Origin of the sequence: Methyloversatilis sp. XJ19-13 (genome assembly GCF_024580155.1) — a bacterium.
GTDB lineage: Bacteria > Pseudomonadota > Gammaproteobacteria > Burkholderiales > Rhodocyclaceae > Methyloversatilis.
The window spans coordinates 1-57,671 of sequence record NZ_JANINH010000015.1 but is presented as its reverse complement, the minus strand read 5'-3'; the positions used below and the strand labels follow the sequence as shown (position 1 = coordinate 57,671).

Annotated in this window: 31 protein-coding genes and 1 tRNA gene (1 of these 32 running past the window's edge); 26 read left to right on the top strand and 6 right to left on the bottom strand. The window is 63.5% G+C overall.

From position 1 onward, the window contains the following. The 3 genes from NMQ14_RS16310 to NMQ14_RS16300 all read left to right on the top strand — a co-directional run. Positions 1-7,320, top strand: partial view of a leukotoxin LktA family filamentous adhesin gene (locus tag NMQ14_RS16310; protein ID WP_257097803.1) — the 3' end only. The gene continues 8,499 nt to the left of window position 1, outside the view; 7,320 of the gene's 15,819 nt are visible here — the last part of the coding sequence; its start codon lies beyond the left edge, outside the window; its stop codon occupies positions 7,318-7,320. A gap of 50 nt (positions 7,321-7,370) precedes the next feature. Then, positions 7,371-9,029, top strand: coding sequence for a ShlB/FhaC/HecB family hemolysin secretion/activation protein (locus tag NMQ14_RS16305; protein ID WP_257097801.1), 1,659 nt, complete (start codon positions 7,371-7,373; stop codon positions 9,027-9,029). Positions 9,030-9,318: 289 nt separating this feature from the next. After that, positions 9,319-23,865, top strand: coding sequence for a leukotoxin LktA family filamentous adhesin (locus NMQ14_RS16300; RefSeq protein WP_257097799.1), 14,547 nt, complete (start codon positions 9,319-9,321; stop codon positions 23,863-23,865). Between the two features lie 133 nt (positions 23,866-23,998). On the opposite strand, the gene NMQ14_RS16295 is transcribed toward NMQ14_RS16300, so the two are convergent. Both NMQ14_RS16295 and NMQ14_RS16290 read right to left on the bottom strand, forming a co-directional pair. Next, positions 23,999-24,337 carry a cupin domain-containing protein gene (locus NMQ14_RS16295; RefSeq protein ID WP_257080658.1) on the bottom strand — a complete coding sequence of 113 codons (339 nt, stop codon included), beginning with the start codon at positions 24,335-24,337 and terminating at the stop codon, positions 23,999-24,001. Between the two features lie 312 nt (positions 24,338-24,649). Further along, the gene (locus tag NMQ14_RS16290) at positions 24,650-25,969 is read right to left on the bottom strand and encodes a DUF1329 domain-containing protein (protein ID WP_257097797.1); all 1,320 of its coding nucleotides are present in this window, start codon (positions 25,967-25,969) and stop codon (positions 24,650-24,652) included. An 883-nt stretch (positions 25,970-26,852) separates the two neighbouring features. On the opposite strand from NMQ14_RS16290, the gene NMQ14_RS16285 reads away from it, so the two are divergent. From NMQ14_RS16285 to NMQ14_RS16210, 16 genes are all read left to right on the top strand, one after another. Then, entirely contained in the window at positions 26,853-27,551 is a 699-nt protein-coding gene (locus NMQ14_RS16285) for a CoA transferase subunit A (RefSeq protein WP_257097795.1), read from the top strand. Position 27,552: 1 nt separating this feature from the next. Continuing rightward, positions 27,553-28,200, top strand: a complete 648-nt coding sequence (locus NMQ14_RS16280) for a 3-oxoacid CoA-transferase subunit B (RefSeq protein WP_257097793.1) — start codon at positions 27,553-27,555, stop codon at positions 28,198-28,200. Continuing rightward, positions 28,197-28,634 carry a hypothetical protein gene (locus tag NMQ14_RS16275; protein WP_257097791.1) on the top strand — a complete coding sequence of 146 codons (438 nt, stop codon included), beginning with the start codon at positions 28,197-28,199 and terminating at the stop codon, positions 28,632-28,634. Before NMQ14_RS16280 ends, NMQ14_RS16275 begins: the two co-directional genes overlap by 4 nt. After that, positions 28,631-29,227: a peroxiredoxin gene (locus tag NMQ14_RS16270; RefSeq protein ID WP_257097789.1), complete on the top strand. Its 597-nt coding sequence runs from the start codon at positions 28,631-28,633 to the stop codon at positions 29,225-29,227. Before NMQ14_RS16275 ends, NMQ14_RS16270 begins: the two co-directional genes overlap by 4 nt. 20 nt (positions 29,228-29,247) lie before the next feature. Continuing rightward, entirely contained in the window at positions 29,248-29,877 is a 630-nt protein-coding gene (locus tag NMQ14_RS16265) for a glutathione S-transferase family protein (RefSeq protein WP_257097787.1), read from the top strand. 28 nt (positions 29,878-29,905) lie between these two features. After that, on the top strand, positions 29,906-30,559 hold the full coding sequence (locus NMQ14_RS19865; protein WP_257097784.1) for a glutathione S-transferase: 654 nt from the start codon (positions 29,906-29,908) through the stop codon (positions 30,557-30,559). Between the two features lie 594 nt (positions 30,560-31,153). Beyond that, positions 31,154-33,301, top strand: a complete 2,148-nt coding sequence (locus tag NMQ14_RS16255) for a hydantoinase/oxoprolinase family protein (RefSeq protein WP_257080665.1) — start codon at positions 31,154-31,156, stop codon at positions 33,299-33,301. A 12-nt stretch (positions 33,302-33,313) separates the two neighbouring features. Further along, positions 33,314-35,638 carry a hydantoinase B/oxoprolinase family protein gene (locus tag NMQ14_RS16250; protein WP_257097782.1) on the top strand — a complete coding sequence of 775 codons (2,325 nt, stop codon included), beginning with the start codon at positions 33,314-33,316 and terminating at the stop codon, positions 35,636-35,638. Positions 35,639-35,676: 38 nt separating this feature from the next. Beyond that, on the top strand, positions 35,677-36,183 hold the full coding sequence (locus tag NMQ14_RS16245) for an acetone carboxylase subunit gamma (RefSeq protein ID WP_257097780.1): 507 nt from the start codon (positions 35,677-35,679) through the stop codon (positions 36,181-36,183). Between the two features lie 211 nt (positions 36,184-36,394). Next, the gene (locus NMQ14_RS16240; protein WP_257097777.1) at positions 36,395-37,402 is read left to right on the top strand and encodes a YCF48-related protein; all 1,008 of its coding nucleotides are present in this window, start codon (positions 36,395-36,397) and stop codon (positions 37,400-37,402) included. Between the two features lie 17 nt (positions 37,403-37,419). Continuing rightward, positions 37,420-39,822, top strand: coding sequence for an MMPL family transporter (locus NMQ14_RS16235; RefSeq protein WP_257097775.1), 2,403 nt, complete (start codon positions 37,420-37,422; stop codon positions 39,820-39,822). Between the two features lie 85 nt (positions 39,823-39,907). Beyond that, positions 39,908-41,536, top strand: coding sequence for a DUF1302 family protein (locus NMQ14_RS16230; RefSeq protein WP_257097772.1), 1,629 nt, complete (start codon positions 39,908-39,910; stop codon positions 41,534-41,536). Between the two features lie 16 nt (positions 41,537-41,552). Then, positions 41,553-42,872, top strand: a complete 1,320-nt coding sequence (locus NMQ14_RS16225; protein WP_257097771.1) for a DUF1329 domain-containing protein — start codon at positions 41,553-41,555, stop codon at positions 42,870-42,872. Positions 42,873-43,022: 150 nt separating this feature from the next. Then, entirely contained in the window at positions 43,023-44,990 is a 1,968-nt protein-coding gene (locus tag NMQ14_RS16220; protein WP_257097769.1) for an AMP-binding protein, read from the top strand. A gap of 198 nt (positions 44,991-45,188) precedes the next feature. Continuing rightward, positions 45,189-46,397 carry an acetyl-CoA C-acyltransferase gene (locus tag NMQ14_RS16215; RefSeq protein WP_257097767.1) on the top strand — a complete coding sequence of 403 codons (1,209 nt, stop codon included), beginning with the start codon at positions 45,189-45,191 and terminating at the stop codon, positions 46,395-46,397. A 241-nt stretch (positions 46,398-46,638) separates the two neighbouring features. Further along, complete coding sequence (locus NMQ14_RS16210; protein WP_257097765.1) at positions 46,639-48,693, top strand: sigma-54-dependent Fis family transcriptional regulator; 2,055 nt, start codon at positions 46,639-46,641, stop codon at positions 48,691-48,693. Positions 48,694-48,754: 61 nt separating this feature from the next. Here NMQ14_RS16210 and NMQ14_RS16205 read toward each other — a convergent pair whose 3' ends face one another. Then, positions 48,755-49,465 (bottom strand): anti-sigma factor domain-containing protein, encoded by a 711-nt coding sequence (locus NMQ14_RS16205; RefSeq protein WP_257097763.1) that lies wholly within the window; start codon positions 49,463-49,465, stop codon positions 48,755-48,757. Then, entirely contained in the window at positions 49,462-50,025 is a 564-nt protein-coding gene (locus NMQ14_RS16200; RefSeq protein WP_257097761.1) for a sigma-70 family RNA polymerase sigma factor, read from the bottom strand. The genes NMQ14_RS16205 and NMQ14_RS16200 overlap by 4 nt, the downstream gene beginning before the upstream one ends. Positions 50,026-50,446: 421 nt before the next feature. On the opposite strand from NMQ14_RS16200, the gene NMQ14_RS16195 reads away from it, so the two are divergent. From NMQ14_RS16195 to NMQ14_RS16180, 4 genes are all read left to right on the top strand, one after another. Continuing rightward, complete coding sequence (locus NMQ14_RS16195) at positions 50,447-51,742, top strand: DEAD/DEAH box helicase (protein WP_257097759.1); 1,296 nt, start codon at positions 50,447-50,449, stop codon at positions 51,740-51,742. A gap of 132 nt (positions 51,743-51,874) precedes the next feature. Next, positions 51,875-52,381: a 5-(carboxyamino)imidazole ribonucleotide mutase gene (gene purE / locus NMQ14_RS16190; RefSeq protein WP_257097757.1), complete on the top strand. Its 507-nt coding sequence runs from the start codon at positions 51,875-51,877 to the stop codon at positions 52,379-52,381. A gap of 168 nt (positions 52,382-52,549) precedes the next feature. Then, the gene (locus NMQ14_RS16185; protein ID WP_257097755.1) at positions 52,550-53,695 is read left to right on the top strand and encodes a 5-(carboxyamino)imidazole ribonucleotide synthase; all 1,146 of its coding nucleotides are present in this window, start codon (positions 52,550-52,552) and stop codon (positions 53,693-53,695) included. Between the two features lie 5 nt (positions 53,696-53,700). Continuing rightward, entirely contained in the window at positions 53,701-54,681 is a 981-nt protein-coding gene (locus NMQ14_RS16180; protein ID WP_257097753.1) for an L-threonylcarbamoyladenylate synthase, read from the top strand. Here NMQ14_RS16180 and NMQ14_RS16175 read toward each other — a convergent pair. Then, positions 54,668-55,411: a DUF3108 domain-containing protein gene (locus tag NMQ14_RS16175; protein ID WP_257097751.1), complete on the bottom strand. Its 744-nt coding sequence runs from the start codon at positions 55,409-55,411 to the stop codon at positions 54,668-54,670. The genes NMQ14_RS16180 and NMQ14_RS16175 overlap by 14 nt on opposite strands. A gap of 100 nt (positions 55,412-55,511) precedes the next feature. Here NMQ14_RS16175 and NMQ14_RS16170 point away from each other — a divergent pair. The 3 genes from NMQ14_RS16170 to NMQ14_RS16160 all read left to right on the top strand — a co-directional run bounded on the left by NMQ14_RS16170 (position 55,512) and on the right by NMQ14_RS16160 (position 57,433). Continuing rightward, positions 55,512-55,587, top strand: a tRNA-Ala gene (locus NMQ14_RS16170). 390 nt (positions 55,588-55,977) lie between these two features. Further along, positions 55,978-57,057, top strand: a complete 1,080-nt coding sequence (locus NMQ14_RS16165; protein WP_257097749.1) for an XRE family transcriptional regulator — start codon at positions 55,978-55,980, stop codon at positions 57,055-57,057. After that, complete coding sequence (locus tag NMQ14_RS16160; RefSeq protein ID WP_257097748.1) at positions 57,038-57,433, top strand: PIN domain-containing protein; 396 nt, start codon at positions 57,038-57,040, stop codon at positions 57,431-57,433. The genes NMQ14_RS16165 and NMQ14_RS16160 overlap by 20 nt, the downstream gene beginning before the upstream one ends. 56 nt (positions 57,434-57,489) lie before the next feature. On the opposite strand, the gene NMQ14_RS16155 is transcribed toward NMQ14_RS16160, so the two are convergent. Then, on the bottom strand, positions 57,490-57,671 hold a 182-nt coding region (locus tag NMQ14_RS16155), incomplete at its 5' end, for an ATP-binding protein (RefSeq protein WP_257097747.1).

Genomic DNA, 57,671 nt, shown 5'->3' with positions numbered 1-57,671 from the left:
GATGCCGAGTCCACATCCGGTGCCGGCGGCCTTGGCGTCGTGCTGGCGGCCAGCGTGGTCAATGACGCCGATGCGACGACCACGACGCAGGTCGCGGGCACGCTGCGTGCCGCCACGGTCGATATCGACGCGAAGCACACGACCGACTTCCAGGGTACGGCCGACAGCACGTCAGCCTCCGTCGCCGGCTATTCCGGGGCCTGGGTCACCAACACGGTGGACAACACGACCAAGGCGGAACTGTTGAACGGCACCCGCATCGAGAATGCACAGACCGTCGACATCGACGCCGAAACGCGAGTCATCAAGGGCTCGGCCGGCGCCGACTGGGCGGTGCAGGCGGCCTCGGGCGGCATTCTGTCGGGTGCGTCTGGCGCCAGCGTATCGACGATACGCAACGACACCGATGTGGTGATCGGCAGCAATGCCTTCATCGGCAGCAGCGTTGCCGGTCTCAACGCGGGTGCCATACGCATCGGCGCGAAGAACGATGTCGACGCGTACGACTCGGTGCTGCTGGACACCGGCGGTGCGATCGCCATCGCGCACACCGAATCCTTCATCATTGCGGACAGGAACGACGCGGACATCACGGTCGGCGCGGGGACTCTGCTGCAGAGCGACGGCGACATCGTGCTCGATGCGCGTACCGAAGCCATCATCGATACCGAGGCGCAGAGCAAGACCTACGGCCTGGCGGGTGCGCCGTCCGGCGAGTCGCTGTCGCGCCTGATCACCAGCAACGACATCCACCTGAACGGTGCGCGGCTCGAATCGGAAGAGAACATCCGCCTGCTGGCCGGCCACAACAACAACCTCGTTGCCGACGCCGAAACCCGGCTCTGGAACAAGACGGTCATCCCGATCAACAGCGTGCCGGACGCACACGGTGAAATCCGTCAGGACAACCGCATCAACATCGCCGCCTACAGCGCCGACCTGACCGGCATCACCGGCATCCGCGAACAGCAGATTGCGCGTGCGGCAGTCGCCTCGGTCAAGGACATCGACCTGAAGGCCGGCGAAGGCAGCCACACCACGCGCGGCTATGGCAGCGGTACTGATCTGTACCGCGAGGCGCTGGAAGCGCTGGGCAAGATTTTCGACGACGACATCAGCCTCGACATCAAGGGCGGCTCGCAATTCACCGACTCGCGTTCCGGCGTCAACGTCAATGGCACGGTGTTCGCCGGCACACGCCACCATCAGTACCTGGAGTTCGGTGCCAACGGCCAGATGGTGCGCCAGTCGGAGAACATGAGCTTCAGCCGGCGCAGCAACGTGTCGCTCGCGCGCGAAATCCAGTCGCGCATCGACTTCCTGCAGTCACGCTATGACGAGTACAAGGACGACAACGCGGATGTCGCCAATGGCTTCCTGAACGACATCCTGATCCTGCAGGCGCGCCAGACGCAGATGGGGGTCGGTGCCACGGTGAACTTTGTCGACATCGATCCGGCTGCGGCCTACACCGGCAACATCAGCATCACCGGCGACTGGCTCACGGGCGCCGCGTCGGCCGAACTGATCGCGCCGGGCGACTCCATCATCGAGGTGGTCAACAACGCCAACCAGTTCGTGCGCATCAAGTCGGGCATCGCGGCCCTGGATTGCGCCGCGGCGCTGTGCATTCCGGGCGAAGCGGGCGGTCTGGTGACGCTCAACGGCGTTCGCGTCAGCAACACGACCGAAATCAACGCCCGGAATCAGTACGGTCAGGTGGCCGGCTTCGCCAGCGGCAACGTGGTCGATCGCACCAATTCGCCGGACCCAATCATCCTGCTGAAGAATACCTACGAAGATCCGGTCAACCTGAATGCCCTGCAGCCCGAGATTCACGTCGACGGCGATCTGTCGAATGCCCGCGGCATCGTGAAGATCGAAAGTACCGGCTCGGTGCTGGTCGGCGCCGACATCGTCGCGCAGACGGTCGATATCGCCACCAAGGGCGATTTCATCAAGACCTTCACGGTCGGTTTCACGCATCAGGCGGGTGATCCGTCACTCGACAAGCTGGTCGCCGGCTTCATCAATCAGGCCGGCAACTTCGTCAATGGCCTGCAGCAGAACAACGAAGCGACGGCACGCAGCGAATTTGCAATTGCGACCAACCCGACCTGGCGTCTGTCGGGCGCGACCCAGACCCAGCGCAAGACCTACACCGTCAACAATGTGGCGATATCGGCCAACGGCAGCACCATCGCCGGCAACAACGTGTTCATCAGCGGCGAGAAGCTGAACATCAACGGTCTGATCCAGAGCGGTCTGCCGGATTTCAATGTGCAGATCACGAACACCATCCTGCAGCAGGCCAAGGGCGCCAACGGCGAATGGGTGGCGCTCGACATGATCGTCAATGGCGCGAACGTGAAGGATGTGTTCCGTCCGAAGGTGCGCTGGGACGCCGCGAACAACCGGCTCGAACTGGGCAGCATCCAGGTGCAGGGCGGCTACATGCAGTTCTACGGTGACATCTTCAGTACCGGCAACGGACGGCTGGAGGTGATGGACGGCTTCGGGCGCATCGCGGTGAACAACCAGACGACTGCCGACCTGGCCATCAACCGGCTCGATACCGGCGTCGGTGTCGAAGGGCGCATCAAGATCATCGACACCAGCACCAAGTCGAGCACCGGCGCGCCGCTCGAAACCGTCATCACGCGCAGCAACGGCCAGATCAACACCACCTACAGCTACGCCAGCGGTACGGCCTCGACCGAAGCCGTCCGGCCTGTCGTCAGTGTCGACGGCGATGCGGCGGGACGCAATGCCGAGTACAAGACGCGCGCGGGTCGCCGCTTCAACTGGATCAACTCGGACAACATCGACGCCAGCTACTACGAGGAGTACACGAAGAGCTGCGCGCTCGACTGCGAGGTGTTCGGCGATTTCGGTGACTGGCTAGCCGCCAATCCGGGCAACACGACCGGCTCCGACAACGACAGCACGACGATCGCCCGCCTGACCGGTGACTGGTTGAGCAATGACAGCCGTACCACCGACTACATCATGGACTTCACGAAGGTCCGGTCATCGATGACCGATACCGGCGTCAAGTACGTCCGTACCTATCGTTCGGGCTTCCTGGATGCCAACGAAAACATCGTCAGCCGACGCGACTGGTCGTGGAAGGAACGCAACTACTTCCAGCACAGCCTGAATGCGTCGAAGGCCATCGACATCAAGTTCATCGGCAACGATGTCGGCTTGCTGAACGTCGCCAGCAGTGGCGCCGTGGTGTTGCAGGGCGCGGTGCGCAACCTGACCGGCCCGACCACGCTGACCGGCACGAGCATCGGCGCAACGGAGTTCGGTCAGATCATCGCCGGCAACCTGACGATGACGGCGACCAACGGCTCGATCGGCGGCCCTGCCCTGGCCGGCAGCAACCACATCAAGCTCGACCTGCAGGGCACGGGGGCATTGACCGCGAGCGCCACCGGTGGCGTGGCGCTGTGGGAAACCAAGGGCGACATGCGCCTCGTCAATGTCACAGGCGGCAACGGCAGCCTGGTCGACCTCAAGGCGGACGCCAATCTGGTCGACGCCAATGGCACTGCAAATAATGTCGTGGGCGGTTTCGTGCGGCTCACATCGGAGAACGCGGGCATCGGCAGCCTTGCCGATCCGCTCGAGATCGATGTCCGCTCGTCGAATGGCTGGATCGAAACCAGTGCCGCTGGCGACACCGGGCTGACCGAAACCGACGGTGACATGCGCCTGCTGTCCGTATCGGCCAATGGCGGCGACGTGCGGCTCGAGTCGGTCAATGGCTCGATACTCGACGTCAATGAAGCACAGCAGGTCGATGTGGAAACACGCGCCCAGCTGCTTCAGGTTGCACAGCGTGCGCGGCTGACAGCGTCGGCCGGCGCGAACCAGAGCGTCGACAACACGCTCAAGGCGTACAACGACCAGAAGGAGCAGGACTACCTGCAGTACTGGCAGATGCGCGGCCTGAAGGAGAACTTCGACGCCAACGGCATTTCGACCGGTTTCACTGCTGCCGCCTATGACGCCGGCTACACTTTCGTGCTCGACACGCAGACCGAACAGGCGCTGCGTACCGCCAATGGCTGGGGCGACGCTGAAATTGCGGTCTACCGGAACCAGCGCACCGCCTTTTTCCACCAGGCGGCGGCGGAGTTCGGTACCGGTGATGCAGCGAGCTTCAACAAGAACTTCAGCTACAACGTCGCCACGCAGGACGCCACGCGCGCCAGCGCCCTGAGCGAAGGCGGCGCCTGGACCGAAGCGGAAGTTACCAACCGCGTCGCCGCCGGCCTGTTCAAGGACACCTCCGACACCGAAGTGCTGATCGAGGACGCCAACGTCATCGGCGACAACATCCAGCTGATCGCCGCCCGCGGCATTGGCAAGGAAAGCACTGCACTGGTCATCGGCACCAATCCGACCGCCTGGTCGGAAGACGAACAGCTCGCGCTGATCGCCGCCGAGCGGGCCGACGTGCGCATCGACACCGATGCGAAGACCATCACCATCCTGCGCAAGGACGACGTCGATTTCACCGCGCAGAACAACGGCACGATCACGGCGACGGCGACCGACAGCATCTACCTCGGTTCGGAAGAGGACGTCCGGGTGGCCTCGATCGCGACGCCGGCCGATGTGCGGATGAAGACCGCCGGTGCCTTGCTGAGTGCCGCGACGATCGGTCAGGCGGCGGTGCAGTCGCGCAACGTCACGCTGGAAGCCGGCAGCGGCAACCTCGGCCAGGACACGCTGGCGCTGATCGTGCAGGTGGCCACCAACGCGACCGTGACGGCGCGCGCCGGCGGTGACCTGTTCCTGTCGAATCTGGCCGGCGACCTGCGCATCGACCAGATCTACACACCGGGCCTGGCCCGCATCCGCTCGGCGGGTGCGCTGGTCGAAGTGTCGTCGGATCTGCAGCGCGACATCCAGGCGCGCTATCTCAGCCTGTATGCCGGCACCACCATCGGCGGCACCGGCAGCAGCGAACTGGAGGCGCTTGATCTGGGTGCTTCACCCGACGGCTGGGTCGAACTCGAAGCCGCAGACGGCATCCATGTGCGCGCCGTCGATGGTGCACTCGACGTCCGCAGTGCGCTGTCCAGCGCTGGCGACGTCACACTGCGCTCGCCCGGCGACCTGAACATCGGCCGCATCGAAGCGGGCGGCAAGCTCATGCTCGATGCGGCGGGTGACCTGATGCAGTCGGCGCAGAGGGCGGAAGCGGTCGGCAGCATCGACCTGTCGGCCGCGCGCTACATCATGGCCGACGGCGCGGTGCTGCGTGCGGTTGCGGGCAGCATTGACATCGCGACGACCGGCGAAGCGCAGATCGAGCGCGTCGAGGCGGGTGGCGATCTGACGGTGTCGGTCGGCGGCGATCTGCTGCAGGCGGCGCGGACGGTGGAAGCGGCGGGCGACATCGGAATGTCCGCTGCGCGCTATCTGATGGCCGACGGCGCGGTGCTGCGTGCGGTTGCGGGCAGCATTGACATCGCGACGACCGGCGAAGCGCAGATCGAGCGCGTCGAGGCGGGTGGCGATCTGACGGTGTCGGTCGGCGGCGATCTGCTGCAGGCGGCGCGGACGGTGGAAGCGGCGGGCGACATCGGAATTTCTGCCGCGCGCTTTCTGATGGCCGACGGCGCGGTACTGAGTGCGGTTGCGGGCAGCATCGACATCGCGACGAGCGGCGAAGCGCAGATCGAGCGCGTCGAGGCGGGCGGCGATCTGACGGTGTCGGCCGGCGGCGATCTGCTGCAGGCGGCGCGGACGGTGGAAGCGGCGGGCGACATCGGAATGTCCGCTGCGCGCTATCTGATGGCCGACGGCGCGGTGCTGCGTGCGGTTGCGGGCAGCATTGACATCGCGACGACCGGCGAAGCGCAGATCGAGCGCGTCGAGGCGGGTGGCGATCTGACGGTGTCGGCCGGCGGCGATCTGCTGCAGGCGGCGCGGACGGTCGAAGCGGCGGGCGACATCGGAATTTCCGCTGCGCGCTATCTGATGGCCGACGGCGCAGTACTGCGTGCGCGTGACGGTGGCATCGATATTGCCGCGTCTGGCGACGTGGTCGTCGGTCGTATCGAGGCGACGAACAGTGCAAGCGCCTCGGCATTGCGCATCGTCGCCGGCGGCGGCATTTTCGATGGCGGAGACGTGGGCACCTACGACCTCGTGGCAGCCACGCCGGGCGCCGGTGTGGTTCTCCAGGCTCAGGAAGGCATTGGCGGCGCAACCTGGAACAACGGTTCGCCGCTGCCTTCTCCGGATGCACTGGAAACCGACATCGCGATGCTCGATGCCGTCGCTGCAACGGGCGGCGTGGCGATCGACGAGACAGACGATCTGGCTATCGGCGAAGTTCGTGCCGATGGCGACCTGTCGCTCAAGGCGGGCGGCTCGCTTGGCGGCAAGCTCGCCTACGCGGCACGCGGCAATCTCGACCTGTTGTCCGGCAACAGTGTCACCGTGCAGGAAGCCAGCTCGGAAACGGGCAACGCGACGGTGATCGCCGAACAGGACATCCTGATGGATTCCGTGGCCGCCGGGCAGGGCGTGAAGCTGGAAGCCATCAATGGTCGGGTCAGCGTGAAGCGGCTGGCGGGTGACACGCTGGACATTTCCGGAAAGGGCGACATCGTGCTCGGTACGCTCAAAGTGAAGTCTTCGCTTTCCTTCGCAATGGAGTCGATCACTGCGAGGGTCGAGCACACCGGCACCGGCGGTCCGCTGCTGATGAATCTCACCGGTCCGAAGGGCAGCACGGCACGCTTGATCGACCTGACGTTCGACAGCCCGATCGGCACGCGCTTCGAGCAGCTGTATTCGCAGGACGCGCGGATCGAGACCGAGCGCGGCTGGCTGGAGGTGCTGGACGGGCGGATCGACAACCAGGCGCGGTTCATCAACCCGCAGAGCGATGTGTATATGGACAACGTGACGACGGTGATCGAGCCGGCGGACATCCAGATCCATGCGCCGGACAAGCGGTTTGCGCTGCGTCTGGAACGTTATCGGCTGGAGACCGACGAGACGGTGCTGACGCGCAGCCCGCTGCACGAAGTGGTCAAACGGACGGACCCGGACAACAGCGGGCGGGAGGAGTCGCGCAACGCGATCGAAGGTCGGGTGCCGAATCCGACGCGTCCGCAGGCGGTGAATGTGGTGCCGGCGCTGTCGCAGATCGCGATCAACATCCCGCTGGACATCCCGGCCGTGAATTCGGGCGAGGAAGAGACGGAAGAGGAAGCGGAAGCCCGCCGCAAGGCCGAGGACGAGGCGCAGAATGCACCCGGCGAAACCCCGAAGGAGACCGCACAGTGAGGCGCGCACACAGGTTGTTCGGCAGACAAGCCCGCAGGATTCCACTGGCCGTGGCAGCACTGACGTGCGCCCTGGGCGCTGCGGCGCCGGCGCAGGCGCAGGTGGCCCCGCAACTGCCGCCTGCAGCCGACCCGGGCAGCATCCAGCAGCGCTCGCTGGAGCTTGAGCGTCGGCTGCGCGAAGAGCGCGAGCGCCGGCCCGAGTCGGAGCCGTCGATCGACCGCGAAGGGCTCAAGCCTGCGCCGGCGAAGAAACCGGCGGTGACCTCGAAGTTCCTGCTCAGGCGCATCGACTTCACGAAGTCCGAGCTGCTGTCGGAAGAGACGCTGCGAGGGCTGGCGGCGACGGTCGAAGGACGCGAAGTCACGCTGGCCGAAGTGGTCGAGGTCGTCGAGCGCATCAACACGCTGTACCGCGAGCGCGGCATCCCGACCGCACAGGCGGTGCTGCCGGCGCAGGAAGTGGCCGACGGCAATGTGACGATCAAACTGGTCGAAGGGCGTGTGGGTGACATTCTGCTCGAAGGGAACGCGAGCACGGCGGACAGCTTCATCCTGTCGCGGCTCGGCCAGACGAAGGGCGATCTGGCGGACGTGGGGGCGCTGGAGCGCAGCATGATGCGCTTCAACCGCAGCCAGGACGTGCAGCTGCGTGCCGAACTGAAGCCGGGTGCGAAGTTCGGCGAAACCGATGTGGCGCTGACGGCGGTGGAGCCGCCGAAACACGAAATGCGCGTGTTCGCCGACACCAGCGGCAGCTACGCGACGGGGGTGTATCGGGCCGGCGTGTTCTACCAGAACCGCAGCCTGTTCGGCTTCCGGGACGCATTGAGCGCGTCGCTGATCGGCGCGGAGACGGGGGGGCACGAAGGCCGCGCGCTGTCGTACAGCATTCCACTGGGCACGCTGGGTACGCGGCTCACGCTGTCCTGGTTCGAAGACTACACGCGGATCAAGAACGGCCCGTTCGCGCCGCTGCGCATCCGCGGCGAATCGACGGCCTGGACGGCGCTGCTGCGCCACCCGCTGCTGATCGGGAAGACCTACCAGCTCGATGTGCTGGGCGGGGCGAAGAAGCGCAAGACGGAAAGCTGGATCGAGGGGCGCAAGTTCCAGTCGACCGACATCGACGACGTGTCGGCGGGCGTGGATGCGCAGTGGTGGGAAAGCGACCGGATCTGGACCGGATCGCTGACCTACTCTACGGGGGATGCGGACCCGATCGACGATGTGGTGTCGACCTCATTCAAGATCTGGCGTGGCTCGGTGCGCCGTGTGCAGGAATTCGGCGAAGGCTGGTCGGTGCACAACACGGTGGCCTTCCAATACACGCGTGACGAGAACCTGACCTCGAGCGAGCAGTTCCTGATCGGCGGCGAGGGAAGCGTGCGGGGTTACCAGACGGGTCTGTTCAGCGGTGACAAGGGGCTGATCGCGTCGGTGGAACTGCACCACCCGCTGCCGCAGGCGCCGGTGGCGCCGATCAGGACCAGCGGCTTCCTGTTTCTCGACTACGGCGCGGTGGAGCCCTTCCGTCCGCCGGAGTCAACGCGCGGCAGCGACACGATGGCGAGCTACGGCTGGGGGCTGAACGCGAACATCAACCAGAACATATCGGCCCGGGTGACGCTCGGGCTGCCGATCCGCGACCGCCCGCAGGAGCCGCGCGGCTACTACGTGCACGTGCAGGTCGTCGCACAGGTGTTCTGACGGCGCCGGGTACAACCCCGGCGTGCGCCGGCACGTCTGGCGGTTCGGCTGATGCCTGCGCGGCGCCCCGCTTTTGCGCCGGCGGGCGATTGAAAAATGCCGTGCCGGATCCGATTCCCGAGTTGAAGACGTCCGGTCGATTGCCGGTACGGTTCAGTGCATCTTCGTTGCCGGATCGCCGACGATCGCGGCGTGAAATTTCACATCTCGTGACATTGCGCAAGATCAAGTAGGAGTTTGTCCTACACGCGCACATTGGTTTCTTTGGTGATCGAAAAAGGATCAGGCAATGAAACCGACGCGCTCCACTTCCAGTCTGCCTGGCCTGCGCACGCTATCGGCGGCGCTTGCGCCCTCTTTCTGCACGCTGGCGGGCATGGCGAGCCTGCCGCTGCTGATGTCACCGGCGGCGTGGGCGCAGGCGATCCAGGCCGATGGCCGGACGCTGACGACGGTGAGCACGGCCGGAGCGGTGACGGACATCCGGACCGGCACGATTGCGGGCAACTCGGGTTTCAACTCGTTCAACACGTTCAACGTCAATGCCGGGCACACGGCGAACCTGCACGTGCCGAGCGGGGCGGTGAATCTGGTGAACATCGTGCGCGACGCGCGCAGCGACATCCACGGCACGCTGAATGCGATCCGCGACGGGCGGATCGGCGGCAATGTGTTCTTTGCCAACCCGCACGGATTTGTCGTCGGCGCGGGTGGCGTGGTGAATGTGGGTTCGCTGTCGGTGAGCACGCCGACGCAGGGCTTCGCGGACCGCTTCTTCGTCAACGGTCAGCCGGACGCCGGCGCAGTCGGTCAGCTGCTCAACGGTACGGCGCCGCTGTCGAGTGCGGCGATCCGCATCGACGGGCGGATCAACGCGGCAGACGGCGTGACGCTGTCGGCGGGCACGGTGAGCGTGGCCGGCGCGGTGCTGACGGGTGCGCGCTTCGAGGGGCGAGCGCCGGACTTCACCGACATCGTCAATACGCAGGGTGTGAGCGCGGGCAGCCGGCTGGTCGAGCGGGCGGGGCGCATCTACATTGCGGCGGACGAGGACATTGAAATCGCCGGTACGCTGGATGCGCGCGGCGGCGGTGCCGGCGGCGGCGAGATCGAACTGAAGGCCGGGCGCGACATCCTGGTCGACATCGACGCGATGGTGACGGCGGCCGGAGATGGGGCGGATTCGGACGGCGGTCGCGTGTATTCGATGGCCGAGCGCAGTGCGGTCATCCGCAGCGGTGCTGTGATGGACGCGAGTGCCGGGGCCAGCGGCGACGGCGGCTTCGTCGAGTTTTCGGCGAAGGACACGGTGGAGCTGGCCGGCGGTCAGTTTCTGGCTGACGGGAGAGCGGGCGGCGCGGCGGGCCTGGTGCTGATCGATCCACTGAACATCGTGCTCAGCGCGAACCTGCTGCGCGGTGCCGGCGGCTACACCGGCATTCCGGCGGGGTCGGACAGCGGCGTCACCGTCACCGGTGCCAACCTGCTGCTGCAGGCGGACAACAGGATCACGGTGAACGAAAACGTGACGGTATCCAGCCGCCGCGTCGCCGGCACCGATGCGGCGAGCCACTCGACCGGCGCTTCGGTCGGGCCGTCCGGCGACATCACCTTCGAAGCGAAGCACATCGACCTGAAGTCCGGCAGCAAGGTGCTGGCGCACGCCGACGGCGACTATGCATCGGGCGCGGGCGACATCCAGCTGCTCGCCACGGACAACCAATCCACGCCGGTGCTCGGCTCGGTCGACGATTCCATCGCGTCCATCACCCTCAACAACGCCACCATCAAGGGGCGCAACGTCACGCTGAAGGCCGACGCGAACGACAAGTGGGTGTGGACGGGCGAGGAATACACCGATGCGCTGCTCGACTTCCTCGACGATCTTGCACTGGTGGTCGATGCCACCGTGTCGGTTGCCCACGCCACGATAGACGTCGATGGCGGTGCGCGGATCGAAGCGAGCGGTGATCTGAAGATCGAATCGGTGGCGGTAACGGATGCTTCGATGCGGGTGGTCGGCTCCGTGCTCGGCATCGGCTATGGCGAAACCGACGCGCTGGCGACCGTGGACATCAAGCGCGCCACGCTGTCGTCCGGCGGTGCGATGACGCTGCGCTCGCAGGCCGACAGCACGCTGCTGGTGAAGGTCGACACGATCAACACCGGCCACTACAACAACATGCTGTCGACGGCCAGCGAGTACGCGAACTTCGCCTTCGCCGTCGGCATCGCGAACCAGCGGTCCGAAACGATGGTGGCCAGCGCGGCGGTGATCGAGAAGGCGGCATCGCTCGATGTCGAAGCGACCGGTGCCAAGTCGATCGAGGTGTCGGCCACCGGCAGTTCGTTCAAGGACGGCATGGCCTCGTCCGGCATTGCTGTGCTGGTGAACACCACCACGATGACCGCTTCGCTGGGTGGCATCGTGACCGATGCCGGCCGCGTGAGCGTGACGGCCTCGCTGGCTGACGACGCGCAGACCGAGGTGGGCGCATCGGCCGGCACCGCGGGCGACCCCAACCCCGAAGAAGGTTTCAGCAACGCCCGCCCGATCGATGTGGCGCTGTTCGAAAAGCTGACGGCCTTCGTCGCCGGCGTGCCGAACAAGGACGCGCGCGCCGGTTCAAGCGGGAATTTCGGCCTGTCGGCGTCCTTTGCGTGGGTCGAGAACGACAACGCGGTGAAGGCAGAGATCGCCGCCGGCGCGAGTGTGACCTCGCGCGGGCGGGTCGACGTGTTCGCGGCCGCCGAGGAGTCGCTGTCTTTCGAAACGTCTGCGGCCGTCGACGAGCGCTCGCTGGAGGCGCCGGATCCCGACCACCCGCTGCCGCCCGACGAACAGAAGGCGAAGACGGAAGAAAAGAAGAAGATCGCGATTTCCGGTTCGATCGCGGTGATCGACGTGACGCATCGCACCGATGCGCTGATCGGCGATGGCGCGACGGTGAATGCAGGCGGCGCCATCACGGTCGCAGCCGACACGAAGCTGACGCCGTTCTGGACGCAGTGGGTCGATGCGTACGACACGCTGGACACGATGGACTGGGCCGACCCCGACGCGTGGACGAATCTGGGCAGCAATCTGTTCGACCTGATCGGCCAGCCCATCAACGCGACGTCTTGGGTGCAGAGTGGCGTCGAAAGCGAAAGGCTGTCCTTCGCCGGCGCGGTCGATTACTTCACCCTCGACAGCCAGGCGAACGCGAAGATCGGTTCGGCGCAGATCAATGCAGGCACCGCACCGCTGTCGGCGGCGCAGGATGTCACCGTTTCCGCGCACGCGTCGCACGGGCTGCTGAATCTGGCGGGCGTGCCGGAAATCGATCTGACCACGCTGCCGGACGGCGGGGCGAACAGCGCTTCGGCCGGCTTCGGCGGCACCTATCATCACCTGACGCTGACCGGCGGGTCCGACGCGACCATCGCGCGCGGCGCGACCGTGCGCGCCGACGGACTGGCGCTGCTGGCCGGCACCGATTTCGACCAGGTGACCATTGCCGAAGCGGCCGGCAAGGCCGGCAAGGTGTCGGTCCAGGGGGCGTTCTCGCTGATCGACAGCGATCTGCACACCACTGCGCAGATCGCGTCGGGTACCACGGTCAATGCACGCGACGTCGTGCTGCAGGCGGTCGACAACAGCATGTCGATCAATGTGGCCGGCGGCGTGGCACGGTCGGGCAGCATAGGCATCGGCTTTTCCGTCGCGATCAACGATCTCGACCGCACCACGAGCGCATTGATCGGCAACCGCCCCGATGAAACCGGGTCGGGCGGCGTGCTGACGGCTGCCGGAAACATCTTTCTCAAGGCGGTCACGGGCGCGACGCAGGGCGCGTTCACCGTGGCCGGCTCGCTGCCCGGCGGCGGTGACGAAAGCACGGACGGCAAGCCCGGCGGCGACGGCTCGAAAACCAATGTGAAGGACAAGGGCGAACAGGGCAAATCCGGCATCGGCATTTCGGCTGCCGTGTCGATCAATCTGGTCAATGACACGACCTGCGCGACCGTGGCCGATCTGGCAAGCGTGTCGGTCGCCGGTACGGCGGCCTCGACGCTGGACATCAACACCGATGCAGACGGCGTGACCGACCTGTCGGTTGCGCTGACGCACGGGCTGAATGCGGGTGCGCGCAACGACGCGCTGGCGCTGGCCGGCGCCGGTGCGCTGACCATCGCCACGGACAAGAGCGCAGGCCTGGGCGGCGCTTTCACCTGGAATCAGCTGGAGAAGATCACCCAGGCCACCATCGCCCGAACGGGGCTGACGCTCGGCGGGTCAGGCAATGTCGTGCTCGATGCCTGGAACGGCGGCCCGATGTGGTCGGTGTCGGCCGGCGTGGCCGCAGGGCAGAAGGTCGGTGTTGCCGGTTCCGTTGCCTACAGCAATGTGGACAACAGCACGCGGGTGTCGATCGACGGCGCCGGGGTGGACACCGGCGGATCGGTGTCGCTGATTTCCAGTGACAGTTCGGACATCCGCAGCGTGGCGGGTGCCGCGAGCTACGGCGGCAAGGCCGGCTTCGGCGCCGCGGTGGCGATTTCCACCGTGGATTCCGATACCGTCGCCGAACTGGTTGCTGACGACACCGACAGCGATGACGAAGTCGTGCGCGGCGCAGCCGGCGTTTCGGCGAGTGCCACCAGCGACAACGACATCGCGTCGGTCGCGGCCGCACTGAGTGCGTCGAACGGCGTGTCGCTGAGTGGCGCAGTGACGATCAATACGATCACGAACGAGACGCGTGCATCGAGCGACGCGATGGTGTTGAAGTCGGGTGGCGCGATCGCACTGTCGGCCAGTGACCTGTCGACGATCGAGTCGCTCGCCGGCGCGGTCGGGTTTTCGCTCAGCACCGCGGGCGTCGGTGTGGCCGTCGCCTACAACGAAATCGGCAACACGACGCGGGCGGCACTCGAGGACTCCCTGGTAGAGGACCAGACCGGCGAGACCGTGGATACGCTGGCGCTGACGGCGACCAACACGTCGACCATCAAGTCGGCGTCGGTCGCCGGCGGTCTCGCATCGACCTTCGGCGGCGCCGGTTCGGCGTCGACCAACTTCAGCGATCAGACCCGCACCACCGCCGAGATCGTTGACTCCGATGTCGCTGCAGCCGAAGCAAACGTGACGGTCACGGCGACCGACACTTCGCTTATCGAATCGCTGGCCGGTGGCGTCGGGCTGGGCCTGTCCGCCGGATTCGGCGCTGCCGTCGCGGTGAACGACATCGGCAACGTGACGCTCGCCCGGGTGTCGGGCAAGAAGACGACCGATGGTCTGGATGTCGCGAGTGTCGTCATCAGTGCCGATTCGCTGGCCACCATCAAGACGGCATCGGTGGGGGTCGGTGCCGGCGTCAAGGTCGGCGTTGGGGGCTCGGTCGCAGTGAACCTGATCAGTTCCGACACTCGTGCGCTGATCGAGAACGGCGCGGTGATCGAGGCGCGCGACGATGTCGCCGTGCTGGCCGAAGCCGATGACCGGATTTCGGTTCTGGCCGGTGCGGCCGGCATCGGCCTGGCGGCGGCCGGGGTGGGCGCATCGGTGACGGTGAATGAAATCACCGGCACCACCGAGGCGGCGATCCGCAGCAGCGAGGTCGCGGCGCGTGCGCAGCAGGGCACGGGCGTCAGCGTGAACACCGGCGAGGTGGCCGGCGCCAACCTGCGTGACAGCATCGACGAAATGAATACCGAAGGCGGCGGCTATTCATCCAGCAATCCCTTCGTGGCGCCGGACCTGACCGCCTCGCGCGGCAAGGTGAGCGTGCGCGGCATCGCGGTCAACGCCCTGGCCACGCATCACACCAGCACCGGTGTCGCCAACGTGGCCGGCGGGCTGTATGCGGGCGTTGCACTGACCGCGAGCGCGAGCGTGATCGGTGGCGAAACGCTGGCCACGGTGAGCGATTCGGTGCTGAACGGTGGCGACAACAGCGGCGCGTCGGCGCTGCAGGCGGTCAGCATCCGGGCGGCGGACCACGCATACGGCAACACCTTCATCGGCTCCATCGCCATCGGCGTGGCGGGCATCGGCGCGTCGGCCGACGTCAACGTGTTCCAGCGCAACACCATCGCCAAGGTCTCCGGCGGCAACACGCGTCGCGCCGACATCACTGCGAAAGGCGATGCGGACATCGATGCGCTGTCGGCGCAGGGTGTGGCATCCGTGGTGGTCGGCGCATCCGGCGGCGTGGTCGCCGTGGTCGGCAGCGGCTCGGTGGCAAAATTCACCAGCACCACGGAAGCGTATGCCCAGGCGGCGGATTTCGAAGTCGGCTCGCTCGACGTCATGTCGCAGCACTTTTCGACCTTCCTTGTGGCGGGTGGCGGACTGGCGGTGGGCGGCGCTGCCGGCGCCGGCACGTTTGCGGTCGGCCTCGATGACAGCACCACGCGAGCGCGCCTCGAGGACACGACAGTCGACGCCGACGAGGCGGTGACAGTCACCGCAGACACCACCACTGAAATGCGCACCTGGGCTGTCGGCGGCGCGGGCGGCGGCTTCGCCGGCGTGGCCGGTGCGGTGGCGGTCGGCATCATCGGCAGCACGACGCAAGCGTCGGTGATCGACAGCGACATCGGCAGTACCGATGATCGCACCGGGAGCCTGCTCGTCAGCGCCAGCGACAGTGTCGAGACCGAAAGCCGGGCCGGTGCGGCGGCACTCGGCGGCATGGCCGGCGTGGGCGCGGGTGCTTCGGTAACCAAGGTGGACAACACGACATCGGCGAGCATTCGGGACAGCGATGTCTACGTCAGTGGCGACATCGACGTCACGTCGACGGCCGAGCGCAAGCTGTCGAACCTTGCAGCAGCGGCGGCGGCGGGCGGGACGCTCGGCATCGGTGGCTCGGCCGCGGTCACGCTGCTCAATGCAACGATGAACGCCGACGCGTCCGGCGAACTGGACAACACCGAAGGCGACAACGAGGGCACCCTCAGTTCTGCGCAGAGCTTTTCCAACCGCGATCTGCTGTCTACCGACGAAGACGACGGCAACGTCCGCACGGCCGACAGCTTTTCCGACACCGACATCGAGCGCGTCAATGCGGCGGGCAAGGTCGCGACGAAGGACCAGATCAATGCGGCGCCGGTGGGCAGCACGCTGGCCACCGTGATCGATACCGACGGCACCCGCGACACGCTGGTCGCCGGCGGCAACATCCGCATCGGTGCATCGGAGAAGGACCGCATCGAAGTCGGGGCAGGCGGCATCGCGCTGGGCGGTCTGGCCGGTGTTGGTGCGTCGGTCGGCGTGCTCGACGTGCGCCACAACGTCGGCGCGACCACGGTCGGCGCGATTTCACTGCAGGCCGATACCGGCGACATCGAACTGAGCGCGAAAACAGCTGAACTGCCGGACACCGATCCGCTGGTCCAGGCCGAACCGGCGCTGCAGGTCGTCAGCTTCCAGGCTGCCGGCGGTCTGGTCGGCGTCGGTGCCGCAGTCGCGACCGCCGATCTGAACAACACGGTTCGCGCCGGTCTGGGGGCAGGCGCCCGGGCGACCGTCAGCAGCGCGGCGGGCGACGTGCGCGTGACCGCCAACGACACGCTGGATGCCCGCGCCAAGGCAGAGGGCTACGCGGTCGGGGTGGTGGCGGCCGGCATCGTGATTGCGCGCGCCGACAAGAGCGGCAGCACGACCGCGCAGATCGGCGGCCGCGACACAGCCACGACCCAGTCCGACGCAACCGGCGTGACGCTGGCAGGTGGGCTGCTCGACGTACAGGCGATGCGCGAAGACACGGTATCCGCCGAATCGAAAGCCGGTGCCGGCGGTGTCGCGGCGGGCTCCGGCTCGGAGTCGCGTGCCGGCGCGCTGGGAACGGCCCATGCGGCCATCGCCGATCGGGTGACGATCGCGGGCACCGGGTCGACGGTGTCGGTCACCGCCAACAGTACGCCGCAGGTCAGCACGGTCGCCCGCGGCTACAACGGCTCGCTCGCCGTGTCGATCGGCGTGTCGCTGGCTGAAGCGTCGGCGTCGACGCAATCCTATGCAACGGTGGGCCGCTACAACAGCATCACGGCCGGCGCGCTGTTGCTGAATGCGGCGACACTGCTGCCGAGTGTTGGCACCAGTGTTGGCAGCAGCGTGGGCCACAGCGCCTACTCGTACGCCAACGCGACCGGTGGATCGCTGCTGGTCGGCGCCAACGGCAGTGACTCATACGCCGGCGGCAGCTCGCTGGTCAACGCGACGATGGGCACGGGCAATGTGCTCGCGATCGCGGACAGCACGTCGCTGACCGCATCGAACCGCACGCGCCAGACGGCCGTCACCAGCGGCGTCACCGTCGGTGGACTGCTCGCGCTCGGGGCGAATCTGGCGGATGCGGTCGCGGGATCGGTCACGCTTGCGTCCATCGACAATGGCAATACCGGCACGGTCGGCGACGTGCTCAGCGTGGTCGCGACCGGTCACGACGAAACTTCGGCCGATGCCGAAGCCGGCTCGGGCGGCATCATCGCGGGTGCCGCCGCCGTGGCGTCGACGCGCAATCTGTCCGATACACAGGCGCTGCTCGGCGGCGGCACGGCCGGTGCTGCGCTGGTCACGGACAGCGCCGGGCGCATGGAAGTCCGCGCCGATCACACGGCGACCTTCAATTCCCGCGTCAATTCGCTGTCGGCGGGCGTGGTCGGTGCCAGCGGCGCGCAGGCGCGCAACGACATCGACGCCAGGGTGGTCGCGGGCATCCGCGCGGGTGCGCATCTGAACACCTGGGATCTGGATGTGTACGCGCTGAACCAGACGCGCAAGCCGTGGCTCACACGCGCGGAAGGGTCTGCCGTCATTGACGTGTTCAACGTGTTTGCCGGCGCGGGTGGCCTGGCAGGCGGCGCGGCCGGGTCCGGCGAAACGCGGGTGGACAACATCACGCGGGTCGAGGTCGGCGACAACGCGCGGGTCAGCGTGCTCGGCGATCCGGATGACGCGGGGCGCAGCAACTTCAATGCGGTGTCTGACGTGATGCTGCGCGACCGCGCCAAGCTGGAAGCCGGCGGGGCGATCAGTGCCGCCGACGCCGAATCCATCATCGAGGTGAACATCAACCCGCTGACCACCGCGGCCGGGGATGTCGGACGGACCGAAGCGCGCATCGGCAGCAATGTCGTCATCGATACCGTGGGCGACTTCAATCTTGCGACGCGCGAAAACGTCGATGTCGAGGCGCGTGCCAGTTCCAAGACCTGGGGTCTGGCGGCCTATGCCGATGGCTATTCGAAATCGGACATCCACAGCCGGTCGACGACATCGATCGGTGCCGGGACGGACATTCGCGCCGACGGCTTCATCAACCTCGGCGCCGGCCGCGATGCCGGCGGCGTGCGCAACCGCTTCTCGTCGGTCGCCTACACGGACCTGTACAACAACTCGCTGATTCCGATACCCGGCCTGGACTGGGGCGCGGACGGCCTGCTCACCCAGACCAACCGCATCGTCGTCGACGGCAGCCTGCGCAGCGTCAAGGACGTGAGCCTCATCGCCGACAAGGGCTTCGGTCACCTCGTCGACGGACATGGTGTGGCGCGTGACCTGTACAGCCAGGCGGCGAGTGCCATTGCCAGCGGCATCAGCAACCTGTTCGGTGGCGGCGACGTGTCGATCGAGCAGAACAGCGGACGCAGCATCGAACAGTCCCAGGCCGGTGCGACGGTGAATGGCTTCATCGACGCCGGCATCCACAATCAGCGCTGGATGAACATCAGCGAGACGGATCCCGGTGGCGGTGCGGTGCCGCTGACGCTCAGTTCGCAGGTGCCGCGCGATGGGCAGGAGGCGAAGTGCCAGGCGCCCGGCGTTGCGGGCTGCGTCTACGACACCTATTCGAAGCAGTACTGGATCACGCGCTCCGACGGCCTCGACATGCCGGTCGCGCGCATCGAGAACCTGCAGGACAACCTGCAGACGCGCATCGACTCGCTGAAGGAAATCCGCGGCCAGTATCAGGGCGTGACCAGCACCGGCGCCGATGCGAGCAGCCCGGAAACGGTGGCGGCGCTGACCGCCGAAATCAACTTCCTGGAGCAGCAGCTCGCCGACCTGTTCCCGGCGGGCGGCGCGACCGCCTCGGTGTCCGACGCGGCCTTCATCATCCTGCCCGAAATGAGCGCACGCGGCGGCAACATCAATGTCATGGGCGACTACCTCGCGGGCAGCGGCCAGCTGGTGGCGCGGGGCGATGCGCAGATCCGGATCATCAACAACAGTTCGGCCTTCCTGCGTACCGATGCACTGACCATTCCGGAAGATGCGACCGGGCGGCTGGTGCTCAACAGCGTCGCCATCCTGAACACGCCGGGCACCCGCCCGACGACGGCCGACATCAACGCCGCGCTGAACGCCCGCAACAAGGGCGGCACGGCCGGTTTCGGCAACGTCGACATCGCGCCGGATTCGGCCGTGCCGCTGATCGAGGTGAGGAACACCTACATTCCGCTCGATGCGGACGCCCGCGCGCCGGACATCGAGGTGGTCGGCGACATCAGCAATCTGCTCGGCACCGTCACGCTGGAAAGCGAACGCGGCAGCGTGCTGGTGCAGCCGAAGGACCCGTTGAATCCGCTGACCGCCCCCAACATCCAGGCGGCAACGATCAACATCACGGCCGGTCGCGATTTCGTGTTCAGTTCGCCGTCGGCCTTCTATCACACGGCCGGCGCCGCACGCGACCTGTGGGGTGGCACGCGCACGCCCAGCGGCGGCAGTGGCGGAACCGCCAACAATTTCGAGGATGGCAGCCTGTTCAGCGGCGCGGCCGACGACGTACGCATCGGCAACGGTGCGCCGACCATCGCCGGCAACAACATCTTCATCAGTGCCCGCTACCTGAACATCAACGGCCTGCTGCAGAGCGGCCTTCCCGACCGGTCGATCACGATCGACGCCGATGCGCGCGTCAATCTCGACATCGGCCCGTACAAGACGGCCACCACGCTGGCGCAGGCGAAGACGAATTACGACGCGTTGGTGGCCGGTGGCATGAAGCCGGCCGATCCGCGCTTCCGCATCACCGGCACCGACGGCAACATCGTCGCCTTCTTCAATGCCGAACTGAACCGCATCGAACTGGAGCCGGTCAAGGTCGAAGGCGGCAAGCTCGAACTGCTGGGCGAAATCCTGAACACCGGTGGCGGTCGCATTGCGGCCATGGACGGCTACGGCCGTTTCGATATCGACAACCTCACCGGCTACGATATCGTCATCAGCGGCCTGGACACCGGCAACGACATCGAAGGCCGCGTGCGCATCACCGACTACCTGCGCCGCTGGGATCCGGTCGCCAACGGCGGCCTCGGTGCCATCGTCAGCAGCCCGCTGCAGTCGAGCACGCCGACGAGCGCCTACTACAACAGCCTGACGCCGGTCACCCGCGTCGTCACCCGGCTGGGCGCCGATGTGCAGACGTCGGATGTCATCATGACGACCGAAAGCACGCCGGCGGGCGACAAGCTGGTCGAGCGTCAGGTGAAGGCCTACGCCGATCTGACCAATACGCGCAGCACCGGCTACGCGCCGGTCGAGGACCAGACCTATACCTGGGTGACCGGTCAGCGCAGCACGACGAACACCTATGCGCGCTACGAGAAGGAAACCAAATTCTGGTTCTTCCCGGGCAGCTGGTCGATCGCCGATCGCACGGCCTACGTCGAGTATCCGGACGCGACGCCCTTGATGGAAGGCGAATACACGCGACTCGACCCGACCCTGGGCGACGACGCCTATCGCTATCAGCGCCGCGATGTCCTGACGTCCTACCAGGAATGGTCGAAGGAACGTTCGAAGTGCTCATGGTTCTTCTGCATCTGGAAGTGGCACACCTACGAGGTGTGGAGCGACTTCGGCGAGAAGCGCTACAACACCCACACGGTCAAGGCCGACCACCTGATCCCGATCAGTTTCATCGGTCATGACAGCGGCGGCATCGACATCGTCAGTCGCGGCGACATCATTCTTGCCGGCAGCCTGACCAACCGGACCGGTCTGGTTGCGCTCGATGCGACGGCGGGAGATGGGCTGCCCGGCGGCGCCATCGCGTCGGAAAGCGCGCGCGGCACCGTCACGACGGAAAGCCTGACGATGCGGGCTGCCAGTGGCATCGGCAGCGCGCTGGCGCCGCTGCAACTGAACCTGCTCGGGAACGGCAGCATCGATGCCGTGAGCGCAGGCGGCGACATCGGTCTTGCCGCAACAGCGGGCGACATGCGCGTGGCACAGGCGATCACCGGTGACGACGGCCGCGTGTTCCTGCAGGCCGATGGCGACATCGTGTCGGCCGGCGCCGGCGATGCCGTGCGGGTGCAGGGCGGTGGCGTCGAGCTGGTGTCGCTGAACGGGCGCATCGGCAGCGACGCGCAGGCGCTCGTCGTGCAGACGCAGGCCACGCTGCAGGGTGGGCTCGACGTCACAGCGATGGGCGACATCGATGTGCTGCAGCCGGACGGCGACCTGCAGCTGGACAAGGTCGAATCGCTGACCGGAGACGTTACGCTGACCGCCGGCAACGGCCGCATCGTCGATGGCAACCGCAACGAAACGCGCGATACGCGTGCCGAAGCCGAGCTGGACGCCGTGTGGAAGAACCTGCGACTGCGTGAATCCGACGGCGCAGCCGACAGTCTGGCCGATGCGCTCAAGGCGCATCGCGCAGGCATCGACCGCGAGTACCGCGAATACTGGTCGCTGCGCAACGTTCAGCTGATCGAAGATCCCGCCAATGCCGGCAGCTATGTCTACCGGGCCGACGCCTACGATGCGGCCGCGGCGCCGCCTCGGCTGCGCGACCTGCACGACAAGCTGGGTGGCCTGGGCGTGACGCTGGCCACCGGAGCGTTGCCCGACTATGACGCCGACTTCCAGTATGTCGGGTCGGTCGACACGGACCGGACGCTGGCTGACATCTCCAACGGCACGCACGCATGGACCGACAACCAGGTGCGTTACGGCGTCAGTGCCGCGATCTACAACAAATCGGTGTCGGACACCGAAACCCGCATCGAACAGCCCAATGTGGTGGGTCGTCACATTGTGCTCAATGCCGCCGGCACGGCCGGCGGCGTCGGACGCGACGAGGGGCAATTCACGGTCAGCATCGCTGCACTGTCGACACTCAGCGCCGACGAGCGGCGTGAGCTGGCAGCGGCCGAAGCCGATGACGTGGCGGTGGATACGGTTGAGAAGACCGCCACGGTGCTCAAGCGCGATGACGTCGATGTGTCGACGACGGCCGACGGCAGCGTGACGGTGAATGCACGCGGCCACGTATTCCTCGGGGCCGACGACTACGAGCGCAACGGCACGGCGCTGCCGGGCGACATCAATCTGGTGTCGCTCGATGCCAGCGGGGGCGGTGCCGACTACAGCAAGACGATACGGCTCAAGGTGTCAGGCGGCATCATCGATGCCGGCGCGGGTGCCGTTCCGAATCTGCGCGGCGGCAGCACCATTCTCGAAGCCAGCCACGGCAGCATCGGCAGCGCGGCACGCCCGGTCAGCCTCGATCTGGGTACGGCTGCGACGCTGACGGCACGCGCGGCCAGAGGCATCTGGCTGAATGAACTGAGCGGACCGATGCGCGTGGCCGAAATGTTCGCCAGCGTCGGCGGCATTCACCTGACCAGCGCCGGCAGCATTCTGGATGCCCGCGGCGCGCAGCGTGTCGTGGCGCTGCAGACGGAAGCGGGCGACATCGACCTGCGCTCGCTCGCCGGCAGCATCGGTGCGCCGGGCGAGGCACTGGTCGTCGCGCCGGGCAACGGTTACGTGGTCAATGCCGACGCGGCGGAGGACGTGCATCTGTCGGGCATCACCGCCGCCGATCCTGACTTCTCGTCCGATCTCGCAGTGGGCGAAGTGAAGGCCGGTGGTGACGCGTCGGTCACGGCAATCGGCACGATCAGCGGCGGCAGCGTGCGGGCCGTGCGCGGCAACCTGGATCTGCGCGCCGGCCACAGCGTGATGGTGCTGGAGGCGACGGCCGATTCGGGCAACGCAAGTGTGTTCGCCGAACAGGACATCCTGATGGACGCGGTGACTGCCGGCCGGGGCGTGCGACTGGAAACGATCAACGGCCGCGTCAGCGTGAAGCGGCTGAGCGGCGACACCATCGACATCATCACGGATGGCGACATCGAGGCGGGCACGCTCGAAGTGGATTCGCAACTGTCGATCGGCGTCGGTTCGATTTCTTCAAGGATCGTTCAAACCGGCACTGCGGGTCCGTTGGTGATGAACGTGACGGGTCCTGGGGGCGGGATGGCGCGGTGGGTCGATCTGACGTTCGACAGCGCGATCGGCACGCGCTTCGAGCAGCTGTATTCGCAGGACGCGCGGATCGAGACGGAGCGCGGCTGGCTGGAAGTGCTGGATGGCCGGGTCGACAATCAGGCGCGCTTCATCAATCCGCAGAGCAACGTTTACATGGACAACGCGACGACGGTGATCGAGCCGGCGGATATCCAGCTCAATGCGCCGGACGGGCAGTTTGCGCTGCGTCTCGAGCGCTATCGTCTTGTGACCGACGAGACGGTGCTGACGCGCAGCCCGCTGCACGAAGTGGTCAATGCGACGGACCCGGACAACAGCGGGCGGGAGGAGTCGCGCAACGCGATCGAAGGTCGGGTGCCGAATCCGACGCGCCCGCAGGCAGTGAATGTGGTGCCGGCGCTGTCGCAGATCGCGATCAACATTCCGCTGTACATCCCGGCCGTGAATTCGGGTGAGGAAGAGACGGAAGAGGAAGCGGAAGCCCGCCGCAAGGCGGAGGATGAGGCTGGGGCGCAGAATGCAACCGGCGAAATCCCGAAGGAGACGGCACCGTGAAGCGCGCGCACGGCTTCTTCATCAGGTGCCGCGGCACCCGTCAGCGCAGGCAGGGCGAAAGGTGGTGGAAGCCGGGAGAGGGGGTGCGCTGCCGGCAACGAGGACCGTTACCGCCACCGGCAGCGCGGAGGGATCATTCGGCCGGGATGAAATCCAGGCCCTTCGACAGTACGAACATCACCGTGCAGCCGGTGTCGGTCGTGTGCGGCCCATGTGCCGTGCCGGCCGGTGCCGTGAATATCGAACCCGGACCATAGGCCTTGCCGTTTTCGATGAACTGACCGTCGAGCACATAAGCGACTTCATCGGCCTGCGTATGCAGATGTGATTGCACGCACGAGCCCGCGTCGAATTTGTACAGCACGGTGGATGCCGTCGTCGCGAGTTCGCCGTCGATCACCTTGAAGTACACGCCATCGATTCCGCTGGGTTCCCATGCGAGCGAGTCGGCGTGGAATTCCTTTGTATACATGCGCAGTCTCCTGGGGTGCCCGGTATGTACCGGGTTCATTACATTAGCGGTCTAATGAAGAAGCACGGGCCATGCCACGCGCGGTGTCACGGCTGCGCGCCGTATGCCGGGACGACGCCGTTCATCAAGGGACGAAAGTCGGACCCCGTCCGATCACGGTGACCGATTTCCGGACCGGACGCGGATTCATTCAGGGGGCACGGAGCGCGCGCGGGATCGTGGATGCCCCCTGCATTTGCGCAGCAAGCGCCACCGAACAAAAGGCCCGTCCGCGCGCAGCACGGACGGGCCTCAAGGTGAGGGCCGGCGTTCTTACTTGCCGGTTGCGACTTCTTCCAGCACGTTGAGCGACACGTCGGTTTCCTTGACGCCAGCCGGATTGGACTTCATGTTCGACGACCAGTTGGTGGCGTGGCCACGCTTGACGTCGATGATGTGTCCGATCACGGGCATGACCGCCTTGTAGCCGTCGTCGCCGATGTCAGGCCGATTCTGGAAGATGAACATCTTCCAGAACTCGCCCTTGCGGTCTTCCGCATAGCCCAGATACGGGCGCGGGAAATCGACTTCCATGTACACCACCTTCTTGCTGTAGGGGTGTTCCGGGGGCGGGATGCCTTCAACGACATAGACTTCACGCGGCTCCCAGCCGATGTCCGGCGCCGGGTTGAAGTGCGGCGGAATGTCGATGCCGATGCGCGGGAAGCGCTTGGCCGGATCGGAGAAGGGCTGCTTCACGTCAACGCTGATTTCCGGGCTGTGCGCGATGGCCAGCACCCAGCGCTTTTCCAGCAGCTTGTTCGACTTGTACTTCGTCGGGGCAGCATCCCAGATGTCCCAGTCGTCATACAGCTGGTCGGTGCCGCCGATCGGGTCCATCCACGCGCCGCCCGACAGGCGACGCACGCGACGCACCGACTTCAGGTAGGCGTAGGAGTCATCCGGCACCTTCGAGTCAGCCTGGTTGTAACGCACCGAGAACAGGCCCAGACCGCGGATATCCTGCGGGTAGGTCGCCACGAAGTAGGTCTTCTGCGAAACGTCGCCCTTGCCCACGGTGATCGGGCCGCCGTCAAGGCGCCCTTCCATGTAGTAGCGACGCGACTGGAAGGCCTGCACCCGCTCGTAGCCCTTCTTTGCATCCAGGAAGGCCCAGGCGATATCGCGCAGGTCCATCGTGGCGCCGTAGGTGGCGGCACGCAGGTTCCAGATCACCTTGTCGCCAGCGTGCGGGTCGTCCATCTTGATGGTTTCGGCCGGGAACAGCATGCCTGCCTGCCAGCCCGATACCGTGCGGTCAGCCGGGTTGAACTTCACCGTGTTGATGTTCTTCTTCGACCACTCCACGTACTTCGGATCCATCTCGATCTTCTTCGAGTTCGCGAGCTTGATGGTCAGGTTGTAGTTCTTGATCATCCATTCGAGCTTTTCCGGGACCATGCTGGCGATGGTCTTGTTCTCGAAGGTGTCGTTCTTGATGCTTTCGTAGTTTTCCTTGTTGATCACGAAGCCTGCGGGAAGCTCCTTCGCGAAGGCCGGGCTCGCGCCCAATCCGATCGCGAGGGTGATTGCGCCTGCCACGCCTTTTCGCAGCGCACTGCGACCTGGCGTCTGGTTGCCTTGGTTTTGCATCGTCTCCTACTCCTTTGGTCTGTGGTTCAGGATCAAACGAACGATCGGCGTCCGGTGAAATCCGTCAGCGGGGAGGGCTGTTGAATTCCGTCGTGGCCGATGTCTGACTGAAGGGCGACGTGTGTCGCCCGCGACCTCCCTACATGTCCGCCTCCCGGACCGGGGGCGGACTATGCGGCGTTGCGCTGTCATGACGGTGAGGTCGGTGCCGTCAGGCAGCCTTGCATGGGGTGGGTGTCCTGCACTGGACGAGATTCGTGGCACATTGCGCACAGTGACGTGTGGTACGGCAAGGAACGCGGCACGCGGCCCCACGCTGACACGGCATCGCGCTGGATCGGGAATCTCGTACATGCCTTCGGAAACCGGAAAGTTCATGTGTCGCACCGGCTTGCTGTTCGCGGATGCGGTCATCGGGTATGCCCTGAAGAAGGGTGCCGTCGCCGCGAGGGCGTCGCACCGCTTTCGACCGGGCTTTCGATAGATCCAAGATTTAGCATCAGATTCCTTAGCGTGCAACCTGTTTCCGGGTCGACCACGTTCTTTGCGGCACCCGGCCACATGCAGCCGCTGTGCAGGCAGTTGCAGGCATTAATCATTGATGCCGTCTCTACGGCATGCCCGCTCATCCGGATGCAATCGGTCGGCTGAAAGTCGAACCCCGGACTGATGGCGACGGACGATTTCCGGACTGCCCACCGTCCGGACAGGTCGTCACCGTTCGGACGTACGTGTATTTGATATTCAAAAACAAGGGTTTGTAATGAGTGCGGTGCAGCATGCCTGCGCAGGCACAGGCTTTGCTGGCCGCTACTGCTGGTCGGCGGCACACCGACGCGGAGTGTTGCGACCAAAAGTGCGTGCAGGCACAAGGAGGAGGCAGATGAAAAAGGTTTACCCGGACGCGGTCACCGCGCTCAAGGGATTGATCACCGACGGCCATACGCTTGCCGTGGGCGGTTTCGGTCTGTGCGGCATTCCGGAACTGCTGATCAACGCCGTGGCAGACAGCGGCGTGAAGAATCTGACGGTGATCAGCAACAACGCGGGCATCGATGGCGTGGGTCTCGGGCGATTGCTCGGCAACCGTCAGGTGCATCGCATGATCGCTTCATACGTCGGCGAGAACGAGGAGTTCGAGCGTCAGCTGCTGTCCGGCGAACTGGAGGTCGAACTGACGCCCCAGGGCAGTCTGGCCGAGAAGCTGCGCGCCGGTGGCGCCGGCATTCCAGCTTTCTACACGCGTACCGGTGTCGGCACGCCGGTGGCGGACGGCAAGGAGACGCGCGAGTTCGGCGGTCAGCGTTATCTGCTCGAACATGCCCTGCGCGCCGACGTGTCGCTGGTCAAGGCGTGGAAGGCCGACGAATCGGGCAACCTGATCTACCGCAAGACCGCGCGCAACTTCAATCCGATGGTGGCGACGGCCGGCAAGGTAACGGTGGTCGAGGTCGAGGAACTCGTGCCGACCGGCGCGCTGGATCCGGATCAGATCCACACGCCCGGCATCTTCGTGCATCGCATCATCGTGAATACCGCACCGCTGAAGCGCATCGAAAAACTCACCACAAGGCAGCAATGACATGGCCTGGACACGAGACGACATGGCGCGCCGCGCCGCGCGCGAGCTGAAAGACGGCTATTACGTGAATCTGGGCATCGGCATGCCCACGCTGGTGGCCAACCACATCCCGGAAGGCATGGATGTCTGGCTGCAGTCGGAAAACGGCCTGCTCGGCATCGGCCCCTTTCCGCTCGAAAGCGAAGTCGACGCCGACCTGATCAATGCCGGCAAGCAGACGGTCAGCACCATCCCCGGCAGCAGCTTCTTCAGCAGCGCCGATTCTTTCGGCATGATCCGCGGCGGGCACATCAATCTGGCCATCCTGGGCGCGATGCAGGTCAGCGAACACGGTGACCTGGCGAACTGGATGATTCCGGGCAAGCTGGTCAAGGGCATGGGTGGCGCGATGGATCTGGTGGCCGGTGTGCAGCGCGTGATCGTTCTGATGGACCACTGCAGCAAGGCGGGCGAACACAAGATCCTGAAGAACTGCGATCTGCCGCTGACCGGCGTCGGCGTGGTCAACATGATCATTTCCGACCTGTGCGTGCTCGCAGTGACGCCGGACGGACTGGAACTGCGCGAACTCGCGCCGGGCGTCAGCCTGGAAGAGGTGCAGGAAAAGACCGGCGCTCCGATCCACACCGCGCCTGTGGTGATGCGATGAAACCGGCGGCCGCTTCAACGAAGTCGGCCGCGCGGCCCGCCGATGCGGGGCGCACCCTCAGCCGCGAACAGCTGGTCGAAGGCTATGGCCTGCCGCTGAGCCGCTTCGGTGTGTTCGAAGCGCTCGGAATCATCGTGCCCGAGGGCGACGATGGCTTCCGCTGTGACGACGACGACCGCCTGATCATCGCTGCCGCGGCCGTGCAGCTCGGCTTCGACGAACGCGAACTGGGCGAATTGATGGAGCTTTACGACAACACGACCCCGCAGGATCGCGCCTTGCCGCGTTTCATGAAGCTGCTTGCGAGTTACCAGCGCCTGATGGCGTGGCGGCATCCGGAAGGCTGTGACCCCGACACGCTGGCGAGCCTGGCGCGTCGACCCTTCCGTGCTGAACGGTTCGGTTTTGGTGAATCGGGAAAGGGCCGGGCGTGAGTGCGCTGGTCGGGCGTAGCGCCCCCGGATTCACGGAGAACGCGGTCTGGCCCGACAACGATTTCCGGCCGTTTCGCCTCGCCGACTGTCGGGGGCGGTATGTGGTGCTGTTTTTCTATCCGCTCGACTTCACTTACGTCTGTCCATCGGAGCTGATTGCGTTCGAACACCGCATGGCCGAGTTCTCGAGGCGTCAGGTCGATGTGGTCGGGTGTTCGATCGACTCGACCTTCTCCCACCTTGCGTGGAAGAAGACGCCGCAGGACGAGGGCGGAGTCGGTCAGCTCAGCTATCCGCTGATCGGCGACGTGACCCACGCTGTTGTTCGGGCCTTCGACGTCGAAGGCCCGACCGGCGTGGCCTTGCGCGCCACCTTCCTGATCGACAGGGAAGGCATCGTGCAGCACCAGATCGTCAACAGTCTCGCTATCGGGCGGGACATCGATGAACTCCTGCGCGTCATCGATGCGCTACAGCACACCGAGCGTAACGGTGAAGTGTGTCCGGCGGGCTGGCAGAAGGGCAGGGTCGGTGTGATGCCGACAGACAGTGGTGTGGCCAAGTACCTCGCCGAACATTCGGATATGTTGTGACAACAAGGAGGATTGCCCCGATGAAACTGTACGACTGGCATGCAGCACCCAATCCGAAACGCGCCCGCATGTGCATCGCGGAAAAGGGTCTCGACATCGAAATCATCGAGGTCGGTGGTGACGACCTGAAACTGCGCCCCGACTACATCGCCAGGTTTCCGCAGGCCATGGTGCCGATGCTGGAACTCGATGACGGTCGCCAGCTGGGTGAGTCCATCGCCATCGCGCGCTACATTGACGAACTGTATCCGTCGCCCCCGATGTTCGGCCGCAATGCCTACGAGCGCGGCGTTGTCGAAATGTGGGAGCGCCGTGCGTTCGACGAAGGCATGATGGCGGCTGGCGAGGTGTTCCGTAACACGCATGAAGCCTTCATCGACCGCGGTCTGCCCGGCTTCGCTGTGCCGGTGCCGCAGATCCCCGCGCTGGTCGATCGCGGCCGCATGCGCCTGGAGCTGTTCTTCCGGAAGTTCGACGAGCAACTTGCCAACAACCGCTTCATTGCGGGGGACATGTTCTCGATCGCCGACTGCACGTTGTTCTGCAGCGTCGAATTCGCCTTCTGGTCCGACATCAAGATTCCGGCCGACTGCAGGAATCTGCAGCGCTGGTTCGACGAAGTCAGCGCCCGTCCAAGCGCCAAGGCCTGACCCGGCTGACGATTCAGGGGACGCGCAGGTGATAGATCTTTACACCGCACCGACACCCGAAGGATGGAAGGTGTCGATCGCGCTCGAAGAGTTGCGCCTTCCCTACATCGTGCATCCCGTCGACGCTTGCAGCGATCCGCAGCTAGCGCCGGATTTTCTGCGCATCCGCCCGTGCGGTTGCGTGCCGGCCATCGTTGATCGCGCAGCCGGTGATCACGCGGTGATCGAGTCCCGGGCAATCCTCCTCTATCTGGCCGACAAGACCGGACGCCTGATGCCTCGCGACGAAGCCGGGCGCGCCCGGGTCGAGCAATGGCTCGCTACGGATTTAGCCAACCCGCTATCCGGCGGCGTTTCCGTCGTGACACGACGCGTCACGCCCGATCCTGCGGGCAATGGCGGTGCCTCGCGCAGCGAACTGCGCGCGCTGTTTGCCCGCCTCGATGCGCAACTGCAGGCAGACGAATACCTCGCCGGGGATTTCAGCATCGCCGACATCGCCCAGTGGGCGTGCGTGCGCATGCATGCCTGGTCCGGCATCGACATGACGCCCTATCGCGCGCTGGCACGCTGGATTGAAAGGATATCCGCGCGCGACGCATGTCGTCGCGGGGTATCCGTGCCGCGACCGTTCGAACCGGCCGAGCAGGTCTATCGCGTCAAATCCATCCTCTTGCGCTGATCGTCACACATACGGGTCGTTCCGTCCGGCAGCTGTCTGCCGCCTCGTGAAGGGCCGATCCGCAACGCGGACCCCGCGGCGCTTCCGACGCCTTTCTGCCAGTCAAAGCATCCTTCAATCGAACGTTCGTCCGATCGCTCTCTGGCGCATCGAGGTCGCCCTCGTGTCGCCCGCATTGCCGCGACTAAGACGACCTGCATTGCCTTGCCAGGGCGCCCCGCATCGTGCGCATGGCGTCGGCAAGCCGTTTCAAGCGATTTGACATGTTGCGTCGCAGCATCCGGCTGCCGCCGAAAGTCTTTCGTTCAGCATGCGTCCGGACGGACTGTCCGACCGACAGACGGTCCGCTTCGGGCAAGCCGTCCGAATTCCATCCGTCCGGACGGTCGTACGGTTCAGGATGCTTGTGATCCACCTTGAACTTTCGTCGTTTAAAAACAATTGGTTGTGCTTGTTTTGCGTGATCGAATGCACGCTGGCACTGTCCTTGCAGAGCATGAGTGTTCGATTGCACGACGGTCGATCAATAAAGGCCGGTCCGTCCGGGCGGGCCGGAAGCAAACACAGGCAGGTTAATTAAATGGAGACGTGGAGATGACGATCGAAAACTCGTCGGTTCAGGTGCTGGGGATTGACGCAGGCGGCACAATGACTGACACCTTTTTTGTCCGTGCTGACGGCCGCTTCGTGGTCGGCAAAGCACAAAGCAATCCCGGGGACGAATCCCTGGCGATCTACAACTCTTCGGTCGATGCATTGGCGCATTGGGGCCGCGAAGTTGACGATGTGTATCCGGAGCTGGTGACCTGCGTGTATTCGGGCACCGCCATGCTGAACCGTGTTCTGCAGCGCAAGGGCCTCGATGTCGGCCTGATCTGCAACAAGGGTTTCGAGCAGGTTCACTCGATGGGTCGCGCACTGCAGAGCTACCTCGGCTACGCCCTCGAAGACCGTATTCACCTGAACACCCACCGTTACGACGAGCCGCTGGTTCCGATCTCGCGCACCCGTGGTGTGACCGAGCGTACCGACGTTCAAGGCAAGATCGTCATCCCGCTGCGGGTTGAAGAAGTCCGTCAGGCCACGCGCGAACTGGTTGAAGCCGGCTCCAAGGCCATCGTGATCTGCCTGCTTCAGTCGCACAAGAATGAAGACAGCGAAAAGCTGGCTCGCGATGCCTGCAAGGAAGAGCTGAAGAAGCTCGGTGCCGACATTCCGGTTTTCGCTTCGGTGGATTACTACCCGCAGCGCAAGGAAAGCCACCGCATGAACACCACGATTCTGGAAGCCTACGGCGCAGAACCGTCGCGTGCGACCCTGAAGCTGGTGAGCGACCGTTTCAAGAAGCACGGTGCCAAGTTCGACCTGCGCGTGATGGCTACGCACGGCGGCACGATCAGCTGGAAGGCCAAGGAGCTGGCCCGTACCATCGTGTCCGGCCCGATCGGCGGCGTGATCGGTTCGAAGATGCTCGGCGAGTGCCTCGGTGACGAAAACATCGCGTGCTCGGACATCGGCGGCACGTCGTTCGACGTGGCCCTGATCACCAAGGGTTCGTTCGCGATCAAGTCCGACCCGGACATGGCGCGTCTCGTGCTGTCGCTGCCGCTGGTGGCGATGGACTCGGTTGGTGCCGGTGCAGGTTCGTTCGTTCGTATCGATCCGTACTCGAAGTCGATCAAGCTGGGCCCGGACAGCGCCGGTTACCGTGTCGGCACCTGCTGGCCGGAAAGCGGTCTGGACACGGTTTCGGTGTCGGACTGCCACGTTGTGCTGGGTTACCTGAACCCGAACAACTTCCTCGGCGGCCTGATCAAGCTCGACGTTCAGCGCGCACGTGACCACATCAAGGCACAGATCGCTGACCCGCTGGGCCTGTCGGTCGAAGATGCCGCTGCCGGCGTGATCGAACTGCTTGACCTGACGCTGTCGGAATACCTGCGCGCCAACATCAGCGCCCGCGGTTACAACCCGACGGAATTCACCTGCTTCTCGTACGGCGGCGCCGGCCCGGTTCACACCTACGGCTACACCGCAGGCGTGGGCTTCAAGGACGTCGTCGTTCCGGCATGGGCTGCCGGCTTCTCGGCCTTCGGTTGCGCCTGCGCCGACTTCGAATACCGCTACGACAAGTCGGTTGACCTGGCTGTGCCGCAGCATGGCACCGATGCAGCCAAGATCGCCGCGTGCGAAATCCTGCAGAGCGCCTGGGCCGAACTGGCAGCCAAGGTGGTCGAAGAGTTCGTCATCAATGGCTACAAGCCGGAAGACGTGCTGCTGATCCCGGGTTACAAGATGCAATACACGGGCCAGCTGAACGACCTCGAAATCATTTCCCCGATCACCAATGCATCGACTGCAGCGGACTGGGACAAGATCGTCGAAGCGTTCGAAACCACCTACGGTCGTGTGTATGCCAATTCGGCACGTTCGCCGGAACTGGGCAACTCGGCTACCGGCGCGATCATGCGCGGTACCGTCGTGACGCAGAAGCCGGTGCTGCCGGAAGATCCGGATGGTGGCCCGACGCCGCCGGCCGAAGCTTTCCTCGGAACGCGCCCGTTCTACCGTCACAAGAAGTGGGTCGATGCGAAGCTGTACAAGATGGAATTGCTGAAGGCCGGCAACCACATCGTCGGACCCGCCATCATCGAATCGGACGCTACCACGTTCGTCGTGCCGAATGGTTTCGAGACCACGGTCGACAAGCATCGCCTGTTCCATCTCAAAGAAGTCAAGTGAGGAGAAACAACTATGAACATGTTGAGTAATACCGAAACCGGTTTTGCCGATCTGCTGAAGAACGGCCAGACGCTGTCGCAGTTCCGCGCCGGCATCATCGAGCGCACCAATGCAACCGGCTGCTACAACGGCCTCGAAACCCTCGAATTGCGCGAAAGCGATCCGATCGGCTACGAGAAGCTGTTCTCGAAGCTGCGCGGCGGCCTGGTTCACGCTCGTGAAACCGCCAAGAAGATTGCGGCCAGCCCGATCGTCGAGCAGGAAGGCGAACTGTGCTTCACGCTGTACAACGCGGTCGGCGACTGCGTTCTGACCTCGACCGGCATCATCATCCACGTCGGCACGATGGGCGCCGCGATCAAGTACATGATCGAGAACAACTGGGAAGCCAATCCCGGTATCGCCCCGGGTGACATGTTCACCAACAACGACTGCGCCATCGGCAACGTCCACCCGTGCGACATCGCGACCATCGTCCCGATCTTCCACGAAGGTCGTCTGATCGGCTGGGTGGGTGGTGTGACGCACGTGATCGACACCGGCGCCGTGACGCCGGGTTCGATGTCGACCGGCCAGACCTCGCGCTTCGGCGACGGCTACATGATCACCTGCCGCAAGACCGGTGTGAATGACACCCCGCTGCGTGACTGGCTGCATGAGTCGCAGCGTTCGGTCCGCACACCGAAGTACTGGATCCTCGACGAAAAGACCCGTATCGCCGGTTGCCACATGATCCGCGAACTGGTTGAAGAAGTGATCGCGGCCGACGGCATCGAAGCGTACGAAAAGTTCGCCTACGAAGTCATCGAAGAAGGTCGTCGCGGCCTGATGATGCGTATCAAGGACATGACGATCCCGGGCGTTTACCGCAAGGTCGCTTTCGTCGATGTGCCGTACGCACACGAAGACATCGGTGTGTCGAGCAAGTTTGCCAAGCTGGATTCGATCATGCACTCGCCGTGCAAGATGACCATCAAGGAAAACGGCAAGTGGCGCCTCGACTTCGAAGGTGCAAGCCGTTGGGGCTGGCATACCTTCAACGCCCACCAGGTCGCTTTCACCAGCGGCATCTGGGTGATGATGTGCCAGACGCTCGTTCCGACGCAGCGTATCAATGACGGTGCCTACTACGCCACCGAGTTCCACCTGCCGAAGGGCGCATGGTGCAACCCGGATGACCGTCGCACCGGCCACGCCTACGCATGGCACTTCCTGGTTTCGGGTTGGTCGGCTCTGTGGCGCGGTCTGTCGCAGGCTTACTTCAGCCGCGGCTACCTCGAAGAAGTCAATGCCGGCAACGCCAACACGTCGAACTGGCTGCAAGGTGGCGGTATCAACCAGGACGGCGAAATCCACGCGGTCAACAGCTTCGAAGCTTCGTCGTGCGGTACCGGTGCCTGCGCAGTCAAGGACGGTCTGAACCACGCTGCCGCCATCTGGAATCCGGAAGGCGACATGGGCGACATCGAAATCTGGGAAATGGCAGAACCCCTGCTGTACCTGGGTCGCAACGTCAAGGCCAACTCCGGCGGCTACGGCAAGTACCGTGGTGGCTGCGGTTTCGAAACCCTGCGCATGGTGTGGAATTCGCAGGACTGGTCGATGTTCTTCATGGGCAACGGCTACATGAACAGCGACTGGGGTCTGATGGGTGGTTACCCGTCGGCAACCGGCTACCGCTTCGAAGCCCACAACACGGGCCTCGAGCGTCGCATCGCCAACGGCGAAGCGATCCCGCTGGGCGCCGATCTGGATCCGGGCCTGAACACCTACGAGCAGAGCATCGATGCAACGTCGCTCGTGAAGCGCGACAAGCAGTGCATGACGACGGAAGACTGCTACGCCAACCACGATCTGTACCTGAACTACCTGCGTGGTGGCCCGGGCTTCGGCGATCCGCTGGATCGTGACGTCAAGTCGATCGAGAAGGACCTGAACGAGCTGTTCCTGCTGCCGGAATTCGCCGCCAAGGTCTACGCTGCCGTTGTCACGCAGAACGCCAAGGGTGTCTACACCGTTGATGCTGCAAAGACCGCTGCCCGCCGTGCCGAATTCCGCAAGGAACGTATCGCACGCTCGGTGCCGACCCGTGAGTGGATGAAGGAAGAGCGCGCACGCATCATCAGCAAGCACGCTTCCACGCCGGTTCAGCACATGTTTGCCACCAGCTTCGCGCTGTCGGAAAAGTTCAAGAACGAATTCAAGACGTTCTGGAGCCTGCCGGCTGACTGGGAACTGCTGGAAACCGAGCTGGGCGTTCCGTCGTACGGGTCCAAGTTCCGTATGGACCTGTCGTTGATGCCGGACGTCCGTACCATCGTCCAGGTCGAAGAATAATTTCCGGCCTGAACGTTCAGCGAATCTAGGAGTAGCAAATGTCGACTTACAACAAAGAGCAAGTAGCACACCTGGCCGCGGGCACCCTCGACTGGGATACGACGTTCCGCATGCTGTCGATGCCGAAGGACAAGGCACGCTTCGGCATGTACGTGGAAGCACTGCAGGCAAAGGTGACGTTTCCGGATCGCATCGTCCTTCCGCTGGGCCCGCATCTGTACATCGTGCAGTCGGCCAAGAACAAGCAGTGGATCGTAAAGTGCGATTGTGGCCACGAGTTCTGCGGCTACAAGGAAAACTGGAAGATGTTCGCCAACATCTACGTGCGTGACACGGAAGAAGCCATGGCCGAGGTGTATCCGACGCTGATGGCTCCGGACACGAAGTGGCAGGTTTACCGTGAGTACTACTGCCCGAGCTGCGGCACGATGCACGACGTCGAAGCTCCGACCCCGTGGTACCCGGTGATCCATGACTTCGAGCCGGACATCGAAACGTTCTACAAGGAGTGGGTGGGCTTGCCCGTACCCGAACGCGCTGCCTAAACAAGGCACGCGTGGCCCCTGACCGGAGGAGGTCAGGGGCCAGTTCGCAGCCGGCTACAGCCGGCTGCGTTCCTCCAAACACCCTGTACTTGATGCCGGCAGAGCCGAAGTGCTCTACACCGCCGTAGGGAACGGTCGTGCCGAACATCGAAAGCAGGTCATGAAAAGCGTCGCGCGCAGAGCACGAAATGACGCGTGAAGGAGACTGAAGATGCAACAGGCAAGAGACTCTGGCGGTGGTGTTCAGAAGATACTGAGCATCATTACTCAATTACTCCCGATCATCATTATTGGCGGTTTGCTTTACGCCGGCTTCTTCGTCAAGGCAGAAGCAGTCATCACCAAGGTTGAACCGAAGCCGATCGAACGGCGCGACAACTTCTTCAGCATCATCACCCCCACCGAGCAGATTGCCTGGGCAGCGGGTACGGCCGGCAAGATCGTCCGTTCCGACGATGGCGGAAAGACCTGGCTCCGACAGCCCACTCCCACGCTTGTAAATCTTCAGGGCATCGCAGCCTGGGATGCACAGACCGCGGTCGCAGCGGGCAACGAAGGTACGATCCTGCACACCACCGATGGCGGTGCGAGCTGGAAGCTTGCAAATACTCCCAAGTCCGAAAATCCCAACAAGCTGTTCCGTGTCCGCGTATTCGGCGACACGGCGTGGGCCGTTGGCGAGTTTTCCGGGCTCTACAAATCCACCGACAAGGGTGCCAACTGGACGCGGCTGCTTCCGGAAGATGACCGTGCGCTGAACGCCATCTACTTCGTCGGCCAGTCCGGCTGGGCGGTGGGTGAAGTCGGCTCGATCATGCGTACCGAGGACGGTGGCGAAACGTGGACGCCAGTCGAGACCGAGAATCAGTCCAGTCTGATGGCGGTCACCTTCCGCGATGCGACGCACGGCGTCGCCGTTGGCTTGACCGGGACGCTGCTGGTGACCGACGACGCCGGTGTGACCTGGCGCGTGGTGCCGGGTCTGACGCGCGAGCATCTGCTTGATGTCATCTGGGATGAAAACAACTGGATTGCAGTCGGCGACAAGGGCGTGAAGGTCACCTCGAACGCGGAGGCCACCGAGTGGACTGCCGGGCGCCTTGCTGAAGGTGATGTTGCGTGGCGCACCCAGATCGTCCGGGCCGGCTCGAAGTACTTCGTCGCCGGTGCAAATCTCGGAATTCTCGAAGACGGGAAGATCACCGTCGTCGGTCGATAGCAGGCAAGGAGAATCGCGTGAAAAATACTACTTTCAGCAAGGTCGAACATGCGTTCGCATTGCTGATCAAAAATCGCATACCGGTTGTACTCGCGGTCCTGATTGCAACGGTCGTGATGGCCTATCTTGCCTCGTACGTCGAGGTGAAGACCGTATTCAGCGACCTGCTTCCGAAAAACCATCCCTACGTCGAGGTGAACCAGAAATTCAAGTCAACCTTCGGCGGCTCGAACATGGTCAGCATCATGGTCGAAGTCAAGGACGGCGATATTTTCAAGAAGGAAGTGCTTGAAAAGGTCCAGAAGCTGACGGTCGGCCTGCAACAGGTCGATGCGGTCGATACCTACCAGATCGTTTCCATCGCCTCAAAGAAGACAAAGGAAGTCCGGGCATCCACAGAGGGCGTTGAATCGCGCCCGATCATGTGGCCGCGACTGCCTGCGGATGACAAGGAGATGGCAATCCTGCGCGAGGCGGTGTTGAATAACCCGCTGATCTATGGCCCGTACGTGTCGATCGACCTGAAGGCTACGCTGATCACGGCTGACTTCCTCGATACGGAAATCAACTACAGCAAGGCCTTCGATCAGATCATGGGTCTGGTCAAGGAAGCCGAGGGCGACGGCGTGCTGGTTCGCGTCGTCGGTGAGCCGGTGCTGTATGGCTGGGTCAATTTCTACCTCGACGAAACGATCCAGATCTTCTTCGCCGCCATCGCGTCGCTCGTCCTGATCCTGCTGCTGATCACGCGTACCGTCCATGGCACGATCATTCCGCTGATCGCAGCCATCATCAGCGCCTGCTGGGCGCTCGGTGCTGCAAAGCTGATGGGATTCCACCTCGATCCGCTGGTCATCGTGGTGGCCTTCCTGATCACGGCGCAGGCGATCTCGAATTCGGTGCAGCTCATTTCGCGCTTCGACGATGAAATTGCTCACGGAACTGCCAAGGCGTCCGACGCAGCGGTGGCGAGTGCCAAGCACCTGTTCAAGCCCAGTCTGCTTGCAATCGTCGCTGACGCCGGTTGCGTGCTGGTGGTTGCGCTGACCCCGATTCCGATGCTGGAGAAGATTTCCTACATCGGTACCGTCTGGATCTTCGCGATTTTCATCGGCGCGCTGATCATGACGCCGGTGTTGCTGTCGTGGTTCAACCCGCGCAAGAACGCCGACGGTTCATACAGTCACCGTTTCGTGCATCCGATCAATATCCGTCCGGTATTGATGGTCATCCTCAACCTCGCGTCCAGCATCGTGGTCACGAAGGCACGTTTCGTTGTGCTGGGGGTGGCGCTGGCGGTGTTTGCGGTGTCCTTCTGGTATTCGTTCAACCTGAAGGTGGGTGACGCGAATCCGGGTTCTCCGATCCTCTGGCCGGATTCGCAATACAACACCGATGCAGCGGACATCAACCGCCAGTTCCAGGGCTCGGACCGCATGTTCGTCGTGGTCGCTGGCAAGGAAAAGGGTTCGTTGCGCGAGCCGGAAGTGCTGCAGAGCATGGCCAACTTCCAGCGCTACATGGAAGCCCAGCCTGAAGTCGGCGGCAGCATTTCGCTGGCTGACATCCTGCCGCAGGTGCGTCGCGTGCTGCGTGAAGGCAACCCGATGTACGGCGAGCTTGGCAACGATGCAGGCGAGAACGGTGAGCTGACCTATATGTTCGTGTCGGGCTCCGACCCGGGCGACATGGATCGCTACGCCGACAGCGATGCGCTGAACGGGGCTGTGACGCTGTTCTTCCGCGATCACCAGGGCGAAACGATCCGTACCGCCGTGGCACGTGTGCAGGATTACGTGAAGCAGAACCCGATCGAAAACGCTGAGTACCTGCTTGCAGGGGGGTTGGTCGGCGTGTTGGCTGCGGTGAATGAAGTGATTCTCGCAGGCCAGATCGAAGCCATCGCGCTGGCGCTCCTTGTGCTGGTCGTGTGTTGCACCGTGACCTTCCACTCGATGGTCGCCGGCGTGTTTTTCATGATTCCGGTGATGCTGTCGAACACGATCACGTTCAGCTACATGGCATACAACGAAATCGGGATGAACATCAATACCTTGCCTGTCGTGGCACTGGGTATCGGTCTGGGGGTGGATTACACCTTCTACATCGTCGATGGCATCCGCGAAGAACTGCACCTGCATGACAACGTCGAGAAGGCCATCCTGAACTGTCTGACCAGCCAGGGACGTGGCGTGTTGCTGACGGCGCTGACGCTGATTACCAGCGTGGGCCTGTGGAGCTTCTCGTCGCTCAGGCTCCAGGCTGACATGGGCTTGCTGATCGCCCTGTGGCTCTTCATTTCGGCCTTCAGCGCGTTGTTCATCATGCCGGCAATCGTATATGTGTTCCGCCCCACGTTCGTTGTGGGGAGCAAAGAGCGCCCGATCGAGCGCGCCGAGGGATCTGCAGTAGTTGTGTGAGGGTCGCTTGCCTCGCCCGGCGTCACACGATGCCGGGCGTGAGCAGATGGCTCATGGGTAGTGCCAAAACGGAGGGAATGGAGACATGAGAAGAAGCAAAATCTTCAGGCAGACCGGACCGGGTCTGGCTGTTGCAGCTGTGCTGGCCGGGATGGGCATGCCCGTCGCGAATGCCGCTGGCCTCGAGGGAACATGGATGGGCCGCGACGACTTCACCTGGGCACTGAGCGGCTATGTACGCGCCTGGGCGTCGATGAACCTGGAAGATCAACCCGAGCTGAGCCGGGTTGGCAAGGACAGCTTCGGCAAGCTTTCGATGTTGCGCGGTTCGCTGCTGCTTGACCTGGACGTTAAAACCGGTCCCGTGAAGTGGAAGGCCATCGGTCGTCTGGATCGTGAGTACAAGACGAACTACCTGTCGGATCTGGAAGAACTTCGGGACTCGGTGGCTAACAATTTCAATGTTGCGTCGCCCGGTGGTAAGAGCATCACCGAAAATTACAACAACGCCGATATTCGCGAATTCTGGGCAGAAGTGCCGATCGGCGAACGCGTGACGGTCAAGTTCGGTAAGCAGCAACTGGTGTGGGGCGAATCCGACTTCTTCCAGGCGATGGATCTGGTGCACGGCTACGACTTCAGCTGGCGCCTGTTCTTCGAGGGCGAGAACGAGGAGTGGCGCAAGCCGTTGATCCTGTTGTCGACCAAGATCCGGATTCCGGAAGCGAATGGTCTGCTCGCAGCCTACATCCGTCCGGGCTGGGATCGTTGCGAAGACATCGGCAACACGTATGACATCAATGGCGGTCGCTGGTTTTTCCAGCCGTATCGCGGTTTCGACCTGAGTTCGGGCACGAGCAAGAACTGTGACCACAAGGACGGCGACCAGGATGACGTGACCGGCGGTATCCGCTGGCAGGGCGAAGCCTATGGCCTGAACTACTCCATCGCTTACCTCACGACCTTCGCTGCCGATCCGGTTGCGAGCGCTGGGATTGCGCCGGGGGGATTGGGCGGAGTTGCGCATCAGGGTGTTACGAATAACGAACTATTGTTTCAGCGTATTCATCCAAAAATCGATGTGCTCGGTGTGACGGTCAGCGGCTACAGTGAATCGCTTGATGCGGTGCTCAGCGCCGAAATGGCCTTCACGAAGGACCAGCCGTTCAACGCAGGTGTGGGTGGTTTCAACGAAGGCAACTACATCACGCGGGGCGGTGGTTTGTGTACCGCAGGTCTCGGTCTGTGCGAGATCGTGAAGAAGGACACCCTGCGCGTCATGTTGCGCGCCGACAAGGACCTGAACTTCCAGGACCTGCTCGGTACGTCGCGCCCGTCGTTCTCGTCGATCCAGCTGTTCAATACGCAAATCCTGAACTACGACGGCGATGAGCAGATCGTTCGCCTGTTTGCGTACGGAACACCGGCCAATCAGCACAACACCATCCTGACCATGTTCACCGGTCTGAACTACAAGAACGACACGATCAACCCCGGCCTCGCCGTCGGTTTCGATCTGACGAATGGCGGCGGCTTCGCCATTCCGAGCGTGTCGGTCGTGTTCGACGACAAGTGGGTGGCCAAGGCCGAAGCGGACATTTTCTGGGATGGTGGCAAGAGCAATCGTCTGCAGTTCAGCGGTGGCGAGTCGCAGCTGTTCGGCTACTTCAGCCGCGCCAGCCAGCTCGTGCTTCGTGTGACCCGTCAGTTCTGATCAAAGGAAAGAAGACATGATGAAGATGAGTACCCAATCCCGTCGTAGCACCCTTGCACGCACAGGTGTCGCTGGCGCAATCGCGCTGATGCTGGCTGCCGGTGCCGGTCAGGCCTTCGCGAAGGAGCTCGAAGCGGGCTTCGTGATCAACAAGGAAAACTACGACAGCATCAAGAACGACACCTTCGAGAACAAGACCATCGCCAGCATGGTTCCGGAAAAGCTCGAATGGATGATCAAGAACTACAACACGACCATCAAGCTCGCGCACTCGAAGAAGATCGAGATGGATCCGAAGTACGTGGAGTGGTCGAAGAAGAACATCAACACGGTGAAGTTCAACCCGGCTGACCGCACGGTATCGGGCTGGCAGGCAGGCATGCTGTTCCCGGCCGAAACCATCAAGATGGACGACCCGCACGCTGGCGACAAGGTGATCTGGAACCTGCGTGCCGCCACCTATGGCGCCACGATGGACCTGCGCGACATCGCCTGGGCCTTCCTCGATGCGAAGAAGGGTTACGAGCGGGTGCAGGCCTTCCAGTCGCGCCGTTACTACATGGAAGGGCGCCTTGACGGCGGCCCGATCACCGTGGGCAAGGGCGACGTTTCGCAGAAGACCTACTTCGTGGCGACCTACCCGCAGGACATCCGCGGTCTGGGCCTGTTCTCGGTGCGTTACAACCAGGCTGACTCGAAGGTGCCGGATGACTCCTACGCCTACCTGAAGTCGGTGCGTCGCGTGCGTCGCCTGTCGGGCGGCGCGTGGATGGACCCGATCGGCGGCACCGACCAGCTGTATGACGACTGGGACATCTGGGATGCCGCCCCGACGAAGTACAAGTCGAACAAGCTGCTGGAAAAGCGTTGGGTGCTGGCCATCGCGCACAGCCCGGAAATCAGCGTTGACGTGAAGCAGCCCTTCTCCGATCCGGCCAAGCGCTTCCCGCGCATCGGCATCGACATTCCGCCGCACTTCAACCCGGCGCCGGACATCGGCTGGGAGCCGCGTGAAGTGTATGTGGTCGAAGGCGTGTGCCCTGACGAGCATCCGTACAGCAAGAAGACCGTGTACATGGAAGTGGAATTCCCGCGCCCGTACCTCGGCTTTGCGCTCGACCGCAAGGGCGAATTCTGGAAGATGTTCATTTTCCAGAACCGGCCTGACACCGGCGACGACGGCTACAAGGCGGTCATGCCCGTGATCGGACACATCATCGACGTCAAGCGTGGCCACGCCACCAACTGGTCGTCGAACATGAAGTCCAATCCGGCTGGCGTCAAGGAAACCGACGTGTCGCTCAACGTGCTGGAAGAAGTCGCAACCGGCAAGTAAGCCCTTTTGCAAGTATTGCTGGTACCTCCTCCCGGCATGTTCGCCCGTCCCCGCCTTCAGCGGGGTCGGGCTTTTTTCTCATGTCCGGCGGATATAGGGAAGTGAGCAGGAACCCTCGTTTGCGTGATTGCATGGTCACAAGGTTCAACAATGAAGGTATTCACGCCCTCTGATTACGAATGGAAGGGCACCCGGCTTGCCCTGTTCATCGAACGTCATGGATATGGAACGCTGGATCAACTGCAGGAAGATGCAGAACGTGATCCCGCCACGTTCTGGGATCGGGTGTTGCAGGACATCGGACTGGAGTGGCAGGTCCCGTATCGGCAGACGCTCGATCTTTCGGGTGGAATCATGTGGCCCGACTGGTTCGTCGGCGGCCAGCTTGATCTGTTCGATAATCTCGTAGGCAAGCATGCCAGGCGAAAAAGGGAAAAGGCCGCGATCCGGTGGGAAGGCGATGCGGGAGAGTTCCGCAGTCTGAGCTACGGTGATCTTGCCGATGAAGTGGCCCGTGTTGCGTCAGGGCTGCAAGCCATCGACATGCGAGCAGGCGACCGGCTTGCAATCTACCTTCCGATGATTCCCGAAGCTGCAGTGGTCATGCTTGCTGCGGCAAGCATAGGGGTCGTTTCAGTACCGCTCTTTTCGGGCCTTTCGTCCGATGCCATGGTCAAATGTCTGGCGGATTCGGGCGCTACGGTGCTGATCTGTGCCAACAGCCATGACCGCCGGGGTCAGCCGATACGCATGCTCCCCGTTGCGCTGAGCGCGTCATCTCAATGTCCGTCCATCCGCCATGTAGTCGTGGTGGACCAAAAGCCGTCGGGCAGCTCGTATTGGCAGGATCATGAGGAATCCAGCTTTGGCGTGCTGGGCTACGAAGCATTGAAGTCCCTTCCGTCGCACGGTGCCGGTGCGCAGAGCTTCCCACCCGATCAGACCTTGATGCTGATCTACACATCGGGCACTGCCGGACGCCCCAGGGCAGTCATCCATACCCACGCCGGATTTCCTGTCAAGGCGGCGCAGGATCTCGCGATGGCATTTGACTTGAAGGCCGACGATACGCTGATGTGGGTGACTGACATGGGCTGGCTGATGGGCCCCTGGATGGTGTTCGGCGGGCTGATGCTGGGCAGCACAATCGTGTTGTGCGAAGCGCCGCCCGACTATCCGGATCCGGGTCGCCTGTGGCGTGTGGTCAAATCCCACGGCGTGACGCATCTGGGCTTTTCACCCAGCCTTGTGCGCAGCCTTATGGGCAGTCACGACGCCGTACCTCCGCCCGGCATGCTTGATACGCTCAAGGTGTTCGGGTCGACAGGCGAGGCATGGAACGAGACGCCCTGGCTGTGGTTGTTCGAGACCGTCGGCAAGCGCAGGCGGCCCATCATCAACTACTCGGGCGGTACAGAGGTGGGGGGCGGAATACTGACGTGCTTCCCCGGGCTGCCCCAGGTGGCATGCGGTTTCAACGGCCCGATACCGGGTATGGCAGCTGACATCGTCGATGCCGCAGGCCGGCCGGTGCGCGGGACAGTCGGCGAACTGGTCGTGCGACAGCCGTGGCCCGGTATGGCGCGCGGTTTCTGGAAAGACTATGCACGTTACGAGGAAACGTACTGGTCGCGCCTTCCGGATGCCTGGCTGCATGGCGACTGGGCCAGCATGGACAGCGACGGCTACTGGTTCGTGCATGGCCGCAGCGATGACACGATCCGCGTGGCAGGCAAGCGACTCGGTCCGATCGAATTCGAATCGGCGCTCGTGTCGCACCCGCTCGTCGCGGAAGCGGTTGCGGTAGGCGTTCCCGATGCGGTGAAGGGGGAAGCCGTGGTGTGTTTCGTCCGCCTGCATGACGCGCGTACCGATTCCGATACCGGCTGGAGCGTATGGGAGTCCGAATTGTCCGATCACGTGGCACGTTTGCTTGGCAAGCCTTTGCGACCGGCACGTATTCATGTCCTCGGGCAGATTCCGAAAATGCGCAATGGCAAGGTGTTGCGCCGGGTGCTTCGAAATGCCTACATCGGGCGACCTGTCGGTGACCTTTCATGCATGGAAGATCCGCGGTCCATTGACGAAGTGCTCAGCCTGCGCAACGCTTGGGCTTGACTGTCCGAATTTGGTGCGTCCTAATATCGAACACATTGCAAATGTCCAACGACGCTGTGTTCAACGTGTGTGAAATGTGATCTGTGCCCGATGTTTCTGGGGCGCAGTTGCGACCGAGTGTGAGTGTGTTGAGAGAAGCCGCATCCTGCGTAGCGTCATCCCTCCGCTTCGTCGCGTGCAACCCTTCAGGAGCGTGAATTGAATTCAGCCCAGGATCCTGTAGTCATCGTCGCCTCCCGGCGTACGCCACTCGGTGGCTTTCTGGGTGAGTTGTCGTCGCTCGCCGCCCCGCAACTCGGTTCGATTGCGCTTGCGGCTGCGGTGCAGCAAGCGGGAATCCAGGCGTCAGACATCGAAGAGGTCTACATGGGCTGCGTACTGCCCGCGGGACTTGGACAGGCACCCGCCCGGCAGGCGGCCCTTGGTGCCGGCCTGCCTTATTCCAGTGCTTGCACGACCGTCAGCAAGGTGTGCGGGTCGGGAATGAAGGCGGTCATGCTGGCGCATGATTCAATTGTCGCAGGTTCCGCAGGCATCGTTGCGGCGGGGGGCATGGAGTCGATGAGCAATGCGCCTTACCTCCTTGCGCGAGCGCGCGGGGGCTATCGGCTTGGCCACGATCGGGTCATTGACCACATGTTTTTCGACGGTCTGGAAGATGCATACAACGACCGTGGTTCGTTGATGGGCGTGTTCGCCGAGCAATGCGCCGACGAGTACGGTTTTTCGCGCGAGGATCAGGATGCGTGGGCGTTGCGCTCACTGACGCGCTCGCGTGACGCCGCGGCTTCCGGCGCCTTTGACTGGGAAATCGCGCCGGTAACGGTTGCCGGCAAGGGACGCGGCGCTCCTGCCACGGTCATTGCGCGCGATGAACAGCCGCAGTCGGCCAAACCTGAAAAGATTCCTGCCCTCAAGCCCGCGTTCAGAGCGGATGGAACCGTCACCGCCGCAAATTCGAGTTCGATCTCGGATGGAGCTGCGGTCGTTTTGATGATGCGCGCCTCGCGTGCGTCGGCCCTGGGCTTGACGCCGCTTGCCCGTATCGTTGCCCATGCGTCCTACGCGGGCGAACCGCGGCGTTTCCCGATGGCCCCTGCGTTTTCGATCCGCAGTGCGGTCGAACGCAGCGGCTGGAGGATGGCCGATGTCGATCTTTTTGAAATCAACGAGGCATTTGCAGTGGTGACCCTCGCTGCAATTCGTGACCTCGGTCTGGACGCGGATCAGGTGAACCCCCATGGTGGCGCCTGTGCCATGGGCCACCCGATCGGCGCAACGGGTGCGCGCCTGATCGTTACGCTTCTTGGTGCACTGCGCCGTGCAGGCGGCCGTCGCGGTGTGGCAAGCTTGTGTATTGGTGGCGGTGAAGCCACGGCAGTGGCGCTTGAGTTGTGGCAGGAGTAAGCTTTACGTAAGTTTCGGATAGACCAGCGATTTATGGCCCGTGAGGGCCTGCATTTATCGCTTCAGTACTTCCGGCGAATCGTTTTTCGTCGGCGCAGAAGATTTAAATTCAGCCTGCGAGACGGTGTACCTCGAAGTACATCGCTACGCCGGTCCTGGAGGAGCCGGACCCTGTGCTTCGCAACGCAATGTTGTGGCGTAAGGGTATCCGTCTGCCTCCGTGTAAAAAAAGGAGGTGGCCATGGATGTAAGGGACGACGATCAAAGCCAGATGTTTTCCCGCCCCGAGCGTGACCGGGACGTCATGAAACACTGGGAGCGAGTGCTCAACGGTGAAGAGTGCAGTTCCGATGCTCTGCGCCGACTGATCGACGATTCCTGGCGCCGTTGTCTTAACGCGCATGTTGATCCAGGCAAGTACCAGGCCCCGCCTCCCCTGAGCGAGAACTCGCTCTATTCCCTGCAGCAAAAACACGGCGATCTGCTCAGCGCCAGCACGCCTGTGATGGCGATGGCGCGCGACTTCCTCGCTGAAACCGGCACCATCATGGTGCTCACTGATCACAGCGGTACCATCCTCAGCCTCGAAGGCGACCATGCAACGCGCGAAGAGGGCGAAAGCATGAACATGACGCCCGGCGCAAGCTGGAGCGAAACCGCCTGTGGCACGAACGCAATCGGCACGGCAATCGCCGTTCGCCATCCGGTGCAGATCCATTCGGCCGAGCATTACTGCGCCGGTATCAAGCGCTGGACCTGTTCGTCGACCGTCATCCTTGATCCCTACGACAGTTCAGTACTTGGTGCCATCGACGTGTCCGGACTGCACCAGACCTATAACCGTCACAGCCTCGCGCTGGTGGTGGCGACCGCCAGCAAGATCGAGGGCCGCCTGGCCAAGCACGAAATGGGTATCCGTTTCCGTCTGCTTGAGCGCTGCATGCACCGACTGACGCATTCCGGTGGCGACGGCGTCGTGGTGTTCGATCGCCGCGGCAATCCGGTCAAGACCAACGAGCGGGCAGAAGAGGCGCTCAATCAACTCGCGGTTGGCCGTATCGGCTCGCGCAGGCTCGATATTGCGTCTATCTCGCTCGGCCATGCCACCGACGACGGACTGCCTGCCGGCTTGCAGGGCTGGATTGCACCCGAATGGCTGGAACCCGTATTCGACAACGGCCAGCGCATCGGAACCTTGCTGACGATTCCGATCTTCCGTCCTCGCGCGGCTCACAGCAGCGTCGCGCCCCTGGTTGCAGAGAGCGCAGCACAGGAGCCGAGCAAACTTGACTGCGTCGTGGGCAAGGATCCGGCGCTGGTCGAATCGGTGGAGCGCGCACGTCAGCTGTCCAAATCGAATGTTCCGGTGCTGCTGCTTGGCGAAACCGGTGTCGGCAAGGAAGTCTTTGCCAAAGGTATTCACGATTGCGGCAGCGCGAAGTCGGCGCCTTTCGTTGTCGTCAATTGCGGCGGCCTGTCACGCGAGTTGCTGGCGACGGAACTGTTCGGCTACGCGGAAGGCTCTTTCACCGGCGCACGTCGCGGCGGCATGATGGGCAAGATCGAAGCAGCCAACGGCGGCACGCTGTTTCTTGACGAATTGGGCGAAATGCCGCTCGATATGCAGCCGCATCTGTTGCGCGTGCTCGAAGAGGGCGAAATCTACCGGCTCGGCGAGAATGCACCGCGCAAGGTCAAGTTCCGGCTCATCACCGCAACCAACCGCGACCTGCGCAAGGAGGTGACTGACGGTCGATTCCGCATGGATCTGTACTACCGCGTCGCCGTGACCAGCATCCGCATCCCGCCGCTGCGTGACCGTCTTAGCGACATTCCGGTGCTGTCTCGTGCGCTGCTCGAAAAACTCGCGCTGCACCATGGTTTGCCGGCACCGCAACTGAGTGCGGCAGACCTCGGTGACCTGTCGTCCTACTCGTGGCCTGGAAATGTGCGCGAATTGCGCAACGTGCTTGAATCGATGCTGCTGACCGGCGAACGTCCGCGCGCGATCATCCACACCGATGATCCGCAGGTTCGCGGCATTCGTCCGTTCGACACGCCGATGCACGGCGGGGAGCAGCAAATGTTCGGCATTGGTGAAGTGCGCGACAGCCGGCGCCTCGAAGAAGCCGAGCGCGAAGCCATCCTTAGCGCGATCGACGGCAGTCATGGAAACATGGCGCTGGCAGCACGTTCGCTCGGTATCGCCAAGAGCACGCTCTATCTGAAACTGAAGAAGTTCGGGCTGGATGCGCTGGTTGAACGGGCCCGCGAGGTTCACGCCAAAGGCCATTGATTGAACGCAATGAACAGGGAGGCCGAATTTTCTGGCCTCCCTTTTTTTTGCCCGAAGGTCTTTACATGACTTTGACGGCCCGGCCGATGAAAAGGATGGGGCCGGTCGGCCGATCGATCGGCGACCCCTTCTCCGGCTCCAGCGTAATTTCGAACAGCTGGTTGTTTTCCAGCGGTGGCAGCTTGTCCAGTCTGACATCCAGCGTGCGGCCGGGCTGAACCAGCCCGAGCGAAACCGGGCCCTTCCACTTGTCTGCCTTGGTCCAGAACTGGAAAGCCTTGGCAGGCGGCACTTCGCTGCTGCCCAGCGGGATCAGTTTGAGGGACTGTTCGGTGCTCGCCTGGATCACCCAGCCAGGTGCCTTGTCGTCTGGCGCCACCAGAACGACCATGTAGCGCGGTGTGTCATCGCGCGGCGCACCGGCCAGGCCGGCAACCGCCAATATCGTTGCGGCGGCAAATCCGGTAGCCGCAAGGGAGCGCCAGAACGCCAGGTTGTCCCACAGACGGCTCCATGCTGAAGGCTCGACGGGTGGCACGTGGCGTGCAACCGGTGCAATGCTGCGCTCGATGCGCGACCACAGCGCCGGGGGCAGTGCCTCAGGTTCAATCATCGCAGCGAGCGGTAGCAGGCGCTCCTGCCAATAGCTCACTTCGGCGGCGAGAACCGGGTCGGCCGCCACCTGCCGGTTGACCTGCGCGTGCTCGTCATCGTCGAGCAGACCGAGCACATAGAGGCCGGCGAGTTCATTGTTGTCCATGGACTCATTCATGCCAGACACTCCCTCAGTGCCTGCAGGCCGCGACGTATCCAGGCCTTGACCGTTCCCAGCGGTGTGTTCATTCGGCTCGCAATTTCCGTGTGCGTGCAACCTTCCAGATAGGCCAGCAGGATGCTTGAACGCTTCGCAACATCCAGTTTTTCCAGACAGTCGTACAGTTGCCCCGATTCGGACGACAGCAACACCTGTTCGTAAGGGTCGGCAGCGCTGGAGCCTGCCTCAACTGCGAATTCGGTCTCCGGCGTGGCATCAACCGACACCTCCCGTGCGTGGTCGCGGATATGGTTCAACGCGCCGTGGCGAACGATGCTGTAGATCCAGCCACGCGCCGAACCGCGGCTGGGGTCAAAGCTCGCAGCCTTGTCCCAGATGCGAACGAAAGCGTCGTGCAGGACATCTTCCGCAATGTCGCGCCGGCGTACGATGCGGAGTGCGACGCCAAGCAGGCGGCCACCTTCAAGCTGATATATGCGATGGAGGGCGCTGCGTTCCCCCCTCACGCATGCAGCGAGGGCGGCTTCGAAGTCAAAGTCGTCCGTCAGTGAGCTCATCAAGTTATCCGGAGTAAAGAGCGAACCCGCCGAAGTATGTCAGCAAGCTCGCCGATCGGGCTAACGCACGGTCTGTCTGTCGGCTACCCGGAACCGGACTGGTTGGATGCAGCAAAACGCTCGTTCAGGCTGGCGCGTGGCTCGTAAAATGTTGCAATGCGAAAAAGCACTTGCAAACATACGCGAGCGTCTGTAAAGTCCTTCCCTCAGTGCAGAGCGGCCGATTTCCGATCGGCTTCCGGGTCATTCCGGTGTGTGCACAGCAAGTTATCGTCCCTGGCCTGTCTTTTTCTCCCGCCTGTTTGGTCATGCGTGGTTGATCGGTTAGTGCCGATAGATCGTCGGGATTTCGCCCGACCAACCCGCTCCTTCCGTTCTGCCTCACGCAGCACGGCAGGTGGCCATCGTGTGGAAAAAACTCATGGAATTCTCAGAACTCGGTCTTAACGAAAACCTTCTTGGCGCAATCGTCGAGGCCGGCTATCCCAATCCCACGGACGTTCAGCAGAAGGCAGTGCCTGCTGCGCTGGCCGGCCGTGACCTGATGGTGTCGTCACAAACCGGCTCGGGCAAGACCGCTGCATTTATGTGGCCGGCTCTGAACCGCCTGATGCAGGAATCGCCGGTCAAGGCGCGCGGCCCCCGTGTGCTGGTGCTGACACCGACCCGCGAACTGGCGATCCAGGTGACCGAAGCCTGCCGCAAGTACGGCAAGGGCATGCGCTACGCCAAGGCGGTCAGCGTGGTCGGCGGTACATCCTATGTCATGCAGAACAAGCTGCTGGCCCAGCCGTACGAAGTGCTGGTCGCCACGCCCGGTCGCCTGATCGACCAGATGGACAGCGGCCGCATTGATTTCGGCCGCCTCGAAATGCTGGTGCTCGACGAAGCCGACCGCATGCTCGACATGGGTTTCATCGAAGATATCGAAGCCATTGTCGAGCGCCTGCCGCAGAATCGTCAGACATTGCTGTTCTCGGCCACCTTCGAACCGCGTGTCTGCCGTCTGGCCGAGCGCCTGACGCGCGATGCACAGCGTATCGAAATCGTCGCCACCGCCGCACAGCACGAAAAAATCGAACAGCGTCTGTTGTTCGCCGACGGCATGGGCCACAAGCAGCGTCTGCTCGACCACCTGCTGCGCGGTGAAGACGTCGAACAGGCCATCGTGTTTACGGCGACCAAGCGCGATGCGGACCAGATCGCAGAGACGCTTGGCGAAAACGGTTTCCTCGCCGCTGCATTGCATGGCGACATGCATCAGGGCGAACGCAACCGCACGCTGGGTCATCTGCGTCGCGGTGCGCTGCGCGTGCTGGTGGCGACCGATGTCGCTGCGCGCGGCATCGATGTGGCAGGCATCAGCCACGTGATCAATTTCGATCTGCCGAAGTCGGCGGAAGATTATGTGCACCGTATCGGCCGTACGGGCCGTGCCGGCCGCAGCGGCATCGCGGTCAGTTTGGCGTCCGGCGACGATGTGCGCCGTGTCAAGACGATTGAACGCTTCATCCGCCACGTGATCCCGGTGCACACCATTCCAGGCCTGGAGCCGCGCGTACAACCGCGCAGCACGGCACCGCGCAGTGCTCGTCCGGGCAGCTCGGCACGTCCGGGCGGCTGGGGTGCCAAGCCGGGTGGCGCGCCGCGCCGCGAAGGTGGTTATCGTGGTGGCGCAGGCGGTGGCCGCACAGACCGGGCACGTCGCCCGGACTGATCGCTGCAGCAGCCTGACACGGGCGAAGGGGCATCGGGGAACCGGTGCCCCTTCGCTTTTTCATTTATTGCTCTACAGGTGTAAAGTTCGCACCTTTTTCCGGGCGGCATGGGCTGCCGGAGGACCTTGACGATGAGTGCTTCTGAAGCGGCGCGAGCGCCCCGGGTTGGCGTGGTGATGGGGTCGAATTCCGACTGGGACACACTGCGCGCCGCAACAGCGCTGCTCGAGCAGTTCGGCGTGCCGTTCGAGGCGCGTGTCGTGTCGGCGCACCGCACGCCAGACCTGCTGTTCACCTACGCCGAGCAGGCGCGTGCGCGCGGCCTGCGCGCCATCATCGCCGGGGCCGGCGGCGCCGCGCATCTGCCGGGCATGCTGGCGGCGAAGACCACTGTGCCCGTGCTGGGTGTGCCGGTGCAATCGAAAGCACTCAACGGCATGGATTCGCTGCTGTCCATCGTACAGATGCCGAAAGGCGTTCCGGTCGCCACTTTCGCCATCGGCGAAGCGGGCGCGGCCAATGCGGCGCTGTTTGCGATTGCTTTGCTGGCGGGCGAAGATGCAGCGCTCGCCCGTGCGCTTGATGCCTTCCGCGCGCGGCAGACCCAGACCGTGCTCGACATGAAGCTTGACGGCTGAGCACGCGTTTCGGTGCCGCAGGCAGGCATCGGCGACCTGTCTTGCAGACGTCGTATGGGTTCTCGTTGTGCAGGTTCTTGTATTCGTTGAATTTCATTCCACTTCGGGCAATGCTTCGTCATCTATGGGTAATGCCGGTACGAAGCGCTTTCATCGGAGTCGCAACACATGATTCTTCCTCCCGCGACACTGGGCATGCTGGGAGGCGGCCAGCTTGGCCGCTTCTTCGTGCTGGCCGCTCATGAGATGGGTTATCGGGTGATCGTGCTCGATCCGGACCGGAACAGTCCGGCCGGGCGGGCGGCCGATGAACACCTGTGTGCCGCCTACGACGACGCGGATGCGCTGGAGCGACTGGCGCAAGGCTGTGCGGCGGTGACCACCGAATTCGAGAACGTGCCGGCAGACACGCTGGACCATCTCGCCAAATTCATCCCGACCCGCCCCAACGCCGAGTGCGTGGCTGTGGCGCAGAACCGCATCGCCGAAAAAACCTTCCTGGCGGATCGCGGTTTCGCGGTCGGGCCGTTCGCCGCGGTCAGCAGCGCCATGCAGATCGAGTCGGTCGATCCGGCGCTGTTCCCGGCGGTGCTGAAGGTGGCGCGCTTCGGTTACGACGGCAAGGGGCAGGCGCGGGTGGCCAACGTGGCGGAAGCCAAGGCTGCGTTCGAAAGTTTCCGCGGCGAAGCCTGCGTGCTGGAAAAGATGCTGACGCTCGACATGGAAGTGTCCTGCGTGCTGGCCCGCGATTCGGCTGGCCGAGTAGAACCTTTTCCGATCGCGGAGAACAGCCATCGCAACGGCATCCTGGACGTGAGCATCGCGCCGGCGCGCATCAGCGGCGCGCTGGCCGCCGAAGCGACTGAAATGGCGATCGGCATCGCCGCCGAACTGGGTTACGTCGGCGTACTCGGCGTCGAATTCTTCATTTCGGAAGGTCGGCTGCTGGTTAACGAAATGGCACCGCGACCGCATAACAGCGGTCATTACACGATCGATGCGTGCGTCACCAGCCAGTTCGAACAGCAGGTTCGCATCCTGTGCGGCCTGCCGCTCGGCGACGCGCGACAGCATTCGCGTGCGGTGATGGTCAATCTTCTGGGTGACCTGTGGTACGAGCGTGATCCGCACCATGCGCACGAGCCCGAATGGTCGCGCCTGCTGCGCTTCCCCGGATTGAAGCTGCATCTGTATCGCAAGCACCACGCGCGCCATGGTCGCAAGATGGGGCACTTCACGGTGCTGGGCGAGTCCGGCGAGCCCCTCATCGATCTGGCGATGAACGCACGTTCAGCGCTCGGCATCGAGGACTGAGCCGCGTGGTGGCGGGCAGTGCGGATATCGACGCGGCGGCCCGATCGCTGCGGGCCGGCGAGCTGGTCGCCTTTCCGACCGAAACCGTTTATGGCCTGGGTGCCGACGCATTGAACCCCGATGCGGTGCGCCGCATCTTCGCCGCCAAGGGCCGGCCGGCGGACCATCCGCTGATCGTCCACCTGCCGGAGGCCGCCCGGATGGTCGACTGGGCGCGCGACATCCCGCGCGAAGCGATCGCGCTGGCCAACGCCTTCTGGCCCGGGCCGTTGACGCTGATCCTGAAACGTGACGCCGATGTACCGGACGAAGTCACCGGCGGGCAGGACACGGTCGGTCTGAGGGTGCCGGCGCATCCGGTCGCGCTACAGTTGTTGCGCGCCTTCGGAAGCGGCGTGGCTGCGCCGTCGGCGAATCGCTACGGCCGCATCAGCCCGACCACCGCCGCGCATGTCCGCGATGAATTCGGCGACGCGATCACTGTGCTGGACGGTGGCGCCTGCGAAATCGGCATTGAATCGACCATCCTCGACCTGTCGGGTGAGGCGCCGCGCATCCTGCGTCCGGGGGCGATATCGGCCGCACAGATCGAAGCGGTGATCGGTCGCCCGCTTGCGGACACGGCCGGGCAGGGCGCACCGCGCGCATCAGGCACGCTGGCGGCGCATTACGCGCCGCGCACGCCGATGAAGAAAGTCGCCGGCGAACGCCTGCGCGATTTCCTGAACGCCTTTCGCCATAGCGGGCGCCGCTGTGCAGTGATCGCTCACACCCAGCCGCCACTGGCCGACTGTCCGCACCACTGGACCATGTTGCCGGCTGATCCGGCGGGCTACGCGCGCGGCCTTTACGCCGCCCTGCGCGAAGCCGATGCCAGCGGTGGTGCGATGATCGTGATCGAGGCGACGCCGGAGGCCGGCCCCTGGTCGGCGGTGAACGACCGGCTCAAGCGTGCGCTGGCCGGGGCGGGCATCACGCCACTCTGAACGACGTCAGTTCCCAGACGATCCAGTCTTCGCGAAAGTAGGGCATGCGGGCGCGCATCTTCTGCAGGTACTGCCCGCGCCATTCGCGCTTCACCCAGCGTTTCACCTCCGGCGCGTACCACAGGTTTTCGACCCGTTCCGAGTGGCTGCGGAAGAAATCCGGGTGCTCGAACTTGATCAGCCGGCGCACGTTCAGCGCCTCGAACGTGCCTGCCGGCACCGTGACCGACTCGGTGCGCAGGGCGTCGACCTGCACATGCCAGCGCCTGGCACGCGACTTCGGATCATGCACCACCATCGACTGCCAGCTTTCGCGTGCGCCCGGCTCGAGCAGCGCGGGCAGCAGCGGCAGCGGCGGGTTGTACAGGTTGTCGTAGTCGTACACCGAATCGCGCGTGACGACCCACGGTGCGTCGTACTCCTCGCGCTGGTCGTGGCGCAGGCCGCTCAGCGGCTTGCCCTCGACTTCAAGCCGCAACGCCGGCGAAGCCCCTGCCTCTGCAATGTAGCGAATCTGCGCATGGCGCTCGCGGTTGTAACCATTGAGCTCGTCGTAAGCCCATTCATCGCCTGTCGCGATCGCCGATGCATCGTGATCGCCAACCTTCGAATACAGCCCGGCCGTCGCGCAGCCTGAAAGCAAGGCCGGTGCCGCGCCCGCCGCCAGCAGCGCGATGCCGTTGCGCATGAAAAGCCGGCGTTCCTGCCCTCGTGTTTCGTCCGATTCCATCGTTTGCTCCGTCACTTGATTCCGTGCAGCAGTGCGACCGGTTTCTGCGTCGCACGTTCCTTCACAAGCCGCCTGCGGCGCACTATACTGCGCGCTCGTTGGGGGGGTAGCTCAGCTGGGAGAGCGTCGCGTTCGCAATGCGAAGGTCGGGAGTTCGATCCTCCTCCTCTCCACCAAAATTCAGCGCCCAACTGTTCTCAGTTGGGCGTTTTCATTTGGGCTTCCCGCATAGGGCTTATCTGGCAGGCGTCGAGGAGCACTTGTGCAACGGGGTGAAGGTGCGGATCTACAGCCCGGCCAAGACCGTGGTCGATTGCTTCAAACATCGCAACAAGATCAGTCTGGATGTGGCGCTGGAGGACTTGAAAGACGCCTGGAAGACGCGCAAGGCGTCTGCAGATGATCTGTGGCGCTACTCAGGATTGCCGCGTCGCCACCGTGATGCGCCCCTACATGGAAGCAGTCGCCCACGACTGACACCACGGCCGCCGAGACGGGCGGGCTTCTCTTTGGTTTAAAACTTTGGTAGGGTTACGGTTGTTTTAAACCCCTCCCAAGGAGGCGTCATGATTGCAGATCGCATTCGTCAAGCACGATTGGCGGCAGGTCTGACCCTGGGTGCGTTGGGCGAACAGGTGGGTGTTTCTCACACCGCCATCCAGAAGTACGAGAAGGGTCTGCTGACTCCGTCGTCGACTCAGCTACTCAAGCTGGCCCGCGCCTGCGGCATCCGGACCGAATACTTCTTTCGCACGCATACGGTTGAACTGCTGCAGCCCGAGTTTCGCAAGCTCTCGACCTTTGGCAAGACCGCCCAGGATGCGCTGAAGATCAAGGTCGTCGAGTTGGTGGAGAAGCGCGTGGAGTTGCTCGGCGCATTTCCCGAACTGCCGTTCCCGGCTTTTGCGCCGCCCGCGAATCTGCCCGAGCGCATCACCTCGCTGGATGAGATCGATGCGTTCTCGGATTCGGTCCGCAACGCTTGGCAGTTGGGGCTGAATCCGATTGCTGACCTCACCGACACCCTCGAAGGCCTTGGCTTGCTGGTCATCGTAGTCGACAAAGAAAACCCAGGCTTCTCTGGCTTGACGGCCAAGGCTCGAACCGATGATGGCCGGGAATATCCGGTCGTGGCTGTTTCCAAACGCTGGCCCGGTGATCGGCAGCGGTTCACCCTGGCGCATGAGTTGGGGCACCTGCTGCTCGAAGGACGACTGGCTGACGGTATCAACGAAGAGAAAGCCTGCGACCGGTTCGCCGGTGCCTTCCTGGCTCCGTGTGTCGCGGTGTTGCAGTTGCTTGGAGCACAACGCCATGCGCTGGAATGGCAAGAGCTGTATTTGCTCAAGCACGAGTTCGGTCTGTCGATGACCGGATGGCTGCAGCGCGCCAAACAGTGTGGCGTGATCACCGAGGCCGCTCACCTCTCTATGTTTAAGCGGTTTTCGGCCAAGGGCTGGCGCAAGACCGAGCCTGGCCAGCCACTGCCGCAAGAGCATCCCCGATTGTTTGATCAGTTGGTGTACCGCGCCTTGGCCGAGCAATACATTTCCGAAGGCAAGGCAGCGGAACTGCTGGGCATCCCGATGATGCGCTTCCACAAAGAACGCCAGCTGGAGTCATCGGATGCGGTTGCTCATCAGTGATGCGAACATCTTGATCGATATGGAAGCGGGAGCGTTGATGGAGACGCTCTTCCAGCTTCCGATGCAGTTCGGCATCCCTGATCTGCTGTACTACGAAGAAATTGAACCGGGCAGCCCTGGCCTTGAAGACCTGGGCTTGCAGGTCATGGAGGTCAGCGGCGACTTCGTGGCGTATGCCGAGCAGTTGCCAGGCCAGCACAACCATCTGCTTCCCGCTAAAAGCGGTCCCAAGCCCAGTTACAACGACTACTTGGCACTGGCGCTTGCGAAGCAAGAGACTTGCACTTTGCTGACCGGCGACGCCAATTTGCGGATTGTTGCCAACAAGGAGCACGTCAACGTCATGGGCACCATCGGGCTGTTGATTTCCACGTAAAACTGACCCGGGGTTTTCATCTAAAACTGACCCACCGGTTTATGCGCACAGTATAGCTACACGCGGTGCTGGGTGGATTCTGTGTCCGGTGGTCTGTCTCCTTGAGGTTTGGGGTGACGAGCACGGCCCGGCTGCAGCCGGGCCGTGCTCGTTTTGAAGCGCCAGGACTCGTTGCCGGTCTCGACGATGTGGCAGTGATGCGTGAGCCGATCAAGCATGGCGGTGGTCATCTTGGCGT

Coding starts and splice junctions, on each gene's coding strand:
- NMQ14_RS16300 (WP_257097799.1), top strand. CDS start 9,319: ATGAAACCGACGCGCTCCACTTCCAGTCTGCCTGGCCTGCGCACGCTA.
- NMQ14_RS16295 (WP_257080658.1), bottom strand. CDS start 24,337: ATGTATACAAAGGAATTCCACGCCGACTCGCTCGCATGGGAACCCAGC.
- NMQ14_RS16290 (WP_257097797.1), bottom strand. CDS start 25,969: ATGCAAAACCAAGGCAACCAGACGCCAGGTCGCAGTGCGCTGCGAAAA.
- NMQ14_RS16285 (WP_257097795.1), top strand. CDS start 26,853: ATGAAAAAGGTTTACCCGGACGCGGTCACCGCGCTCAAGGGATTGATC.
- NMQ14_RS16280 (WP_257097793.1), top strand. CDS start 27,553: ATGGCCTGGACACGAGACGACATGGCGCGCCGCGCCGCGCGCGAGCTG.
- NMQ14_RS16275 (WP_257097791.1), top strand. CDS start 28,197: ATGAAACCGGCGGCCGCTTCAACGAAGTCGGCCGCGCGGCCCGCCGAT.
- NMQ14_RS16265 (WP_257097787.1), top strand. CDS start 29,248: ATGAAACTGTACGACTGGCATGCAGCACCCAATCCGAAACGCGCCCGC.
- NMQ14_RS16255 (WP_257080665.1), top strand. CDS start 31,154: ATGACGATCGAAAACTCGTCGGTTCAGGTGCTGGGGATTGACGCAGGC.
- NMQ14_RS16250 (WP_257097782.1), top strand. CDS start 33,314: ATGAACATGTTGAGTAATACCGAAACCGGTTTTGCCGATCTGCTGAAG.
- NMQ14_RS16245 (WP_257097780.1), top strand. CDS start 35,677: ATGTCGACTTACAACAAAGAGCAAGTAGCACACCTGGCCGCGGGCACC.
- NMQ14_RS16240 (WP_257097777.1), top strand. CDS start 36,395: ATGCAACAGGCAAGAGACTCTGGCGGTGGTGTTCAGAAGATACTGAGC.
- NMQ14_RS16230 (WP_257097772.1), top strand. CDS start 39,908: ATGAGAAGAAGCAAAATCTTCAGGCAGACCGGACCGGGTCTGGCTGTT.
- NMQ14_RS16225 (WP_257097771.1), top strand. CDS start 41,553: ATGATGAAGATGAGTACCCAATCCCGTCGTAGCACCCTTGCACGCACA.
- NMQ14_RS16220 (WP_257097769.1), top strand. CDS start 43,023: ATGAAGGTATTCACGCCCTCTGATTACGAATGGAAGGGCACCCGGCTT.
- NMQ14_RS16210 (WP_257097765.1), top strand. CDS start 46,639: ATGGATGTAAGGGACGACGATCAAAGCCAGATGTTTTCCCGCCCCGAG.
- NMQ14_RS16205 (WP_257097763.1), bottom strand. CDS start 49,465: ATGAATGAGTCCATGGACAACAATGAACTCGCCGGCCTCTATGTGCTC.
- NMQ14_RS16200 (WP_257097761.1), bottom strand. CDS start 50,025: ATGAGCTCACTGACGGACGACTTTGACTTCGAAGCCGCCCTCGCTGCA.
- NMQ14_RS16195 (WP_257097759.1), top strand. CDS start 50,447: ATGGAATTCTCAGAACTCGGTCTTAACGAAAACCTTCTTGGCGCAATC.
- purE (WP_257097757.1), top strand. CDS start 51,875: ATGAGTGCTTCTGAAGCGGCGCGAGCGCCCCGGGTTGGCGTGGTGATG.
- NMQ14_RS16185 (WP_257097755.1), top strand. CDS start 52,550: ATGATTCTTCCTCCCGCGACACTGGGCATGCTGGGAGGCGGCCAGCTT.
- NMQ14_RS16175 (WP_257097751.1), bottom strand. CDS start 55,411: ATGGAATCGGACGAAACACGAGGGCAGGAACGCCGGCTTTTCATGCGC.
- NMQ14_RS16165 (WP_257097749.1), top strand. CDS start 55,978: ATGATTGCAGATCGCATTCGTCAAGCACGATTGGCGGCAGGTCTGACC.
- NMQ14_RS16160 (WP_257097748.1), top strand. CDS start 57,038: ATGCGGTTGCTCATCAGTGATGCGAACATCTTGATCGATATGGAAGCG.